Source organism: Streptomyces sp. NPDC057743 (genome assembly GCF_042798755.1).
In the GTDB taxonomy this organism is placed as follows: Bacteria; Actinomycetota; Actinomycetes; order Streptomycetales; family Streptomycetaceae; genus Streptomyces.
The window spans coordinates 118,503-175,561 of the sequence record NZ_JBHVJX010000016.1; the positions used below are offsets into that span (position 1 = coordinate 118,503).

General features: G+C 70.3%; 49 protein-coding genes and 1 tRNA gene (2 of these 50 cut by a window edge). 29 read left to right on the forward strand and 21 right to left on the reverse strand.

Annotated features, from left to right (window positions below; translation table 11 throughout):
• Window positions 1-1,728 carry the 5' portion of a BTAD domain-containing putative transcriptional regulator gene (locus ACFVFQ_RS20065; protein WP_383417725.1) on the reverse strand. It extends 1,317 nt beyond the left edge of the window, so only the first 1,728 of its 3,045 coding nucleotides appear in the window; it begins with the start codon at window positions 1,726-1,728; its stop codon lies off the left edge, out of view.
• Window positions 1,729-2,258: 530 nt separating this feature from the next.
• Here ACFVFQ_RS20065 and ACFVFQ_RS20070 point away from each other — a divergent pair.
• On the forward strand, window positions 2,259-4,406 hold the full coding sequence (locus tag ACFVFQ_RS20070) for a tetratricopeptide repeat protein (RefSeq protein ID WP_383417728.1): 2,148 nt from the start codon (window positions 2,259-2,261) through the stop codon (window positions 4,404-4,406).
• Here the strand turns inward: ACFVFQ_RS20070 and ACFVFQ_RS20075 are convergent.
• The gene (locus ACFVFQ_RS20075) at window positions 4,377-4,835 is read right to left on the reverse strand and encodes a hypothetical protein (protein ID WP_383417730.1); all 459 of its coding nucleotides are present in this window, start codon (window positions 4,833-4,835) and stop codon (window positions 4,377-4,379) included. The two genes, ACFVFQ_RS20070 and ACFVFQ_RS20075, sit on opposite strands and share 30 nt — an antisense overlap.
• Window positions 4,816-6,117: a hypothetical protein gene (locus ACFVFQ_RS20080; protein ID WP_383417733.1), complete on the reverse strand. Its 1,302-nt coding sequence runs from the start codon at window positions 6,115-6,117 to the stop codon at window positions 4,816-4,818. The genes ACFVFQ_RS20075 and ACFVFQ_RS20080 overlap by 20 nt, the downstream gene beginning before the upstream one ends.
• 508 nt (window positions 6,118-6,625) lie before the next feature.
• Between ACFVFQ_RS20080 and ACFVFQ_RS20085 the strand changes: the two genes are divergently transcribed.
• From ACFVFQ_RS20085 to ACFVFQ_RS20100, 4 genes are all read left to right on the forward strand, one after another.
• The gene (locus ACFVFQ_RS20085) at window positions 6,626-7,831 is read left to right on the forward strand and encodes a helix-turn-helix domain-containing protein (protein ID WP_383417736.1); all 1,206 of its coding nucleotides are present in this window, start codon (window positions 6,626-6,628) and stop codon (window positions 7,829-7,831) included.
• A gap of 173 nt (window positions 7,832-8,004) precedes the next feature.
• Complete coding sequence (locus ACFVFQ_RS20090) at window positions 8,005-8,211, forward strand: hypothetical protein (RefSeq protein ID WP_383417739.1); 207 nt, start codon at window positions 8,005-8,007, stop codon at window positions 8,209-8,211.
• Window positions 8,212-8,486: 275 nt separating this feature from the next.
• Window positions 8,487-8,969 carry a hypothetical protein gene (locus ACFVFQ_RS20095; RefSeq protein WP_383417742.1) on the forward strand — a complete coding sequence of 161 codons (483 nt, stop codon included), beginning with the start codon at window positions 8,487-8,489 and terminating at the stop codon, window positions 8,967-8,969.
• Window positions 8,970-9,052: 83 nt separating this feature from the next.
• Window positions 9,053-9,715 (forward strand): class I SAM-dependent methyltransferase, encoded by a 663-nt coding sequence (locus tag ACFVFQ_RS20100; protein WP_383417745.1) that lies wholly within the window; start codon window positions 9,053-9,055, stop codon window positions 9,713-9,715.
• A 58-nt stretch (window positions 9,716-9,773) separates the two neighbouring features.
• On the opposite strand, the gene ACFVFQ_RS20105 is transcribed toward ACFVFQ_RS20100, so the two are convergent.
• The gene (locus ACFVFQ_RS20105; protein ID WP_383417747.1) at window positions 9,774-11,144 is read right to left on the reverse strand and encodes a DUF3987 domain-containing protein; all 1,371 of its coding nucleotides are present in this window, start codon (window positions 11,142-11,144) and stop codon (window positions 9,774-9,776) included.
• Between the two features lie 88 nt (window positions 11,145-11,232).
• Window positions 11,233-12,012, reverse strand: a complete 780-nt coding sequence (locus ACFVFQ_RS20110) for a histone-like nucleoid-structuring protein Lsr2 (RefSeq protein WP_383417750.1) — start codon at window positions 12,010-12,012, stop codon at window positions 11,233-11,235.
• A gap of 486 nt (window positions 12,013-12,498) precedes the next feature.
• Between ACFVFQ_RS20110 and ACFVFQ_RS20115 the strand changes: the two genes are divergently transcribed.
• Window positions 12,499-12,954, forward strand: coding sequence for a hypothetical protein (locus ACFVFQ_RS20115; protein ID WP_383417753.1), 456 nt, complete (start codon window positions 12,499-12,501; stop codon window positions 12,952-12,954).
• Window positions 12,955-13,407: 453 nt separating this feature from the next.
• On the opposite strand, the gene ACFVFQ_RS20120 is transcribed toward ACFVFQ_RS20115, so the two are convergent.
• From ACFVFQ_RS20120 to ACFVFQ_RS20135, 4 genes are all read right to left on the reverse strand, one after another.
• Window positions 13,408-14,322: a hypothetical protein gene (locus tag ACFVFQ_RS20120; RefSeq protein WP_383417756.1), complete on the reverse strand. Its 915-nt coding sequence runs from the start codon at window positions 14,320-14,322 to the stop codon at window positions 13,408-13,410.
• A 14-nt stretch (window positions 14,323-14,336) separates the two neighbouring features.
• Complete coding sequence (locus tag ACFVFQ_RS20125) at window positions 14,337-14,687, reverse strand: hypothetical protein (RefSeq protein ID WP_383417758.1); 351 nt, start codon at window positions 14,685-14,687, stop codon at window positions 14,337-14,339.
• 333 nt (window positions 14,688-15,020) lie between these two features.
• Window positions 15,021-15,662 carry a hypothetical protein gene (locus tag ACFVFQ_RS20130; protein ID WP_383417761.1) on the reverse strand — a complete coding sequence of 214 codons (642 nt, stop codon included), beginning with the start codon at window positions 15,660-15,662 and terminating at the stop codon, window positions 15,021-15,023.
• A 67-nt stretch (window positions 15,663-15,729) separates the two neighbouring features.
• Window positions 15,730-15,882 carry a helix-turn-helix domain-containing protein gene (locus ACFVFQ_RS20135; protein WP_383417974.1) on the reverse strand — a complete coding sequence of 51 codons (153 nt, stop codon included), beginning with the start codon at window positions 15,880-15,882 and terminating at the stop codon, window positions 15,730-15,732.
• 116 nt (window positions 15,883-15,998) lie between these two features.
• On the opposite strand from ACFVFQ_RS20135, the gene ACFVFQ_RS20140 reads away from it, so the two are divergent.
• Window positions 15,999-16,619, forward strand: coding sequence for a hypothetical protein (locus ACFVFQ_RS20140; RefSeq protein WP_383417764.1), 621 nt, complete (start codon window positions 15,999-16,001; stop codon window positions 16,617-16,619).
• Window positions 16,620-16,624: 5 nt separating this feature from the next.
• Window positions 16,625-17,896: a tyrosine-type recombinase/integrase gene (locus ACFVFQ_RS20145; protein WP_383417767.1), complete on the forward strand. Its 1,272-nt coding sequence runs from the start codon at window positions 16,625-16,627 to the stop codon at window positions 17,894-17,896.
• 88 nt (window positions 17,897-17,984) lie between these two features.
• Here ACFVFQ_RS20145 and ACFVFQ_RS20150 read toward each other — a convergent pair.
• Window positions 17,985-18,072, reverse strand: a tRNA-Leu gene (locus ACFVFQ_RS20150).
• 329 nt (window positions 18,073-18,401) lie between these two features.
• On the opposite strand from ACFVFQ_RS20150, the gene ACFVFQ_RS20155 reads away from it, so the two are divergent.
• From ACFVFQ_RS20155 to ACFVFQ_RS20165, 3 genes are all read left to right on the forward strand, one after another.
• Complete coding sequence (locus ACFVFQ_RS20155; protein WP_383417770.1) at window positions 18,402-19,727, forward strand: M20/M25/M40 family metallo-hydrolase; 1,326 nt, start codon at window positions 18,402-18,404, stop codon at window positions 19,725-19,727.
• A 330-nt stretch (window positions 19,728-20,057) separates the two neighbouring features.
• Complete coding sequence (locus tag ACFVFQ_RS20160) at window positions 20,058-20,291, forward strand: chaplin (RefSeq protein WP_383417776.1); 234 nt, start codon at window positions 20,058-20,060, stop codon at window positions 20,289-20,291.
• 222 nt (window positions 20,292-20,513) lie between these two features.
• The gene (locus ACFVFQ_RS20165; protein WP_383417779.1) at window positions 20,514-21,362 is read left to right on the forward strand and encodes a chaplin family protein; all 849 of its coding nucleotides are present in this window, start codon (window positions 20,514-20,516) and stop codon (window positions 21,360-21,362) included.
• A gap of 84 nt (window positions 21,363-21,446) precedes the next feature.
• Here ACFVFQ_RS20165 and ACFVFQ_RS20170 read toward each other — a convergent pair whose 3' ends face one another.
• Entirely contained in the window at window positions 21,447-21,635 is a 189-nt protein-coding gene (locus ACFVFQ_RS20170) for a DUF5703 family protein (protein WP_366330887.1), read from the reverse strand.
• A gap of 47 nt (window positions 21,636-21,682) precedes the next feature.
• On the opposite strand from ACFVFQ_RS20170, the gene ACFVFQ_RS20175 reads away from it, so the two are divergent.
• Complete coding sequence (locus ACFVFQ_RS20175) at window positions 21,683-22,366, forward strand: hypothetical protein (RefSeq protein ID WP_383417783.1); 684 nt, start codon at window positions 21,683-21,685, stop codon at window positions 22,364-22,366.
• Between the two features lie 78 nt (window positions 22,367-22,444).
• On the opposite strand, the gene ACFVFQ_RS20180 is transcribed toward ACFVFQ_RS20175, so the two are convergent.
• Window positions 22,445-24,748, reverse strand: a complete 2,304-nt coding sequence (locus tag ACFVFQ_RS20180) for a helix-hairpin-helix domain-containing protein (protein WP_383417786.1) — start codon at window positions 24,746-24,748, stop codon at window positions 22,445-22,447.
• Entirely contained in the window at window positions 24,745-25,728 is a 984-nt protein-coding gene (locus ACFVFQ_RS20185; RefSeq protein WP_383417789.1) for an aldo/keto reductase, read from the reverse strand. Before ACFVFQ_RS20185 ends, ACFVFQ_RS20180 begins: the two co-directional genes overlap by 4 nt.
• A 161-nt stretch (window positions 25,729-25,889) precedes the next feature.
• Here ACFVFQ_RS20185 and ACFVFQ_RS20190 point away from each other — a divergent pair, with 161 nt between their 5' ends.
• Both ACFVFQ_RS20190 and ACFVFQ_RS20195 read left to right on the forward strand, forming a co-directional pair.
• Window positions 25,890-26,945 carry an LLM class F420-dependent oxidoreductase gene (locus tag ACFVFQ_RS20190; protein WP_383417792.1) on the forward strand — a complete coding sequence of 352 codons (1,056 nt, stop codon included), beginning with the start codon at window positions 25,890-25,892 and terminating at the stop codon, window positions 26,943-26,945.
• Window positions 26,946-27,202: 257 nt separating this feature from the next.
• Entirely contained in the window at window positions 27,203-27,778 is a 576-nt protein-coding gene (locus ACFVFQ_RS20195; RefSeq protein WP_383417795.1) for a ferritin-like domain-containing protein, read from the forward strand.
• A gap of 21 nt (window positions 27,779-27,799) precedes the next feature.
• On the opposite strand, the gene corA is transcribed toward ACFVFQ_RS20195, so the two are convergent.
• A complete protein-coding gene (gene corA, locus ACFVFQ_RS20200; protein WP_383417800.1) occupies window positions 27,800-28,783 on the reverse strand; it encodes a magnesium/cobalt transporter CorA in 984 nt (327 codons plus the stop codon).
• Window positions 28,784-28,907: 124 nt separating this feature from the next.
• Here corA and ACFVFQ_RS20205 point away from each other — a divergent pair, with 124 nt between their 5' ends.
• From ACFVFQ_RS20205 to mshC, 4 genes are all read left to right on the forward strand, one after another.
• Window positions 28,908-29,606, forward strand: coding sequence for a histidine phosphatase family protein (locus tag ACFVFQ_RS20205; protein WP_383417803.1), 699 nt, complete (start codon window positions 28,908-28,910; stop codon window positions 29,604-29,606).
• A 122-nt stretch (window positions 29,607-29,728) separates the two neighbouring features.
• Window positions 29,729-30,319: a DUF3090 domain-containing protein gene (locus ACFVFQ_RS20210; protein ID WP_383417806.1), complete on the forward strand. Its 591-nt coding sequence runs from the start codon at window positions 29,729-29,731 to the stop codon at window positions 30,317-30,319.
• A gap of 5 nt (window positions 30,320-30,324) precedes the next feature.
• Complete coding sequence (locus ACFVFQ_RS20215; protein WP_383417810.1) at window positions 30,325-31,197, forward strand: SCO1664 family protein; 873 nt, start codon at window positions 30,325-30,327, stop codon at window positions 31,195-31,197.
• Window positions 31,198-31,329: 132 nt separating this feature from the next.
• Entirely contained in the window at window positions 31,330-32,559 is a 1,230-nt protein-coding gene (mshC, locus tag ACFVFQ_RS20220; RefSeq protein ID WP_383417815.1) for a cysteine--1-D-myo-inosityl 2-amino-2-deoxy-alpha-D-glucopyranoside ligase, read from the forward strand.
• Between the two features lie 121 nt (window positions 32,560-32,680).
• Here the strand turns inward: mshC and ACFVFQ_RS20225 are convergent, their stop codons facing one another.
• On the reverse strand, window positions 32,681-33,781 hold the full coding sequence (locus ACFVFQ_RS20225) for a PAC2 family protein (RefSeq protein WP_383417819.1): 1,101 nt from the start codon (window positions 33,779-33,781) through the stop codon (window positions 32,681-32,683).
• 300 nt (window positions 33,782-34,081) lie between these two features.
• Here ACFVFQ_RS20225 and ACFVFQ_RS20230 point away from each other — a divergent pair, with 300 nt between their 5' ends.
• The 7 genes from ACFVFQ_RS20230 (at window position 34,082) to ACFVFQ_RS20260 (ending at window position 41,791) form a co-directional block, all read left to right on the forward strand.
• Window positions 34,082-35,413: an enolase C-terminal domain-like protein gene (locus ACFVFQ_RS20230; protein ID WP_383417822.1), complete on the forward strand. Its 1,332-nt coding sequence runs from the start codon at window positions 34,082-34,084 to the stop codon at window positions 35,411-35,413.
• On the forward strand, window positions 35,410-36,195 hold the full coding sequence (locus ACFVFQ_RS20235) for an SDR family NAD(P)-dependent oxidoreductase (RefSeq protein WP_383417825.1): 786 nt from the start codon (window positions 35,410-35,412) through the stop codon (window positions 36,193-36,195). Before ACFVFQ_RS20230 ends, ACFVFQ_RS20235 begins: the two co-directional genes overlap by 4 nt.
• A gap of 67 nt (window positions 36,196-36,262) precedes the next feature.
• Complete coding sequence (locus ACFVFQ_RS20240; protein WP_383417830.1) at window positions 36,263-37,309, forward strand: sugar ABC transporter substrate-binding protein; 1,047 nt, start codon at window positions 36,263-36,265, stop codon at window positions 37,307-37,309.
• Window positions 37,306-38,877, forward strand: a complete 1,572-nt coding sequence (locus ACFVFQ_RS20245; RefSeq protein ID WP_383417833.1) for a sugar ABC transporter ATP-binding protein — start codon at window positions 37,306-37,308, stop codon at window positions 38,875-38,877. The genes ACFVFQ_RS20240 and ACFVFQ_RS20245 overlap by 4 nt, the downstream gene beginning before the upstream one ends.
• Window positions 38,874-39,905, forward strand: coding sequence for an ABC transporter permease (locus ACFVFQ_RS20250; RefSeq protein WP_383417834.1), 1,032 nt, complete (start codon window positions 38,874-38,876; stop codon window positions 39,903-39,905). Before ACFVFQ_RS20245 ends, ACFVFQ_RS20250 begins: the two co-directional genes overlap by 4 nt.
• Before the next feature lie 13 nt (window positions 39,906-39,918).
• Window positions 39,919-40,920, forward strand: a complete 1,002-nt coding sequence (locus tag ACFVFQ_RS20255) for an aldo/keto reductase (RefSeq protein WP_383417840.1) — start codon at window positions 39,919-39,921, stop codon at window positions 40,918-40,920.
• 28 nt (window positions 40,921-40,948) lie between these two features.
• Entirely contained in the window at window positions 40,949-41,791 is an 843-nt protein-coding gene (locus ACFVFQ_RS20260) for an amidohydrolase family protein (protein WP_383417843.1), read from the forward strand.
• A gap of 22 nt (window positions 41,792-41,813) precedes the next feature.
• Here ACFVFQ_RS20260 and ACFVFQ_RS20265 read toward each other — a convergent pair whose 3' ends face one another.
• From ACFVFQ_RS20265 to ACFVFQ_RS20290, 6 genes are all read right to left on the reverse strand, one after another.
• Window positions 41,814-42,485 carry a FadR/GntR family transcriptional regulator gene (locus ACFVFQ_RS20265; protein ID WP_383417846.1) on the reverse strand — a complete coding sequence of 224 codons (672 nt, stop codon included), beginning with the start codon at window positions 42,483-42,485 and terminating at the stop codon, window positions 41,814-41,816.
• Window positions 42,486-42,593: 108 nt separating this feature from the next.
• Complete coding sequence (locus ACFVFQ_RS20270; protein ID WP_383417849.1) at window positions 42,594-43,703, reverse strand: LLM class flavin-dependent oxidoreductase; 1,110 nt, start codon at window positions 43,701-43,703, stop codon at window positions 42,594-42,596.
• Between the two features lie 297 nt (window positions 43,704-44,000).
• Window positions 44,001-45,605 (reverse strand): FAD-dependent oxidoreductase, encoded by a 1,605-nt coding sequence (locus tag ACFVFQ_RS20275; protein WP_383417852.1) that lies wholly within the window; start codon window positions 45,603-45,605, stop codon window positions 44,001-44,003.
• A 14-nt stretch (window positions 45,606-45,619) separates the two neighbouring features.
• Window positions 45,620-47,176 (reverse strand): glycerol kinase GlpK, encoded by a 1,557-nt coding sequence (gene glpK / locus ACFVFQ_RS20280; protein WP_383417855.1) that lies wholly within the window; start codon window positions 47,174-47,176, stop codon window positions 45,620-45,622.
• A 46-nt stretch (window positions 47,177-47,222) separates the two neighbouring features.
• Complete coding sequence (locus ACFVFQ_RS20285; protein ID WP_383417858.1) at window positions 47,223-48,011, reverse strand: MIP/aquaporin family protein; 789 nt, start codon at window positions 48,009-48,011, stop codon at window positions 47,223-47,225.
• A 227-nt stretch (window positions 48,012-48,238) separates the two neighbouring features.
• Entirely contained in the window at window positions 48,239-49,003 is a 765-nt protein-coding gene (locus ACFVFQ_RS20290) for an IclR family transcriptional regulator (protein WP_383417861.1), read from the reverse strand.
• Between the two features lie 237 nt (window positions 49,004-49,240).
• Here ACFVFQ_RS20290 and metH point away from each other — a divergent pair, with 237 nt between their 5' ends.
• From metH to ACFVFQ_RS20310, 4 genes are all read left to right on the forward strand, one after another.
• Window positions 49,241-52,750, forward strand: coding sequence for a methionine synthase (metH, locus tag ACFVFQ_RS20295; protein WP_383417864.1), 3,510 nt, complete (start codon window positions 49,241-49,243; stop codon window positions 52,748-52,750).
• 165 nt (window positions 52,751-52,915) lie between these two features.
• On the forward strand, window positions 52,916-53,629 hold the full coding sequence (locus tag ACFVFQ_RS20300; protein ID WP_383417867.1) for an HAD family hydrolase: 714 nt from the start codon (window positions 52,916-52,918) through the stop codon (window positions 53,627-53,629).
• A gap of 359 nt (window positions 53,630-53,988) precedes the next feature.
• Complete coding sequence (locus ACFVFQ_RS20305; RefSeq protein WP_383417870.1) at window positions 53,989-55,596, forward strand: ABC transporter substrate-binding protein; 1,608 nt, start codon at window positions 53,989-53,991, stop codon at window positions 55,594-55,596.
• 80 nt (window positions 55,597-55,676) lie between these two features.
• On the forward strand, window positions 55,677-57,059 hold the 5' portion of the coding sequence (locus ACFVFQ_RS20310) for an ABC transporter substrate-binding protein (RefSeq protein WP_383417872.1). 213 nt of this gene lie beyond the right edge of the window; the window shows 1,383 of its 1,596 coding nt (coding positions 1-1,383); it begins with the start codon at window positions 55,677-55,679; its stop codon lies off the right edge, out of view.

Genomic DNA, 57,059 nt, shown 5'->3' on the forward strand with positions numbered 1-57,059 from the left:
GTCGTGGAAACGGAACCGGTCCGGCGCGGGCTCCTGAAGCAGGTGCGAATCGAGGAGCGTCTCCAGTATCCGTTCGGTTTCGTGCAGCGGCAGTCCGGTGAGCGCGGTGGCGGCGTGGAGGCCGAACTCCTGGCTGAGGTGGAGGCTGAGCGCACGGAAGGCGGACTGCTGCTCAACGGTGAGCGCAACGTAGGACATCTCGAAGGTGCGGGCGATCTCCTCGTAGGAGTCGCGGAATTCGCTGAGCCGGCCTTCTCCGCGGGACAGTCGTTGGATCAGGTGCGCGGTCGTCCACGAAGGCCGGGAGACCAGACGTCCGGCGGCTAGCTCAAGAGCCAGGGGCAGCTGCCCGCACAGCCGCACGATCATCGCGACGTCATGGGGATCATTGGCGCGTTCCGCTCCGACCAGCCGGACGAAGAGTGCGGTCGCGTCTTCGACGGGGAGCACGTCGAGCACGATGGACCGTATGCCGGGAAGCCCGGAAAGCCGCCGGCGGCTGGTGATGATGATCAGGGAGGGCGAACTGCCGGGCAGCAGTGGGCGCACCTGTTCGGGGCCTGCTGCGTCGTCCAGAATGATCAGGGCGCGGCGGGTGCTCAACATGGTCCGCCACAGCGAGCTCAACTCCTCCAACCCCTGCGGGATGCCGGAGGCCGGGACGCCCAGGATGCGCAGTAGCGCGGCGAGCGCGGCTTCCGGGGTGAGCGGCTCCGCACCGGGCGAATGCGCCCGTAGGTCGAGCATCAGTTGTGCATCGGGGAAGTGCTTGCCGAGCCGGCGCGCCGCGTGCAGGGCCAACAGGGACTTGCCGACGCCGCCCATTCCACTGATCGCTTGCAAGGCGACCACTCCGCCCTCCGAAGAGGGCGAGTGGAGAAGCGCCATCTCCTGTTCTCGGCCGACGAGTTCGGCATGACTGGGGAGGTTGTTGGGTACGGGCCGGGCGGCCATTGGCCGTCGACCGGTGAAGAGATCGTCAACGGGTGTATGGCGCAGGATGAGTTGGTACAGGCGCGTCAGGCTCTCACCCGGGTCGGCGCCCAACTCGTCGCGCAGCCGGCGCCGGGCGGCCTCGTACACGCGCAGTGCGTCGGCCTGACGTCCGCAACCGTAACTGGCCACCATCAGATGTCCGACGAGGGTCTCGTCGGTGGGGTGTCGTTCGACCAACGTGGTCAGTTCTGCCACGAGTTCGGCAAAGTGGCCCCTGCGCATATCGATGTCGATGCGGTTCAAGGTGGCCGCGAGGTGTTGCTCGCCCAGGGCTGCCCGGGTGCTCTCGGCCCACCAGCCGTTCAACCCGGCGAGCGCGTCCCCCCGCCACGTGGCGTCTGCCTCGTTCAACAGGGCCAGGGCCCGCTCGTCGTCGCCGCTGTCCGTCAGTGCCCTGGCCTGGGCGGCAAGGTGCTGGAATCGGTGGTAGTCGACCCGTTCCGGCTCCACATCGAGGGTGTAGGTATGGGTGTGTTGGATGAGATGATCCCGGCCGTCCGGGCCGCGCAGCCGCCGGCGGATCCTCGCGGCGTAGGCATGCAGACTGACGCGAGGCTTGGCCGGCGGATCGTCGTCCCATAAGTGGTGGGCGAGCGCGTCGAGGGTGACCGGCTGGCCCGCATCGATCGCCAATGCCGCCAGGACCAGGCGTTCTTTCGCGGAACCGAGCGGGTCGCGATGTCCGTTTGACCGCAATTCCACCGAGCCCAGAATGAGGATGTCAAAGTCCACCAGCGCCCCCCAATCGCCGGTCGCTCCCCGCTCACCTTGCAGCAAAGAATGACACGGCGTCACTGAGGCCGCCAGATATTCACCTGCCTTGGCGGGTAATCGCCCTGGGGTTTTGTCTCGTTCGGGGAACGGTCTATTTCGAACGCGATGCGGGTACTCCTCACCTGACCAAGCGAGTGGGCAGTCCTGCACTCCGTCGTGCGGACGGGAGGAAGGCGGCCGACGTGGATCCGGTGACCGTTCGGGAGCTGCTGTCCGTCCTGACCAGCGCCGCCGGAGAGGAGACCTGGCAGGAACTGGCCCGCCTCGCCTGCGCGTTGGGGACGTCACCGGCGCCCGCAGGCTCCCCACCGGACGACCCCGGCTCGCTCTCCCACATGGTGACGGCGGCCCGGAAAGCCCCCCACGACCTTGATCACCTCCATGCCCTCGCCACGCGCCTGGCAAAGGAGTCATGGTCCAGCCCGCCGTTCGCCCGTGACCTACGAGCATGGCTTGCGCAGACCGGACCGCCCCTATCCTTCGACGCCGTGAACACCATCGGCGGATCTGCGCAGCTCACCGGACCCACCCTGCAATCACGCGAGGTCCATGGCGGAGTCCATTTCCATCAGGTCACGATGTCGTCTGCGGAAAGCCGACTACCGGTCCCGCGTCAACTCCTGCCCAGCCCCTCACACTTCACTGGGAGGGAAAGCGATATCGCCGCGCTGGATGGATTGTTGACGGAAAAACGTCAGGTCGGCACGCCCTTCGTCGTGGTGGTGAGCGGATCCGCAGGAGTCGGGAAGACCGCGCTGGCTTCCCGGTGGCTGGGCGGTCTCAGCGAGGCCGGAGCCTTCCCCGACGGGCAACTGTATGTGGATCTTCGCGGACATTCGCCCGACGCCCCTGCCCGGCCCGGTGAGGTGCTGGGTCAGTTCCTGCGCGCCTACGGGATCGACCGGATCCCAGCCGCGCTGGCGGAGCAGGCGGCGTTATGGCGCTCCGTCACCGCCGGCCTGCGCGTCGCCGTCATGCTGGACAACGCACTGAGCGCCGCTCAGGTGCGCCCGCTGCTGACCGGCGCGGCCGGCGGAGTGGTGGTGGTCACCAGCCGCCGACGGCTCACCAGCCTTGGTGTCGACGGCGCCGCCTTTCACCAGCTGGGCCTGTTGGAGGGGCCCTCCGCCGTAGAGCTGCTGGCCCGCAGGATCGGCATGCAGCGGGTCGACCGGGAACGGGCCGAGGCGCAGGAAGTCGCAGCGCTGTGTGCCGGGTTGCCCCTCGCCCTGTGCCTGGCGGCTGCTCGATTGGCGGCGCGCCCCCAGCAATCCCTGGCCGCGATGGCCGGAACCCTCGGCGCGGACGGCGGAGCACTGACGGCCCTGCGCGCTGAAGGAGAAAGGGCGGTACGTACCGTGCTGGACGAGTCGTACCGGGCCCTGCCGCCTGACGCCGCGCGTGCCTATCGGTGTCTGGGGCTGGCGCCCGTCGTGATGTTCGACAAGACCGTCGCCGCGTCTGCCTGCGGACTGCAGCTCGGCGAAATCAGCCCGCTCCTCGATGAGTTGATCGAGAACAATCTCGTCGACGATCTCCCGGCAGACCGCATCGATGGTGCCGAGCGTTTCCGCATGCACGACCTGGTCCGGGCGCACGCCAAAGAGACCGCTGCCGGTACGGACTCGCCGGACGATCAACAAGCCGTCGTGCGCCGGATCGTGGATCTCTATCTGGCCAGGGCGACGGCCGCCGAGGCGTTGTTGACCCCGAGCCATCACCGGCTCCGCCGCCGCTATGCATTCCCCCCGGATCCACCGCCGGCGTTCGCCGACGAGACCGCGGCCTTGGGCTGGCTGGACTCCGAACGCTCGAACCTCATGGCCATGGTGCGCATCGCGGCGGAGCGGAACTGGCACTTGGCCGCCTGGCAATTGGTGGATGCGATGTTTCCCTTGTTCCTGCGACTGCGGCCGTACGACCTGTGGATCGAGGCACACGAGATCGGGCTGGCCGCGGCGCGCCGGGACGGTAACCGGGACGGCGAAAGCCGGATGCTCACCTCCGGCGGCGTAGGGCTCCGCAACGCCGGACGCCCCGACACCGCCGTGGACTGGTTTGGCCAGGCGCTGGAAGGCGCCCGGAAAAGTGGTGACCGCCGCGCAGAGGCCCAGGCGTTGCACGGCCTGGGGCAGTCGCACCTGCTCGCAGGCCGGTTGGAAAACGCGGCCTCGTACTTCACCCTGGCGCTCGCCCTGCGCGAAGAGATCGGCCACCACCGCGGAGCAGCCCTCACCCGACTGTCCCTCGGCGACCTGGCCCTGGCCGCGGGCCGCCCGGCAGATGCGATCGAGCCGCTGACTCGTGCACGTGAGCAACTCCTCGCCCAGAACGACCCGTACGACGCGGCCAGAGCGCTTGCCCTGCTGGGCCGGGCCCACGCCCAGACACCCGACGACCGCGATCGGGCCACGCACCTGCTCGACCAGGCACTCGCCGAGTTCACCGCCACCGGCTCGGTCCACTGGCAGGCCCGCGTATGGGAGTTCCTCGGGCAGACCGCCGAAGAACGCGGAGATGCCCTCCGGGCCAGGGACTGCTACGAGCACTCCCTGGCCCTGTACGAACCCGTCAGCGAAAGCGACGCCGGGCGGCTGCGGGCACGATTACCCGCTGCCGGTACGGATCCCGCTTGACGAGGTCGCGAACCGATACGTCCTTCCGGCACACAGGAACACCGCGGACGCCAACCATTCCAGCGGCAGCAACGCCGCCAACCATGCGTGCAGCAACGAAGCGAGCAGCGACTGGTCCCCGCCGTGCGGCGCCCGGTCACAACGGACCGTCGTCGTGACGCGGGCGCCGGTGCGCACGACGGCGATGCACCGCGAACCGCCGCCGTGGAGCAGTACGAAGAGGCAACCCGGGTAGCGGCTCAACAGCCGGTTCGCCAACCGCAGGCCGCCGGTGCCGTACAGCACGTCGGCGCACTGGCGCGCGGTCTCATCGGCACAGGTGTCGAGATCGACGACGCAACAGTCGTGATCGGGGGCGATCACCGCGGCGCGGGCACCCACGAACAAGAGGCCGCTCGCCGGACTCGGCTCAGCCGTCATCGTGTGCATGCGCGCACCCCCCACGGCCCTTGCGGTGGCGCCCGTTGCCCCTTCGGCGCAGCGAGTGCCCACCTCGCGCCCCGACGAGCGGCTTCGGAGGCGGCAACACCTCCGTCGCCGGCTCGTACGCGGGTTGGCCGATGCCGAGGAGCCGGTAGATGAGCCGTCGCATGTTGCGATTGAAGCGGCCCGGTTCCGAGGAGAGGCGTTCCGCGATGCGCGCATAGTCCTCCGCCGGGTATTCAGCGGCGGCGTAGGCGAGTTGCTCGGTGAGCGGATGTGCTGGCGACAGCGCGGGGGCGGCCAGCGCCAGCGAGGCACCGGGCGAATCGGGGTTGACGTCGTGTTCGGGGAACCTGGCGAGCAGGATCGCCGCCTTGGTCATCGTGGCGTAGAGCGTGACCGACCCGTGGTCACCGATCACCCAGTCCGCTGCGATCAGTGGGGGACGCCAGTCCACCTCTTGAGGAAGCACCGTGATGCCGAAGCGTCGACACGTCGCGAGCCAGGCATCCACCTGCCAACTGCCGTGGCCCGCCCAGACGTTCGGGTGCACCAGGATCGCGGTGCGGTAGACGTGTCGCGGCAGTTCGGCCAGAAGCCGGGGGAGCAGGGCGTCGAGCCGGTTGAACGATGAGCCCAGCCCCCAGGTCGAGGTGACGAGCACCAGCTTCTGACCGGCCTTTAGCCCCAGGGCGTTCCGGTACCGCTCTCGAAGCGAGAGGCTCGCCGCGATCCGGTCGTAGCACCCGTCGCCCACCACCTCCGCAACCGGAAGGGCCTCGGGGCACGAACGCTCCAGCTGCGGCAATTCGTCACGGTGCGCCAGTCCGAGCGCCTTCGGCACAACCTTGCCGTCCCACATCAGGTACTTGCGCCCCAGGCCCCCTACGCTCCGCGGGCTTCCCGGCAGGTCGTCCGCCACCCGGGACAGCTTCACGTGCCCCGCGCCGTGCGGCAGCCGGATCAGCGGGGCACGAACCTGCTCGGTTCCTTGGGAACCGGCGGCCAGAGCGAGATCGAAGTCGGTGCTTACGGCCTGCTCCCAGGGCAGCACGGTCGCCCCAAGGGCCTTCAGCAGGCGGTCCGCTCCACTGTTGAACGCGTGCGGAGCGAGGGTGAACGCCACCTGGACCCGCAGATCGGATTCCAGTAGCGGCAGAAGGTCGCACAGCCGCTTCCCATACACCTCGGTGTGAACGATGAACAGGATCTTCTTGCACCCGGGCAGCGTCAGCCACTGGCCGGGGTCCCTCCGGACGGCCCCCGTGGGCCCGATGACGGTAGACATGTTCCCCCAGTCGTCACGTTCGGTCGGTCTACGGGGGACATGCCCGCCTCATGGAACGGAAGGCTTGCCTGGGGCTGGACGAATCCTTGCAGCGCACGTCGGAGCCTTCGCATGCCGCTGGGAGGAGGCAGTCGGCCGTGGGCCAAGTCACATCTGCCGACGCGCACGATCATCCGGCCCGACGGCCACTCTCCGTTGCAGGAAAAGCAAAAGACCCCAGATCCGAAGATCTGAGGTCTGATTGCCTTGTGGTGTCCGAGGGGGGACTTGAACTCTCCACTCGGACCACCAGCCCATTTGGTGGCTGACCTGCAAGAACGTTCCCTCTGGGGGCCCGCTCGGGACTCCAGAGTTGGTCATGCTCACCTGCTGTTTCTGCCTGTTTCGGACCGCTGTTGGTCATGCGTTGGTCACGTGACCAACCCAGGCCGTCCGGCGATCTCCGACGGCCTGAGCGGTGCGGGCGTACCGTAGCTCCAGGCGCTTCACTCTCCCGACAGGCAGGGCCATGGCGACAACACTTGGGGAACGGCTGGTCGAGCTGCGCATGCGGCGTGGTCTGACTCAGGAGCAGCTTGCCGAGAAGGCGCTGCTAAGCGTGGACACGGTGCGGAAGCTGGAGCAGAACCAGCGGATGACCGCACGCATGACCACGCTCAACAAGTTCGCACGGGCTCTGGACGTGGAGACCTCCGTGCTTCTCGGAGCCCCCCGGGTGCTGGAGCCGAGCAACGGAGCAGAGCCGCCGAGCCTCCTTACGCTGCGACAAGCGGTCACGCCTCTCTCAGGATTCCCCGGACTCGGCGACCTGGAGGGCGCACCACCTCCGACGATTGCTCAACTACGCGACAGCATCCGAAGCACCGAACGCATCCGTCGCCAAGGCGAGTTAACAAAGATCACCGCCCTACTGCCAACACTGCTGGCCGACGCTCGCGCTGCCGTCCATGAGTACACGGGTACCGACCGCGCAGCAGCCTACGCAGTGCTCGCTGAGGCGTATCAGGTAGCCGCTACAACCCTCACTGCGTTCGGCAAGGAGGATGCGGCCTACACGGCTCTGGAGCGGTCCATGGCTGCGGCACAGCAGTCCGACGACCCGCGCTTGGAGATCATCGGTGTCTCCTCCCTCTCTTGGATCTTCTCCAAGCAAGGGCGAGTGGCGGACGCCGAAGAGGTCGCGGTTCGGATGGCGGAGCGCATCGAGCCCGGTTTCAGGTCGGCCCCCATCGATCTGTCTCTGTGGGGGATTCTCTTGCTTCGTGGTGCCAGTGCCGCAGTCCGGGCGGAACGCACTGACAGTGCCGAAGAGTTGCTCTCGCTAGCCACGGCGGCGGCCGCGCGCATCGGTGTTGACCGCCTCGACTACGCAACCCCCTTCGGCCCGACGAATGCTGGAGTCGCGGCGGTGAACGCGTACGTGGACATGGGGAAGCCGGACAAGGCTCTGCGCCATGCCAAGCGCATTACCAACGTGGCTGGCCTGCCTCCCACTTGGCTTGCCCGGCATCATCTGGACCGGGCCCTGGCATACGCGGAGATGAACCGCGACTCCGAGGCGACAAGGGCCCTGCTCGCTGCTGAACAGACAGCCCCTGAGTGGATGCGCTACCACTCCACGTCCCGGCACCTCGTAGCGGAGTTGCGGGAACGCGAACGTCGCCGTAGTTCCCCCATCAGGGATCTAGCAGTTCGCTTGGAGATCGAGAGGTAACTAGGACGCTACGTCCTACCTGATTTGAGCACTCGCACACCCTGTCCCTGGGCTGAGATCGCGTCCGGTTGCACCGTATCTGCAAGAGATGAAGCGGACCGGAGGCATTGAGGATGACGAACTCACCTGGGCTCAGGACGGCCCCCGTAGCGGACTGGAAACGGGGCGCGGCGGTGTTCGATCGGGGAAGCCAGTTGGTGGGCGTGGTCCACGCGCAGCACGGCACGAAGCTGACCCTCACGCGTCCTTCAGGGCTTCGCTGGCACACCCGCACCGTGGCCGTCCGTGCCGCCAACGACCGGGAGTTGATTCAGCTCAGAGCCCTGGTCAAGCACAACCGTCATGTGCGCAGCCTCGCCTCGCTCGGTGTCAGTCGGTGAGCCGATTACGGGGCTGGAAGGTCAGCCGCGACGGGTCGTTCTGGGGCGGAATCCTGGCCCTGCTGACGTGGGGAACAGCCGTGGCGCTCCTGGTCATGGCGGCTGCCGGGAAGCTCGCCTCAGCGCATCCATGAGTTCCCGTTCCCCACTGGTCAGTGAGGCTCCCCAGCGGGGAGCGGGTCAAGCCCCGGTCGGTCGCATGCCACCGTGAAGCGGAGTCGACCGGCCGGGTCAGCAAGTGCAGTGCACCACTCCACAGCAGGAGGAGACGCACGATGAGCACAGCAGTTCACACGCGGACCCGTGATCCGCGCATCATCCTCAACGCGGTACAGGAACGCGTGCCGCATCTGGTCGCAGACGTGGACGTGGCCGACCTGTGGGAGCGAGAAGTCGCGCTTCTGCTGCGTGACAGCGTGGCCGTTCGCAGCCTGGCCGAGCGCATCCTCGGCCAGGGCATCGCGTACCTGATCACCGCCATGGAATGCCCCGGCGTGGACATGGGCGTCGGCAAGACCGTGGACGTAGGCGTTCATCAGCTCATCCTCGACACGCCGCTCTACTTCGCGCTGTGCGAGGAGTACAACAGCGGGCGGTACAAGCACCACGCCCCGCTGATCGAGCGCCGCCGGGACGGCACCGTGATGCGCACGGCCGAACTGCTGCGCAAGAACGGCTTCACCGTCGATGACGAGCTGTGGGAGGTGGACGCGTCCGACTGCTCGCCGTGTGACAACAAGGTCCCCGACAGCCACTGACACGGGACTAGAGTGCCCTCGCCCCCAACTCCGCACGAGGGGCGGGGGCACCCTCTTGCCCGCCCCGACACAGAGGAAGCCCGTTGCCCGCACGACACGACATCGACAGCGAACGCGAACTCTGGGACACCTTCGCGGAGAGCACCAAGGACAAGGTGTTCGAATCCGATCCCGTCTTCTGCTGGACGCAGTACAGCGGGCATGGGCCCGGCCCCGAACTGCTGGGAGATCCGGCAACCGCACTGGAAGTCGGATGCGGCACGGGGCGAGCGCTCGCCTACCTCGCGCAGAAAGGCGTGAAGACAACCGGTGTGGACCTCTCGCCCGTCATGGTCGCCAACACCACAGAACGGTGGGGCCCGTTGGGAGCGCGATTCGTCTGCGCTGAAGTGCTGGACCACTTGAGCAGCACGACGGAGACGTACGACGCTGTGTACTCGATCTTCGGGGCCGTGTGGTTCACCGATCCGGCCAAGCTGCTTCCTTTGATCGCTGAGCGGTTGAACCCTGGCGGTGTGCTCACGTTCTCCCACCCCCCGGCCATCCCCGGCGCGTACGGCCCGCAGGGTATGTACAAGGGTGGGTTCGCGGGCAAGGCCATGTACACGTACCGCTACAGCTACACGCCCCGGAAGTGGGAAACCCTCCTACTCAAAGCCGGATTCAAGGAAGCGGACGTACAGATCCTGGACGCTCCGGAGAACGATCACATCGGAACTCTGATCGCCCGTGCCCAGGTGGCCTGAGCATCGAAGCAAAGCAACGAGCCCCGGTCCCAAAGGGCCGGGGCGTTTCTTTGGTTGGTTAGAGCAGAGCGAGGAACGGGTTGGAATCGGTAGTCGGTTCCGAACGCTTCGGTACGAGCGCGACTTCCGGGGGCGGGGTGGTGGTCGGGCGGTAGGCGTCCATCTGCACGACCGTGGCACCATTCCGCGCAGATTCGGCCGGCCGCTGGATCGGGACCTCCGGTTCCGGTACCTCAGCGTGATGGGAATCGTCACCGCGGAGCGTGAAAACGGTGGCAGGACGGCCGCTCTTCCCCGACCGTTCCACGGTGACGACGATTCCAGGCAGCGCCTTGACCTGGGCTGCGGTCGCCCCGACGTACGGGAGCACCTGAGACGAGGTTGCCCGACCGCCCTGCATCTCGATCCGGGCCCGGACCTTGTCGCCGAGACTGAGCGGCTGACGCTTCACCTTCGGAGCGTCGGCCCCCTTGGTGATCCGGACCGCGTCTTGGACGGAGCGGCGGACGAGTGAGAACGCCGCCGACAGCATCTCTTCCGTGATGACCTCGGAGCACTCGGAGGCGGCCAGGCAGGCCGCGACCCTCAGCGTCTGCTCGGCGGTCCTTTCGATGAACACCGCCTGAGTTTCCGGCAGGGTCTCGCCCAGGATGCGGGCGTACCGCCTGACGAGCCGCCACAGGGGACGGGCGTCCTCGGCGAGTGTGGTCACGCGAGGTCGAGCGGTAGCCCACGCGTAGGCGGCGGACAGTTCCGAGCCGTCCACCTTGGGCAGGCTCACGCGGTCGTCATCCAGCATCGGCACGGAACCGAGCAGGAACGGCAGGATGCGGTTGTACGAGCCGCCCGCCGCATCGCTGGCGGACAGGTTCTTGACCCATTCGGTAGGCGTGATGTGGCAGTGCATCACCAGGGCCGGAGACTCGACTACCTGAGCCTCTTCCTTGGTCGTGTTGCGCAGCGGTGCCCCATCGAAGCAAGACCTGAGCTTGCCTGTGAATGACGCATCCCGCTTCACCCTGCGCAGCGATTCACTCCACTCCTCCTCACACACGAACACCCTTACGTCACGGCCTTGTTCAGTGTCCGCCGTGGCCTCTTGCTGCTCCCACAGATGGTTGACGAGACTCGCCCCGGACGTGATACCCGAGGTGGTGTGGGTCGCCAGGAAGCGGCCAAGGGCCGGGTTCATCGCGTGCTGCGCGGCCCGGAGCGCGGTCCCCTTGCCCCTGCCCGTTCCGGCCACCAGAGCCGACCACAGCAGCACCGGACGGGCGTTGCCACGGGACGACACCGTGACCGTGCCACCGATGGCGGCCGACCACATCGACAGGGCCGCCACGTACACCCCCAGAGCGTCCGTTTCGAGGAGCGGGGCGATCTTGCGGACGGCACGACCGATGGGGCCGTACAGAACAGGGGTGCTCATGCTGCCTCTATCTCGAAAAGGGTTGCCTGGGTGGCCTGTGGCCGGGGAGGCTGGGCGCTGAGGGCGCCCGGCACGGTAGGCGCGACACTCAGGCCGCGAGGGCTTTTCCCCCGGCGGCGTCCCTGTGCGCCACCTCGAACGCGTGCTTCACATGAAGTGGGATGCGCCCGCGATCCGGCACCGTGTACCCGTTGGTCCTGGCCCACTGGCGTACCGCTCGATTCCTCTCGCGGTCGCTCATGCCCGAGCGGTCGACCTTGGCAGGCTCGGGAAGGGGGTCACCGCCTACGAACTCCCCCGCCAGTACGGCCGACTCGAAGCGGCCCGGAGCGCGTACGTCCATCACGGGAAGACTGCGTTCCGCAGCGTCTCGAAGCTTCGTGCCGTTGCGGTCGCCCCCCTCACCCAGGAGGAGTAGGACCGTGCTGTCATCAGCGCGTCCAACTACCTCGTAGCCCAGGTTCCGCACCGCCTCACGGGCCGACTCCCAGTTGTAGCCCGGCACTTCCCCGGCCAGCATCACGGACCTCACAGGTTCAGGCTCGGAGGCATCAGAGTCCACCTCATCGACTCCGTCCCCTTCCGACTGCACTGTCGCTTCGGGCTCGGCCTCGGCCGCGACAGGGGCAGGCTCGGCAACCATCACAGGATCCGGCTTGGCCTCAGAGTCCGACTTGTCAGCCTCCGGCACGCCAGACCCGAGAGCATCCACCAAGTATTTGGCGAAGGTGAACCGGTGATCCACACAGAGGTCCCAAGCGCGGTGCCCCAGTGTCAGCATCGCCGTCGCCTCTACCTCGCTGCCATCGCGGGCAATATGCGCGTCGCAGTATCGGTGTTCGACGGGGACCAGGACGGTCTTACGCATGGGCGGAATCCTTTGATTCGGGTCGGCCAGGGTGAAGTCGCTTTGTGGCCGGAGCGTTGCTCTGACGGCCATCCGCATTCGATCTTGCGGAACTGATCTCATCCTGCATCAGAAAAACCCGAGAACAAGTCCAATTCGTCGTGACCTGCATCACATTCATGCATTTCAATTTCGATTGGAGGATGGGGCTAATCCGAGTTGAGAAGAGGAAAGGACCCACCGGGGGTGCCTTCCACCGACCGTGTACGGGTATGAACTTTCAGTCGGCCTCATACAGGTCTAGTGGGCGACAGCACGTGCCCGGCAAAGCGTCACTCGCATGAACGGAGTCCGCTCTCGCCGAGGGCGCATAGGCGCCGCTGCAAGCCTGGTCCGCACGCCTACGCGCCCCCTGGCACACCTGGCTGAAACCCGACCCCCGCAGGACACTCCGAGCATTGCGGCGCCATCGCACCCCGGCACCGCAGCCTGGAGAGGAGCAAGGAGATGAAATCCATACACCCCCGTCTCGCAGTCACAGCCGTATCGTTCGCCGTCACCACCCTGTTCACCATCGGGCCTGCCAATGCGCAGGGCCTGACGATCGAACCCACGCTCACGGTCACGTTCGTCAACTTCGGTGTCACTAGCAATGGCGGCTATGAGACTCTCAAAGGCATCCTCGCCAATACGACTATCGGGGACATTCAGAACTTGGCCGTCCTGCTGAACAGCTTCGGGTTCCAGGCGGCGGGCACGAAGAGGTTTGTCGCCACCCGCTCTGACAGTGATTTCTTCGACGACAACCCTACAAACCTGATAGGCAACCCACCCAGGCGCGGGGAGCTTCAGGTGACCGTCACTGACCTGGAGACCAGCGGCGTGACACCGGTCGCCACCGCGACTCTTACTCAGACTCTGACCTGTAACCTGGATAGCTCGGGCAACGGGACGTGCAGCTGACACATCAGCCATAGGTTCCGGCAGGGGGCATATCGAGCCACGACAGCAAGGAATCCCCTGAGAGCAGTGGGGGCTTCCGTCTCGATTAGATTCGTCAGTGGGCCTTCACGTACGCCTCGCGCACCTCGGTCAGCCTCTTCCGTTCCTCACAGTCGACGTTCGAGCCTTTTAGGGACCCAATGGCCCCTCTACAGGTGGCCTGCCCCACTCTTTCCGGCTAACCCATCACGGTTGATGCTGGATGACACCTACGTTATTTGTGCCGGGTTCTCTATATGTCCATGGGTACAACAGAAAGGCCCCCTCCAGTGAAGAGGGGGCCCTTGAGGAACAGTTACTTGCTGGCCTTCTCGTAAGCCTCGCAGGTGTCGACACGGCTCCTCGATAGCAGCCTGACAGTGCACGCATCAGCTATGCGTGACTTCAAGGCACGCATACCGTGCGCTTGCAGGGTCAGGCTGCGGCGCCCCATTCCACGGCCGCACGGACGATGCCCTTGGTCGGCTTGGACTCGTCAAAGGTGTTGTCCGCCTTCTTGGTGTCCACCTGCGGATACCGCACGATCTTTCCGCCGTAGAGGTGGAGGGTGTCGATGTAATCGGCCCGGTACTTCTCCGACTGGCCCTCACGGAACCCGCTGAACTGGCTTGCGTAAGTGGCGAACTCCTTGTGCCCGGCCACGATGTCCACGCCCTTCGGCATGGCCGTGGTGGACAGGACGGCGAAGCCAGCGAGACGCGCCACGACCCCGTTCGCGGTCACGCCGCCTTCGCCGTACGCGGCTGCGTTGGCAACGGCCGGGTGCTCGATGAGGTACCGCTTCACGCGGGGCGAGACGACCACGTACCGGCCCACCGGGATGTCGTTGTCGTCCAAGGCCAGCATCATGTCGAGGACCGCGCTGTAGAGCGCTTGGGGGGCGTTCGTTGCTGCCACCTTGACATTCGGCAGGGCCGTGGCGCCCTTCGCGATGATGTTGCCCATGAAGGTGTCGGCCTCGCGGGCCAGGGACCGAATCATCTGCTGATTGATCGGAGAGTTGAGGTTGCCGCTGGCGAGCTGGATGCGCTCGGCGTCCTCGATGAGGACCTGGAGGTACTTGGCTTCGGTGATGGGGAGCTTCTGGTCAACGGTCTCTGGCCGCTGGGCGGTCATGCCGTCCGGGAGCTTGTAGTCCCCAACCGAAGGCCGCAGAAGTGAGTTGATGTGGACTACATCGCCCTTCTTCCGGATATTCCCTTCGTACTTGTTGTTCGAGACGATCGGAGAAGCCCACACCAGCAGCGGATCGAACTGCGTCAGTAGGTCGGCATCCCAAATTTCCGGGACGAAGGTATGGCTAGCAGCGTTCTGGTAGGCAAAAGTCATATGGGTACTCCTGGTTAGCGCTTACGGACGTCGAGAGAGACACGGTGAGTGGGTGCACTGTGGACGCCACGGTGAAAACCGGTGCCGACAAGCTGCTGGTACTCGGGCTCGGCAGGCTTCAACGGCTCAAGTGCCCTGGCGATGACCTCGGCTGACGGATCGCCGTCCTCACCAAGGAGCTTGGAAGGGTCCAGGTAATCGGTGAAGCCCTGGGCGAGGTTGATACCGGCCTGGGCTGCGTGGGCTCTGACCTCGGCCTGGACGAGCTTGGCCGCGTACTCGCGCTGGACCTCGGCCCGGACTGAATCAGAATGGTCGGCCGGCACCGGGGCCGGAGAATGGGAATCGGCCTGGGGGTCGCTCACAGGCGACACCTCCTCAAGACCTAATCAAGCTAGGAAGTAGAAGCAGAAAGGGCCGCTCTCAAGGCGGCCCATCACCCTCACAAGAGGTCAACGTAAGAGAAACACTGCCCCCCTTACCCCCCGCTGTGGACGAGTTCAGCAGGAAGTAAGGGAGGAGTCTTCTCTACATTGTCCCCCTCACAGGGAGGTGTCCGCAGAGCCTCATGACGACTTAGGAACTGCCCGGCCCGTAGGCCGTGCCAGAGGCACACCGCCGAGTGTGCATGGCCCCGGAGGATCGCTCCTCCACTAGCTGTGAATTAATGCGACACAGCCGAAGCAACCCCCTACTGATCACGACCTCGCCGTGTTGACCCTGCCCCATAGCTGCCGGTACCCCGTCAGGTCTTGGTGTCGCAAGCCGGGGAAGTCATAGACCAAGTTCCTGTTCTTCCCCACCCGAATTCCTCGGTACCTCAGACGTCGTGTGCGGGCCTTGGCGGCCTTCTTGTGCGCCCCGCAATGCCTGGGTGGCCTACCGGCCTTACAGGGTGCCTCAGCGACGTACAGCGGTTCATTGCAGCCACTCCATCGACACGTTTCCGGAGGGAAGTTCCTGCGTTCCATGACGAACCCTGAGCCGTAGCTGGGCGTGATGGCGGTCCCCTCAAGCAACTGTGAGAGGGTATCCGCCGCTTGGGCCCCAGGGCGCTCCTGCATCAGCTCTTCCGTCGTGTGGTGTTCCACTTCGAGGTCGCACTCGGGCAGGGAGGCGACGATGGAAACTGCCGCCAAAGGGACCGAGCCGGTGTGAGCCGCTGCTATGCGGTCGAACTCCGTCTCCTTCCGTCGCGGCCATGAGCCGGGCCATACATCCCAGACTTCGTCGCCAGCCGCCTCAAGAAACGCGTCTGCCTTCCGCTCCAGCTTCTCCCGTTCCTTGTCGTCGGACGGCGGAATGATCTCGTTTATGTAGTCCTCCGGTGAAGCTCCCACGCAACCCTTTCGGAAAATAAGAAAGCCCCCGGTTGCCTCGGGGGTCTTGCTCGTCGCGCTATTCAGGTCAGTTCTGCTGGTCGAGCCACTTCTCCAAGTCGACCGGACGGCACCGGAGCGACTGCCCCACCTTCCGGAACGGAATCTCCTTGCGCTTCCAATTTCCATACACCCAAGACTCGGGAACGTTCAGGTAGTCGGCCACGTCGTCAACGGTCATGAGCTTCAAGTGCACTGGGCTCCTTCACTGGCCGGTGGGCGATGGCTTCGCCCTGTGGCTGTCCGGCCTGCTGACAGTTTCACCTATGTCGAACTTGTTGCGCCACGTTCGGAGTGGTGGCGATCCTCACACTTTCCGAACTTGCTGCATCAGGTTCGTTGGGTGCTAGCCTCGATCTTGTGAACACACCAACACCACACACCCCAGAGTGGCGGCGCGACGGCTCAGAGATCGTCTGGACGCAGTTCTACGGCCCATGGCGAGTCCAGGCACGCTGCCCCGTAAACGCGCCATTCAACGGCCCCTCTGAGCTGACCATCAACCTCAATGTGGGCGGGGATCCGGAGGTCATCGGCAGGCTAATGGACGAGGCCGAGGAGACTGATGGCATCCCCGCCAGTCTGCTTCGTCAGATCCCCTTGGCGGAGATCAAGGCGGGAGCCCGCGCGGCGCTCGCCAAGCAAGAAGACCGGGCGATGAACGACCCATACCCAGTACCCGCCCGCTGCCGCACGGAAGAGGACTACACGCTCCTCGTCGCCGAACTGGCACGGATGCGCGCCACCGGAACCACTGCCCCCCAGGGCGAGCTGGCCAGTCGTTTGGGCATCGGCAAAGCCACCATGTCCGAGCGCATCAAACGATCTAAAGAACTCGGCCTATGGGACGGGCAGCGACTCACCCAGAAAGCCTCAGCGGTCCTCACGCGGTGGCACCAGGACCAGAAGGGCAACTGACCTACGTGGCGAAGCGCGGAAACGGGCTCGGCGGTACCCCGACGGAGATCAAGCGGAAGGGCCGACCGAACACCTGGGGCGTACGCGCCCCGCTCCACCTCAACAAGGCGACCGGCAAGAAGGGACGCCCCTGGATAGGTCGCGACTACCCCACCAAGACCGCAGCAGAGAAGGCGCTTCGCGCCTGGCACAGCGACCACGAGGCAGGCAAGGTCACTCTCCGCTCGGACATGAAGTTGGGTGACTGGCTCGACAAGTGGCACAGCAACCTCAGGAAGGAGGGAACGACCGTGGCCGGGTACGAGACGAAGATCCGCCTGCACATCAAGCCGCACATAGGCGACGTGAAGCTGTGTGAGGTCACTGACGACACCTTGGATGATCTGTACCGGATGCTGGAAACCGTCCCGTGCCCCACCAACAAGGGCAAGCCCCTGGGTGCTAAGAGTGTGCGGCACATCCACAACATCCTGTCCGGCGCCCTCGGTTCGGCCGTGCCCAAGCTGATACCGGCCAACCCGGCGGCGACCGCCAACCCGCCGACAGGCAGGGAGATACGGGCGCAGGAGCGCGATTTCCCGACCGTGGACGACGACCAGACCAGTCGGTTCCTCAGTTCGGTGTGGGAGCCGTGCGGGAACCGGGCCTGTGACGACGGACTGACTCATCACTGTCTGCGGGATGCTCCGCTGTGGACCGTCTACGCCGCCACCGGAGTGCGGCGCAGTGAAGCCCTGGGCATGAAGTGGTCCCTCATCAACTGGGCAGAGGGATCCATCGAACTGGGCTGGGTCGTGGTCGAGGAGGGCAACACCTACCGGCTGCGGAAGCTCACTAAGGACGGCGACGCCAACGCCGTGATCTACGTGGATCAGTCCGTCATGAACGTTCTGAAGTGGCAGTGGGAACGTCAGCAGGCGGAGCGCAAACGCCTCGGTGCGGCCTGGGTGGACCACGATCTCGCCTTCGCCCGGGACGGCTTCAAGCTCTACCGGGGCGAGGGTGGCGGACCGCAGGACCCCGAGAAGGTCTCGGCGCGGTGGCGCACCCTGCGCACGCGGCTGAAGCTGCCCGAGGACTTCCGGATTCACGACTGGAGGCACAGCAAGGTCACGAACGATCTGGAGGCCGGGGAGAACCCCGTCGAGGTCTCCGCGAACGTCCGGCACCACTCGCCGGGCTACACGATGGCCCGCTACGGCCACTCACGTAAGAACGGAGCCCGGAAGCTTGCCGCCTCCGGTGCCAACAGGCTTGGCCTGTCATCCCTGGTCTGACCAGGCAACTCTCTGGGCCGTTGGTCACGTGGTTGGTCACGCCACGCCCCAGAAAAGCAGAAAACCCCTGATGAACAGGGGTCTCAGCTGGTGTCCGAGGGGGGACTTGAACCCCCACGCCCGATAAAGGGCACTAGCACCTCAAGCTAGCGCGTCTGCCATTCCGCCACCCGGACAAGGTGTCTGTCGTTGCGGCCTCCGGGCCGTTCCGACGAGGAAAACAATAGCAAACCTTCGGGGGTGGTCGATCACGGGTGGTCGGACCCGGGGGCACGCCTGTGACCAGGGCATGTCGGGAGTATTGCGGCCTTGGGCGAAGCGGGCGCGGGGTGGAGGATGGCGGTGGACCCCGCCGCGGGGGCCTTCGGGTGCACCGCGGCCGTGACGCACGAGGAGGCACTGTGAGCGAGCACAGCATGGGGGTCCCTCCGGCCGAGGGCTGGGGGAGAACCATCGAGAGGTGCGAGCCCCGCGTGTGCGGGGCCGAGCGAAGCGAGGTTTCAGCATGAGCCAGTCGCAGCCGACCCGTACGGTCACCGGCGAGGACGAGGTCGTCGATCTGTGCCGCGACCTGATCCGGATGGACACCAGCAACTACGGCGACCACTCGGGGCCCGGGGAACGGGTCGCCGCCGAGTACGTCGCGGAGAAGCTGGCCGAGGTCGGCCTGGAGCCGCAGATCTTCGAGTCGCACAAGGGGCGCGCCTCGACCGTCGCGCGGATCGAGGGCGAGGACCGTTCGCGGCCGGCCCTGTTGATCCACGGGCACACCGACGTGGTGCCGGCCAACGCGGCCGACTGGACCCACCACCCGTTCTCCGGCGAGGTCGTGGACGGGTGCGTCTGGGGCCGCGGTGCGGTCGACATGAAGGACATGGACGCGATGACGCTGGCCGTCGTGCGCGACCGGCTGCGCACCGGGCGCAAGCCGCCGCGCGACATCGTGCTGGCGTTCCTCGCGGACGAGGAGGCCGGCGGCACCTACGGCGCGCGGTACCTCGTCGACAACCACCCCGAGCTGTTCGAGGGGGTGACCGAGGCGATCAGTGAGGTCGGTGGGTTCTCGTTCACCGTCAACGAGAACCTGCGGCTCTACCTGGTGGAGACCGCCCAGAAGGGCATGCACTGGATGAAGCTGACCGTCGCCGGCACGGCCGGGCACGGTTCGATGATCCACCGGGACAACGCCATCACCGAACTGTCCGAGGCGGTCGGCCGGTTGGGGCGGTACGAGTTCCCGGTGCGGGTGACCAAGACGCTGCGGTCCTTCCTGGACGAGCTCGGGGACGCGCTGGGCACCGAGCTGGACCCGGAGAACATGGACGCGACGCTGGCGAAGCTCGGCGGGATCGCGAAGCTGATCGGCGCCTCGATGCGGAACACCGCCAACCCCACGCAGTTGGGCGCCGGTTACAAGGTCAACGTGATCCCGGGCGAGGCCACCGCGCACGTCGACGGCCGCTTCCTGCCGGGTTACGAGGAGGAGTTCCTGGCGGACATGGACCGCCTCCTGGGGCCGCGGGTCAGGCGCGAGGACATCCACGCGGACAAGGCGCTGGAGACCACCTTCGACGGCGCCCTGGTGGACGCCATGCAGTCGGCGCTCCAGGCCGAGGACCCGATCGCGCGGGCCGTGCCGTACATGCTCTCCGCGGGGACGGACGCCAAGTCCTTCGACGACCTGGGCATCCGCGGGTTCGGCTTCGCGCCGCTGAAGCTGCCGCCGGAGCTGGACTTCGCCGGGATGTTCCACGGCGTGGACGAGCGGGTGCCGGTGGACGGTTTGAAGTTCGGCGTGCGGGTTCTGGATCGGTTCATCGAGCAGAGTTGACCGTCTTTCGTCTTCTGCCTGTTCGTTGGTGGGCCGGCGAGGGTGGCGTGAGCCGCTGCCCGTCGCCGTGTGCCCGTTGGGTGCCGTCGTGAGATGTGGGGGCATGCGGAGTGCCTGGGCGTCAAAAGGCGGCGCTGAAACGGTTTTTCGGGGGTGGTCGGGCGCGTTTCACGTGGCGTGCAGTAGCGAAGTCGACGCGAATTTCCTGCCTTTCGCGTTGACTTCGCTGGAAAGAGTGAATGCCGCGATGTGTTCGTAGCTTCAACGGCCCGGCTTCGTTGAGGTAATTGCGGTCCGCGGCTGGGACCGCATTGCCTACAAGGAGGAACCATGATCAAGAAGGTCGTCGCCGCTGTTGCGGTCGCCGGTGGTCTCGTACTCACCGGCGCCGGCCTGGCCGTTGCCGACTCCGGAGCCCAGGGTGCCGCGGTGCGCTCCCCGGGTGTCGTCGCCGGCAACGTCGTTCAGGCGCCGGTACACGTTCCGGTGAACGCCTGTGGCAACACGATCTCCGTGGTCGGTCTGCTGAACCCGTCCTTCGGCAACACCTGCGTGAACGACTGACGTTATTGATGGTGTATGAGGCCCCGTGAGGGCCGGCCCGGTATGGCTCCGGAAATGTCCCTTGGGCATTCCGGGGCCTCTGGGTATTTTCGCGGGCGGATGAACCTCCCCAAGAGACGGGTCGCGGAGCGTGATTCCGCGGACTGCCATCCGCCGGCATTCCTGTAAGGCACAAGGCAGGGGAAGACTATGAGACAGGTCGCAAGAAAAGGCCTGATCACCATGGCGGCCGCAGGTGGCGTGCTCGCCATGGCCGCTGGGTACGCACACGCGGACTCCGCGGCCGCGGGTGGCGCGGCGCATTCGCCGGGCATCGGATCCGGCAACGCGGTTCAGCTCCCGATCGACGTCCCGGTCAACGCATGCGGCAACACCGTCGATGTGGTCGGGCTGTTGAACCCGGCGTTCGGCAACAAGTGCGCGAACGTGTCGGGCGGGCACCACGGCCACGGTCATCACGCGGGGCAGGGCCGTGAACACGACCAGGGCGGCAAGCACCGGCGGACGGCCGGCGGGCACGGCGGCGCCACCGCCGCGGGCGGGGCGACCAACTCGCCCGGCGTCGGCTCCGGCAACGCCGTCCAGGCACCGGTCGACGTCCCGGTCAACGCGTGCGGCAACAGCGTGGACGTGGTCGGCCTGCTGAACCCCGTGTTCGGCAACGACTGCGCCAACGCCTCGGCGACGAGCCCGGGTTACCCGCACCACCCCGGCCAGCCGTCGGGGCCCGGGCAGCCGCCGGAGCGGGGCCACCAGCCCCGTCACCCCGGCAACCCGGAGCACCCCGGGAAGCCGGAGCAGCCGGTTCACCATGCGCAGCCGGCCCATCCGCACCACCCCGGCAGCCCGCACGAGCCGCGGTCGGTCGTGCCGGAGGCCCCGGGGGTGCGGACGCAGACCGCGGGCGCACCGCACACCCAGGTCGTCAGCACCCCGCGGCGGGGGGAGCGGCGCGAGCCGCAGCTCGCCCAGACCGGTGCCGGGGCGCTGGGTTACGCGGTTCCGCTCAGCGCCGGGATGCTGCTGGGCGGCGCGGTCCTCTACCGCCGGGCGCGTACTGCCGGTAGGTGATCGCCGGCGTCCGGTGACCGCATGACGGAGCGGGCCCCGTCCCCGACGGGGCCCGCTCTACCGTTCTCAAGGACCGGCCCGTGCTCACCACGTCGGGCGCGGCTGCCGGATGATCCGGCGGCGCAGCCGAACCCGCCGACTGCCGTCGGGATTGAGCCGAAGTCGGTCCAACTCCCAGTGTCCGTACTCGGCATGGTCGGTGAGCAGGCGGGTGGCGGCCTTGCGGGAGACGCCCCGAGGCACGTACACATCGCAGAATTCGTATTCCGGCATCGCATCTATTGTGCGGGACCGGCCCCGGTACGGATAGCGTCTGCACTATGTCTGATGCTGCGCAGCCTTCCGCTGCCGAGGTACGTGCCGCCGCTGAGGCGGTCAAAGCCGCGCTGGACCGTCACCTCGACGCGGTCGAACGCCGCGCGGGGGCGGACGATCCCGCCGTCTACGCCGCGTTCGACGCACTCGCCGCGGCTGCCGAGCGCTATGACGAGCTGCTCTACGACACCTACGACGAGGTCACCCCCTTCGAGATCCCCGGGAGCGACACCCTGCCCGCCTACGCGGGTCCCGAGGAGCCGAGCGCGCTGAGCGTGCTCATCCGGCGCGACTACACCGTCGCCAAGCCGCAGCGCCTGCTGCATCAGGCACAGCGCATCGCGGCTCTGGACCCGGACGCCGCCGACGACGCGACGGGCAACGCCCCGGACCCCGCCGCGCTGGTGGGCAGCAGCGTCTACGCCGCGCTCGGGGTGCTCTTCGGTGAGTACGAACCGGACGAGATCGCCTCCCGGCACAAGGAGTTCGGCCTGGAGGAGGGCGACTCCACGCTCTGGGTGGCGGCCGTCGACGAGCCGACCGAGCCGGGGGAGTGGCTGTCCGCGCCGTTCGACCAGGCCGATCCGCAGCGGGTGGTGTGCCGCTTCGACGTCAGCTCGGTCTTCGACGAGGAGCTCGACGACGACGGCGACGACGATCTGCTGGAGCCGGCCGACCGGAGCCGGTGAGGCACGGCCGCCGAAGGAGCAAAGCGGCGGGACCGCGGGGCGGACGGCCAACGGGCCGTCGCCCCGCGGGCGGTGCGCTCAGTCCGTCGCGCCGTCCGCCGCCTGCTCCTCGGCCTGGAGCCGCAGCAGCGTCCGCAGCCGGGTGGTGCGCTCCTTGGCGGGCACCTCGGTGACCGCGCGGGCCAGCGCCTGGTCCACGCCCTGGACGACCGACAGATGGCGCTCGCCGCGGCCGAAGGCGGTGTAGACCCAGGAGCGGGTCAGGCCGCCGGCGGCGTCGCCGGGGAGCACCACCACCGCGGCGGGCCAGCGCCGGCCGACCGCCTGGTGCGCGGTGAGCGCCCAGCCGTGCCGGACCGCGCCGGAGCCGACCTGCTCGCGCGGGACGACCACGGGGGCGCCGTCGCAGTCGAGGTGCAGGCCCTCGGCGTCGGCGCCGGTGACGGTGCCCGGGAGCGTGCGGCCCAGCGCGGGGGAGTAGGCGATGCGGTCGCCCGGGTCGAAGCCGCCGAACCGGCCGGGGCCGGGGTTGAGGCGTTCCTTGAGCGCGGAGTTGAGCGCGCGGGTGCCGGCCGCGCCGCCGTGGCCGACCGTGATGACCTGGGTCTGCTCCGCGGGGACGCCCAGGGCCCTGGGCACCGAGTCGGCGACCAGCTGGACCGTGCGGTGCACCGCCTCGCCGGCGTCCCGGACGGGGACGATCACCACCTCCTTGCCGGGCGCCTCGGCCGGGCTCAGCTCGCCGATGCCGATGCCCGACACCAGCTCGCCGATCGGGCCGAAGTCCGGGGTGCGGGAGGCGACCTGGGGGCAGCAGCGCGCCTGGAGGACGTCGGCGAAGAGCCGCCCGGGGCCCGCGGACCACAGCACGCCCGGGTCGCCGCTGAGCACCAGGCGGGCGCCGTCGGTCAGCGACTCCACCAGCAGGGCGGCGGTCTCCAGGTCCAACTGCGGGGCGTCCAGGACCACCAGCAGATCGAGGGCGAGGGCGCCGTCCGCGTCCCGGCCCGGGCCCTCCTGGCCGGACAGCAGGCCGGCGACGGTCACCGCGGCGTCCGCTCCGGCGGCCTCCGGAGCGGTCTCGGCGAGCTGACTGGCCAGCCGCTGGCGGCCGTTGGGGGTGTGGGTGGCGCCGACGGCCCGCAGGCCGAGGGCGCGGGCCGCGGCGAGCAGCGCGGCGGGCTCGGCGCGGGCCGCCTCGCCGCCGGTGTGGGCCACCAGGCCGCTGAGCGCAACGGCCCGGATCAGCTCGGCGGCGGAGGGCGAGGGGGCGTCCGCGGCGGCGGCCTCCCAGGCGGCGAGGGAGGGGCGGGGCGGCGCGCCGGCGCCGTCGCCCTCGGGCTGCCCGCCCTCCGGGCCGTCGTCCGCGGCATCTTGCGCCTCGTCCTCCGGGGCGTCGTCCGCGGTGCCGGCCGGCGCCTCGTCCGCCGGCGGCTCGAAGGTGTTCAACAGCCGGGCCAGGCCGTCGGCGACGCTCTCCTCGGCCATGGCGAGCCGGTCGAGGCCGAGCAGCACGCGGACCGGCCGCTGCTCCTCGTCGTCCTCGTCCGCGGCGCTCCGGGGGCGGCCCGGGGTCTCCAGCGCGTCCTGGAACACCAGCACCGCGCCGTCCGCGATGGCACTTTGGAGGGCCTCGTCCGGGTCGGGCACGGCGCGCTGGGCGAGGGCGGCGCGCAGCGCGGACGCCTCCAGGGCGGAGTGGCCGGCGAGCGCGGCCTGCTCCAGCAACCAGCCGATCAGCGCCTGGGCGCGCCGCTCGTCGCCCGGCCCGCAGCCGGCGCCGAGCAGTGCCCGGGCGAAGCCGTCGGCCTGCTCGGGGCGGACGCCGGGCACCGCGAGCAGCTGCCAGGGATCGGCGGCCAGCGCCTCGGCGGCCTGCTGACCGAGCGCCTCCGCGGCCTTCTCCGCCAGCGCCTCGGGGGCGCCGCCGGCGGCCAGTACCCGCCGGACGCCCTCGACGCCGGGCCCCGTCGGGACGGCGGGACGGGCCGCCGGAACCGCGGGGCCGGCCGGGGCCTGCGGGACGCCGGCGTCGGCCTCAACGGGACGGGGCGGGCCCGGCTCAGCGGACGGCCCGTCAGGTCGAAGCCCGGCCGCCGCGGGGGCCGGGGCCGCCGGCGCGGGCTGCGCGGCCCGGCCTGGACCCTCGGTGCCGGACGGCTTCGGGCGGGCGGCCGGGGCTGCGCTGCCCCGCGGGGCCTCGGCGAAGAACGACGCGGCGGCGCGCTCCCCGCTCTCCACGGCCCGCACCGCCGCCGCCAGCGCCGCCACGGACGCGGCGGGGCCGGGCTGCGGCGCGCCACCGTCCCCCTCGCCCGCCCGGCCGCCGGGGACGGCGGCCTCCTGCTCGGGCGGGTTGTCGCCGGCGCGGTCGGTACTCACAGCGTGCTCCAGTCGTGGTCGGGATAGTGGTGCACCGGGGCCGACACATCGTCCAGCGCCCGGCGGATCTCGTCAGGAAGACTAAGCGCCTCCACTGACAACGAGGCTCTGAGCTGCTGCGCAGTGCGGGCGCCGAGGATCGGCGCGCTGACGCCGGGGCGGTCCCGGACCCAGGCGAGCGCGACGTGGAGGGGCGTGACCGCCAGCCCGTCGGCGGCGGTGGCGACCGCGTCCACGACCCGGCTCGCGGCCTCGTCCAAATACGGCGCCACGAAGGGAGCGAGGTGCTCCGAGGCGCCGCGGGAGTCGGCCGGGGTGGCGTGGCGGTACTTGGCGGTGAGCACCCCGCGGCCCAGCGGGGACGACGGGAGCAGGCCCAGCCCCAAGTCCCGGGCGGCGGGCAGCACTTCGCGCTCGACGCCGCGCTGGAGGAGGGAGTATTCCATCTGCGTGCTCGCCAGGGCGGTGCGCACTCCGGGGGCGGCCAGCTGCCAGGTGGCGGCCTTGGCGAGCTGCCAGCCGGAGAAGTTCGAGACGCCCACATAGCGCGCCCGGCCGGTGGCCACTGCCTGGTCGAGCGCCTGGAGGGTCTCCTCCAACGGCGTGCCCGGATCGAAGGAGTGCAGTTGCCAGAGGTCGACGTGGTCGGTGCCCAGGCGGGTCAGGGAGGCGTCCAGGGCGGCGAGCAGATGGCGGCGCGAGCCGTCGACCCGGCGGTCGGCCGCGAGGACGCTGCCGGCCTTGGTGGCGATCACCAGGTCCTGCCGCGGGACCAGGCCCTCCAGGAGGCGGCCGAGGAGGTACTCGGCGCCGCCGTCGGCGTAGATGTCGGCGGTGTCGACGAGGGTGCCGCCGGCTTCCCAGAAGGTCTTGAGCTGCTCGGCGGCGTCCTGCTCGCCGGTGTCGCGGGCCCAGTTCAACGTGCCCAGTCCGAGCCGGGAGACGCGCAAACCCGTGCGGCCGAGGTGCCTTTGCTCCATGGGCCCGACACTACGCGCCGCGCACCGCGATCAGGGGACCTGTGGACAACGGTCGGGCCGCCGGCAGTTGTCCACAGCTCCCGGCCCGCCGGTGACGACGACCGCACCCGCGCGCTAGAGTCCCCGAAACAGCGACGTTACTGATCGGTAAGGGGAGCGGCATGAGGCTTGGCATCAACCTCGGCTACTGGGGCGCCGGGATGGACTCCGACAATCTCGCGGTGGCACAGGAGGCCGACCGCCTCGGCTATGCGGTCTGTTGGGCGGCCGAGGCGTACGGCTCCGACGCCCCCACGGTGCTCTCCTGGGTGGCCGCGCAGACCGAGCGGATCGACGTCGGCTCGGCGATCTTCCAGATCCCGGCCCGCACGCCCGCGATGACCGCGATGACCGCGGCGACGCTCGACTCGCTCTCCGGCGGCCGCTTCCGCCTCGGCCTGGGCGTCTCCGGCCCGCAGGTCTCCGAGGGCTGGTACGGCGTGAAGTTCGACAAGCCGCTGGCCCGCACCCGGGAGTACGTGGAGATCGTCCGCAAGGCGATGGCCCGCGAGCGGCTCTCCTACGAGGGCGCGCACTGGACGCTGCCGCTGCCGGGCGGCCCCGGCAAGCCGCTGAAGCTCACCGTCCACCCGCAGCGCGAGCACATCCCGCTCTACATCGCCGCCATCGGCCCCAAGAACCTCCAGCAGACCGGCGAGATCGCCGACGGCGCGCTGTTGATCTTCCCCTCCGCCGACCACCTGGAGGAGACCGCGCTCTCCCCCCTGCGGGCGGGCCGGGAGGCGGCCGGGAAGACCATGGACGGCTTCGACGTCTGCCCGACCCTCCCGCTGGCCGTCGGCGAGGACAAGGAAGTCAGCGCCCTCGCCGACCAGTTCCGCCCGTACACCGCGCTGTACGTCGGCGGCATGGGCAGCCGCAAGCAGAACTTCTACAACCAGCTCGCGCAGCGGATGGGGTACGAGAAGGAGGCCGCCGAGATCCAGGACAAGTACCTGTCCGGGGACAAGGACGGCGCCGCCGCGGCCATCCCGGAGCGACTGATCGACCAGACCACGCTGCTGGGTTCGGTCGACCGGATCGCCGAGCGGATGCAGGCGTACGCGGCGGCCGGGGTCACCACCCTGACGCTGGCGCCGGCCGGCTTCACCCTCGACGAGCGGGTGGCCTCGCTGCGCGCCGGCATCGAGGCCCTGGAGCGGGCCGGACTGGCGTAGGTCGCAGGGCTCCCGCAGACGCCGAAAGCCCGGCGCATCGGCGCCGGGCGGGGAGCTCTACGGCCGTGGTGGGGGCTCGGGGGTCTTCCCCGCCACGGCCGTCACGGAACTCAACGCCGCAAGGGACGGGCGGGTTACGGGGCCCGCCCCGGCGGCATCAGACGAACGGGCGCGGCGGGCCGGGCCCCCGGTTGCCGGCGGCGGAACACCGGATGGGGCTTGCCCTTCAGAGGTGTGTCCGTTCGGAGGTGACGCTGATGTTCTCGGCCAGGAGCCTGTTCCAGGAGATCGTCGACCACGACGACTCCTACCGCCTGTTCTGCTCCATCGCGGCCAGCGGGGAGTCCCAGGGCGGCGGGGAGAACGGGCGGATTGCCGCTCTGCTCCCGCAATCCCAACGGGACTTGACGCCCAAGGCCGCCCGGCACGGCGCCGAACGGCTGTTGCTGCTGCGCCGGTTCTTCGGCGTCCACCCCGAGCTCGGCAGGGCGGCCCGGATGATCTGCCAGGACGAGGAGAGGCATCTCGCCTACTGCCACGAGGAGTTGCTGCGGCTGACCCGGGCCGGCCACGGGCGGCGCATCCAACGGGCCCTGCGGGAGTGCGCGCTGGCCGAGATCGCCGTCCACCGGGACGTCAGCCTGGCCGTGATGGCACACATGGGCCGCATCCTGGGATGGCCGGCGGCCAAGTCCGCGTTGCTCAGGGGCGGCATCCTGGCGGTCTACGGCTACGAGCGGCTGCCCGGCTGGCGGCGGATGGTCAGCCTCACGATGCCCGCGCGGCGCGACGCGCTGGGCGGACCGGCCGACCCCGCACCGGAGTTCGCCTGACGCGTCCGCCCGGCGCGCCCCTCAGAGCCAGCCGCGGCGCTTGAACAGCCGGTACAGCGACACCTCGATGACGGCCATCACCAGCAGGATCACGGGGTAGCCCAGCGGCCACTTCAGCTCCGGCATATCGGCGAAGTTCATGCCGTAGATGCCCGCGATCAGGGTCGGCACCGCGGCCAGCGCCGCCCAGGACGAGATCTTGCGCATGTCGTCGTTCTGCTGGACCCCCATCTGCGCCAGATGGGCGGCCAGGATGTCCGACAGCAGCCGATCCAACCCCTCCACCTGCTCGTTGACGCGGGTCAGATGGTCGCCGACGTCCCGGAAGAACGGCCGGGCGTCATCGTGTACGAACGGCACGCCGGGGCTCTGGAGGCGGGCCAGGGGGTCGGCCAACGGGACGGTGGCGCGCCGGAATTCGAGGATCTCCCGCTTGAACGCGTAGATCTGGGCGGCGGTGTTCCGGGACTCCCGGCGGACCGGCGCGAACGCCTCGGCCTCCAACTCCTCCAGGTCCCCCTGGAGTTCGGCGCCGACCTCGACGTAGTGGTCCACCACCGCGTCGCTCACCGCGTACAGCACCGCACCCGGGCCGTGCCGCATGATCTCCGGGTGCCGCTCCAGCCGCTGCCGGACCGCCGCCAGCGGGCTGGCCGGACCGTGCCGGACGGTGACCACGAACGAGTCGCCGACGAAGACCATCAGTTCCGAGGCGGTCACGGTGTCCGCCGCCACGTCGTAGGTGATCGGCTTGAGCACCATGAACAGCGAGTCGTCGTAGACCTCCAGCTTCGGCCGCTGGTGCGCCTTCAGGGCGTCCTCCACGGCCAGCGGATGCAGCCCGAAATCGCTGCTGACCTGGTCGAACTCGTCCTGGGTGGGCTCGTGCATGCCCAGCCACAGGAAGTCCCGACCGCTCCTTCGCGCCGCGTCCAGGGCGCGGGAGAAGTCCGCCCGGCATTCCTGGCGGCGGCCCTCGCGGTAGAGGGCGAAGTCCACGATCACACCGGCATTCTCGCCCGCGGCGGGGGCCCTTGCCAGGGAAGTGGACCCAGAGCGGGGCCGGGGGCACGTGGGTGACGGGAGGGCCTCGGACCTGACCCAGCGGGCAGGCTCTAGGGTGGCGGGCATGCCCACGCTGATCCTGGTGCGGCACGGCCGCTCCACCGCCAACACCGCCGGGGTGCTCGCCGGCCGGACCCCCAACGTGGCCCTCGACGAACGGGGCGCCGCCCAGGCCGCCGCGCTGCCCGGCCGGCTCGCGGGGATCCCGCTGGCCGTGGCCGTCACCAGCCCGTTGCAGCGCTGCCGGGAGACCCTGGCGCCGCTGCTCGACGCCCGCCCCGGGCTGCGGCTGGCGCCCGACGAGCGGATCTCCGAGTGCGACTACGGCGACTGGACCGGCCGCAAGTTGGCCGAACTGGCCGACGAGCCGCTGATGGAGGCCGTCCAGCAGCACCCCACCGCGGCCGCCTTCCCCGGTGGCGAGGCGATGCGGGAGATGCAGGACCGGGCCGTCGCCGCGGTCCGGGACTGGAACGCCCGGGTCGAGGAGAGCGACGGCGCCGAGGCGACCTACCTGATGTGCTCGCACGGTGACATCATCAAGTCCCTGGTCGCCGACGCCCTCGGCATGCACCTCGACCTCTTCCAACGGATCTCCGTGGAGCCGTGTTCGGTGACCGTGATCCGCTACACCCGGCTGCGCCCCTACCTCGTGCGGCTCGGCGACACCGGTGACCTGGCGTCGCTGGTGCCCCGCGAGGACGGCGACGGGTCCGGGAGCGAGCGGGACGCGGCCATCGGGGGCGGTGCGGGCGCAGCGTGATCAGCGGGCGCAGTAGGGTGGTGCGACGGCGCTGCCCGCGACGCCCCTGTGATCCGCGCAGTTGACCTTGAGGACGCAGCGACCGCACTGACCCAAGCAGTCGAGACAATCGGAGCAGGACGTTGTCCCGTCAGGTGTTCTTCTACGACCTCCCGGACCGCTTCGTGGCCGGTACGGTCGGGCTGCCTGGCCGCCGTAGCTTCTTCCTCCAGGCCGCCGCGGGCGGCCGCGTCACCAGCGTCGCGCTGGAGAAGACCCAGGTGGCGGCGCTCGCCGAGCGGATCGACGAGCTGCTGGACGAGGTGGTCCGGCGCAGCGGCGGCAGCGCCCCGGTGCCCGCGGTCTCCCCGAACGAGCTGTCCGACACCGCGCCGCTCCAGACGCCGGTGGAGGAGGAGTTCCGGGTCGGCACCATGGCGCTGGCCTGGGACGGCGAGGAAGAGCGCATGATCGTCGAGGCCCAGGCGCTGGTCGAGCTGGAGGCCGACAGCGACGAGGACCTCGCCGACGCCGAGGAGCGACTGCTCCAGGACGACGAGAACGGCCCGCCGATGCTCCGGGTCCGACTGACCGGCACCATGGCGCGGGCGTTCGCCAAGCGGGCGCTGGACGTGGTCAACGCCGGCCGCCCGCCGTGCCCGTTGTGCAGCCTGCCGCTCGACCCGGAGGGACACGTATGCCCGCGTCAGAACGGATACCGGCGGGACGCCTGAGCCCCATGGAGCCCACCGTCGATCCGGTGCCCGGCCCCGCGGAACCGCTCGATGCGGCGGCCGCCAGGGAGCCCGTCGGGAGCCTGGCCCCGGCGCTGCTCGCCGGTGGCGAGCTGACCGTCCGCGGCCAGATCCCGGACGCCTCCAACGCCGTCCTCTACTGCACCGTCGAACTCGACGGGCGCAGCGCCGACTGCGTCTACAAGCCGGTCGCCGGCGAGCGCCCGCTGTGGGACTTCCCGGACGGCACGCTCGCCCAGCGCGAGGTCGCCGCCTACGAGATCGCCCGGGCCTGCGGCTGGGACCTGATCCCGACCACGGTGCTGCGGGACGGCCCGTACGGCACCGGCATGGTGCAGGAGTGGATAGCCCCGCCCGGCGACGGCGACGAGGCGCCCGAACTGCTGGCGCTGGTGGCCGAGGACGAGCCGGAGCCGGGCTGGAAGGCGGTCGGCCGCGCGGACATCGGCGCGGGCCGCACCGCGCTGCTGGTCCACGCCGACCACCCCCGGCTGCGCCGGCTCGCCGTCCTGGACGCGGTGATCAACAACGGCGACCGCAAGGGCGGGCACCTGCTGCCCGGCGCCGGCGGCGCGTTCTTCGCGATCGACCACGGTGTGACGTTCAACTCGGCTGACAAGTTGCGCACCCTGCTGTGGGGCTGGGCCGGCGAGCCGCTGACCGACGAGGCGCTGGGGGTGCTGCGCGGCCTTCGGGCGGCGCTGGACGAGGGTGCGCCGCTCGCCGCCCGGATGGCCGAACTGATCACGGACGCCGAGCTCACGGCGTTGCGGGCGCGGATCGAGGGGCTGTTGCGCAGCGGGCGGCACCCGGAGCCGAGCGGGGAGTGGCCGGCGATTCCCTGGCCGCCCGTCTGATCCGGGGCGCCGCCCGACGCCCAACCACCGTTGCCGCTTGGCACATCCGACCGCGGAGCGCAAGACCGCCTTTCCGGCCAGAGAAGCCCCTCCGGTTCGTATACGGAACATGCGTCCGGTTACGCTCAAGGCATGCATGGATGGCCCGCTTCTGAGGTCCCCGCCCTGCCTGGTCAGGGCCGCGACCTGAGGATCCACGACACCGCGACCGGTGGACGAGTAACCCTCGACCCCGGTCCCGTCGCCCGTATCTACGTCTGCGGCATCACGCCCTACGACGCCACCCACATGGGACACGCGGCGACCTACAACGCGTTCGACCTCGTCCAGCGCGTGTGGCTCGACACGAAGCGTCAGGTGCACTACGTGCAGAACGTCACCGACGTCGACGACCCGCTGCTGGAGCGGGCGGTGGCGACCGGCGTCGACTGGACCGCGCTCGCCGAGCGCGAGACCGCCCTGTTCCGCGAGGACATGACGGCGCTGCGGATGCTGCCGCCGCGCCACTACATCGGCGCCGTCGAGGCCATACCGCGGATCATCCCGCTGGTGGAGCGGCTGCGCGAGGCCGGTGCGGCCTACGAACTGGACGGCGACATCTACTTCTCGGTCGCCTCCGACCCGCACTTCGGCGGGGTCTCCGGCCTGGACGCCGAGACCATGCGGCTGCTGTCCGCGGAGCGCGGCGGCGACCCGGAGCGGGAGGGCAAGAAGAACCCGCTCGACCCGATGCTGTGGATGGCCGCCCGGGACGGCGAGCCGAGTTGGGACGGCGGCTCGCTGGGCCCCGGTCGGCCCGGCTGGCACATCGAGTGCGTCGCCATCGCCCTGGAGCACCTGGGGATGGGCTTCGACGTGCAGGGCGGCGGCTCCGACCTCGCCTTCCCGCACCACGAGATGGGCGCCTCGCACGCCCAGGCGCTGACCGGTGAACACCCCTTCGCCAAGGCGTATGTGCACGCCGGGATGGTCGCCCTGGACGGCGAGAAGATGTCGAAGTCCAAGGGCAACCTGGTCTTCGTCTCCGCGCTGCGGCGGGACGGCGTCGACCCGGCCGCGATCCGGTTGACGCTGCTGGCCCACCACTACCGCAGCGACTGGGAGTGGACCGACGCGGTGTTGACCGAGGCTCAGGACCGGCTGGCCCGTTGGCGGGCCGCGGTCTCCCGCCCGGACGGTCCGCCGGCCGAGGAACTGCTGGCGGAGATCCGCGCCGCGCTGGCCGACGACCTCGACGCGCCCACCGCGCTGGCCGCGGTGGACCGTTGGGCCGCCAAGCAGCAGGCCGACGGCGGCACGGACGAGGGCGCTCCCGGGCTCGTCTCCCGTGCGGTGAACGCGCTGTTGGGCGTCGCGCTGTAGGGCAGAAAGCACGAGGGGCGCCCCCGCCGGATGGCGGGGGCGCCCCTTTGTCGCTTGTGTTGCGGGATGTCGTCGGGGGTCTTCGTCCTTGTGGGGATGGAGAGTTGGGGCCCGCGGTGGGTCAGCCGTCGGTGCCGGTGTCCTCCGGGCCGTTGCCGTCGGTGCGACCCTCGCCCGGATCGCCGCCGTCCTCGCCGGTCTCCGGGCCGGACGGCTTCGGGGGACCGGACTCCTCCGGCGGCCGGGGCTCGCGCGGCTCCTTGGGCGTGCTCCGCGGGTGCCGGGTGCGGCCGCTGGCCGGGTCGCGGAGGTAGGAGCCGTCCCGGCCGTCGGCGAGGCCGCCCTCGGTCGCCACCCCCGGACCGGCCTGCGGGTCGCGGCGGCGCAGATACCGCTCGAACTCGCGGGCGATGGCCTCGCCGGACGCCTCCGGCAGATCGGCGGTGTCCCGGGCCTCCTCCAGCGACTGGACGTACTCGGCCACCTCGCTGTCCTCCGCGGCGAGTTGGTCCACGCCCAACTGCCAGGCGCGGGCGTCCTCGGTCAGCTCGCCGAGCGGGATCCGCAGGTCGAGCAGGTCCTCCAGGCGGTTGAGGAGGGCCAGGGTGGCCTTGGGGTTGGGCGGTTGGGAGACGTAGTGCGGCACCGCGGCCCAGAGGCTGACCGCCGGGACGCCGGCGTGGGTGCACGCCTCCTGGAGGATGCCGACGATGCCCGTCGGGCCCTCGTAGCGGGACTCCTCCAGATCCAGCCGCCGGGCCAGGTCCGCGTCCGAGCTGACGCCGCTGACCGGGACCGGTCTGGTGTGCGGGGTGTCGCCCAGCAGCGAGCCCAGCACCACCACCATCTCGACGCCCAACTCGTGGGCGAAGCCCAGGAGTTCGTTGCAGAACGAGCGCCAGCGCATGCTCGGCTCGATGCCGCGGACCAGGACCAGGTCCCGGGCGCGCCCCTTGCCGTCGGCGTCGCCGACCCGGACGACCGAGAGCCGGGTCGTGGGCCAGGTGACCTTGCGGACGCCGTTCTCCAGGAAGACCGTCGGGCGGTTCACCTGGAAGTCGTAGTAGTCCTCCGCGTCCAGCGCGGCGAAGACCTCGCCCTTCCACTCCCGGTCCAGGTGGGCGACCGCGGCGGAGGCGGCGTCGCCGGCATCGTTCCAGCCCTCGAACGCGGCCACCATGACCGGGTCGATCAGCTCGGGCACCCCCTCCAGCTCGATCACCCAGCCCCTCCTTCCGGCCGGTCGGGCGCTTCAAGGCCACCGGCTGCAGTTCCATTGCGTGCGCCCCCAAGCCTACGGCGTCCGCGGTGCCGTTCTGCAGCCCCTTTGCGAGCGCGTGTACGGATACATCCGAGCTGTGGTGGGGGAGGACGGCCGAATCCGGGCCCCGGGGCGGGTGCCGGCGACGGAATCGGGTGCCGGGGTCTGGACGCCGCCTTCGGGGCGGGGCTATACATCGGAGGACCGGGAAAGGTCCGATGTTCTCCCGTGACATCCGCCGCGAGCCCAGGGGGTCTGCCCATGGCCGTCAGCGACACCGTCACCGGGCTGGAGGTCCACGACGTCCGCTTCCCCACCTCCGACCGGCTGCACGGCTCGGACGCGATGCACCCCGACCCCGACTACTCCGCCGCCTACGTGACCCTGCACACCGCCGACGGGCCGGCCGGCCACGGCTTCTGCTTCACCCTCGGTCGCGGCAACGACGTGATGGCCGCCGCGATCCGGGCGCTGGCCCCGTACGTCGTCCAACGCCCCGCGCCGGTCACCGCCGCCCGGCTCGGCGCGCTGCACCGCGCCCTCACCCACGACTCCCAACTGCGCTGGCTGGGGCCGGAGAAGGGCGTGGCGCAGATGGCCGCGGGCGCGGTGGTCAACGCCGCCTTCGACCTCGCCGCGCGCCGCGCAGGCCGGCCCGTCTGGGAGTTCCTGGCCCGCCTGACGCCCGAAGAGCTGGTCGGGCTGGTCGACTTCCGCTACCTCTCCGACGCGCTGACGCCCGACGAGGCGCTGGCCCTGCTGCGCGCCGCCGAGCCAGGCCGGGCCGCCCGCACCGCCCGCCTCAGGGCCGAGGGCTACCCCGCCTACACCACCTCGCCCGGCTGGTTGGGTCACGACGACGCGACCGTGGTCCGGCTCGCCGAGGCGGCGGTGGCCGACGGCTTCGGGCAGCTCAAGCTGAAGGTGGGCGCCGATCTCGACGCCGACCTGCGGCGGTTGAAGCTGGTCCGGGCCGCGGTCGGGCCCGACGTGCGGATCGCCCTCGACGCCAACCAACGCTGGGACGTGGCCGAGGCGGTCCGTTGGATGACCGCGCTGGCGCCGCACGCCCCGTACTGGATCGAGGAGCCGACCAGTCCGGACGACGTCCTGGGGCACGCCGCGGTGCGCGCCGGGCAGCCGGTGAAGGTCGCCACCGGGGAGCACGTCGCCAACCGGGTGGTGTTCAAGCAGCTGTTGCAGGCCGGTGCGGTGGACTTCGTGCAGATCGACGCGGCCCGGGTGGCCGGCGTCCCGGACAACCTGGCGGTCCTGCTGATGGCCGCGAAGTACGGGGTGCCGGTGTGCCCGCACGCCGGCGGGGTGGGGCTGTGCGAGCTGGTGCAGCACCTGGCGATGTTCGACTACGTGGCGGTGTCCGGGAGTTGGGAGGACCGGGTGATCGAGTACGTCGACGACCTGCACGAGCACTTCACCGAGCCGGCCGTGGTCCTGCGCGGCCGCTACCGGGCGCCCGCCGCGCCCGGCTTCTCGGCCCGTATGGAGCCGGCGTCGCTGGCCGCGTACCGCTTCCCCGACGGGCCGGTGTGGCGGGCCCGCGGACCGCACCGGGCGAGGGGGGTCCCGGCGTGAACGGGCCTGGTGGGACGGGCGACTTCGCGGGCCTGGGCGCCCTGGTCACCGGCGGCGGCTCGGGCATCGGGGCGGCCACCGCCGCGCTGCTGCTGGCCCGCGGCGCCCGGGTCGCCGTCCTGGACCGCGATCCGTCCGGGGCGCCCGCCGGGGCGGTGCGGATCGCCGCGGACGTCACCGACGGCGCCGGCGTGCGGGCCGGCATCGCCGCGGCGGTGGCCGAACTGGGCGCCCTGCACGCCCTCGTCGGCAACGCCGGGACCGGCGCGGTGGGCACCGTCGAGGACAACGACGACGAGGAGTGGGGGCATGTCCTGGACGTCAACGTGCTGGGGCTGGTGCGCACCGCCCGGGCCGCGCTGCCGCATCTGCGGCGGGCCGCGGCCGAGGCGCCCGGCAGCGTCTCCATCACCCACACCTGCTCCATCGCCGCCACCGCCGGGCTGCCGCAGCGGGCCCTCTACAGCGCCAGCAAGGGGGCGGTGCTCGCGCTGACCCTGGCGATGGCCACCGACCACCTCCACGACGGCATCCGCGTCAACTGCGTCAACCCCGGTACCGCGGACACCCCTTGGGTGGCCCGGCTGCTCGACCGGGCCCCGGACCCGGCCGCCGAACGGGCCGCGCTCAACGCCCGTCAGCCCCTGGGTCGGATGGTCACCGCCGAGGAAGTCGCCGCCGCCATCGTCCACTTGGCGTCCCCGGCCGCGTCCGGCATCACCGGCACCGCGCTGGCCGTCGACGGCGGGATGCAGGGGCTGCGGCCGCGCCCGGTCGGCTGAGCGGGCCGGTGCAACGGGCCGGCGGCACCACGACCGAGGGACCACCCACCCCACGTGAGGGAGCACCATGAGAGAGCCCGTGTGCCGCACCGGTGCGGTGGCCGGCGCCGCGGCGCTGGCGCTGCTGGTGCCGTTCGTGCTGACCGGCTGCAACCGCGGCGCCGACGCCAGGGGCCGGATCGGCATCGACGTGCCCCGCACCGACACCGACTTCTGGGACTCCTACCAGCAGTACCTCCAGGCGGACCTGGCGCACGGCCGCCCGTCCGCGCTCCCGCTGGCCAACTCGCAAAACGACGTCTCCAAGGTCGTCTCCGACGTCGAGGCGCTGACCGGCCAGGGCGCCCGGGCGATCGTGATGGCGCCGCAGGACACCGGCGCCCTCACCGCCGAACTCAGGCGGCTGGCCGGCAAGAAGATCCCGGTCGTCAGCGTCGACACCCGCCCCGACGACGGCCCGGTCTACATGGTCGTCCGGGCCGACAACCGCGCCTACGGGGAGCGCTCCTGCGCGTTCCTCGGCCAGCGGCTCGGCGGCCGCGGCCGGGTGGCCGAGCTCCAGGGGGATCTCAGCTCGGTCAACGGCCGGGACCGCTCGGAGGCGTTCGCGGCCTGCATGAAGCGGAGGTTCCCGGGCATCACCGTCCACGAGCTGACGACCGACTGGAAGGGCGAGGTCGCCTCCGCCAAGCTCCAGAGCCTGCTCGCCCAACACCACGACCTGGGCGGCGTCTACCTCCAGGCCGGCGGCGCCTTCCTCCAGCCGGTGCTGGCCCTGTTACGCCAGCGCGGCCTGGTCAAACCCGCCGGGCCCCCCGGCCACCTCACCCTCGTCTCCAACGACGGCATCCCCGACGAGCTGACCGCCATCCGGGCCGGCACCCTCGACGCCACCCTCTCCCAACCCGCCGACCTCTACGCCAAGTACGCCCTGTACTACGCCCGCGCGGCCCTGGCGGGGCGGACCTTCCGGCCCGGCCCCACCGATCACGGCTCGACCGTCGTGAAGATCAAGAACGGGTTGGAGGACCAGCTTCCAGCCACCCTCGTCACCAAGGAAAACGTCAACGACCCGCGCCTGTGGGCCAATCAGCTCGCCAAGGAGGGGAAGTGACCGCCGCCCCGCCCGGCGACCCCGCGCCCGGCCGACCCGCGGTGGTGCACGCCGACGGCCTCGTCAAGCGCTACGGCCCCACCCTCGCCCTCGACCGCGTCCGGTTGACCGTCCGGCCCGGCGAGGCGCACGCCCTGGTCGGCCGGAACGGCGCCGGCAAGTCGACCCTGGTGTCCGTGCTGACCGGGATGGTGCGGCCGGACGCCGGTCGGGTCACCTACGGGGGCCGGCCCGCGCCCCGTTGGGGCGACCTGGCCGCCTGGCAGCGCGAGGTGGCCTGCGTCCACCAGCGTTCGATGACCGTGCCCGGGCTGACGGTGGCCGAGAACCTCTTCCTCAACCACTTCCCCGGCGGCCGCATCCTGCGCTGGCGGGCGCTGCGGGCCCGCGCGCGGGAGCTGCTCGCCGACTACGGAGTGGACGTCGACCCGGCCGCCCGCCTCGACGAACTGGGCGTCGAGCAGCGCCAGTTCGTGGAGATCGCACGGGCCCTGTCGCGCGGCGCCCGGCTGATCGTCCTGGACGAGCCCACCGCCCGACTGGACGCCGCCGGCATCGACCGGCTCGTCGACCGACTGCGGGAACTGCGCTCCCGGGGCGCGGCGTTCCTGTTCATCTCCCACCACCTCCAGGAGGTCTTCGCCTGCTGCGACACCGTCACCGTCCTGAGGGACGCCCGCCGGGTGCTGACCGCCCCGGTCGCCGGGCTGACCGAGGACGCCCTGGTGACGGCGATGGCGGGGGAGGACGGCGGGGCCACCGGTCCGGCGGGCGTCGCGCGGCCGCCGGCCGCGGTGGCGGACGGGGAGCCGCTGCTACGGGCCGAACGGCTCACCCTGCACGGCCACTTCGGCCCCCTCGACCTGACCGTTCGCCCCGGCGAGGTCGTCGGCCTGGCAGGCGCCGCCGCCGGCGGGACCACCGCGTTCGCCGAGGCGCTGGTGGGGCTGCGCACCCCGGACGCCGGCCGGATCACCGTCCGCGGCCGGCCGGTGCGCCCGGGCAGCGTGCCGCGCGCCCTGGACGCCGGCATCGGCTACGTCCCCGAGGACCGGCACCGCCAGGGCCTGGTACCCGGGCGCAGCCTCGCCGACAACGTCACCCTGGCGCTCACCGACGGGCTCGGCCCGTGGGGGACCGTACTGCCGTCCCGGACCCGGGAGTTGGCCCGCAAGGCGATGGCCGAACTGGACATCAAGGCCGCCGGCCCCGACCAGGCCGTCGCCGGGCTCTCCGGCGGCAACCAGCAGAAGGTGGTGGTCGCCCGCGCGCTGGCCCGCGACCCCGCGGTGCTGGTCGCCCTCCGCCCGACCGGGGGCGTGGACGTGCGGGCGAAGGCGGCCCTGCTGGGCATCGTGCGGCGGGTCGCGGACCGCGGCCACGGCGCCCTGATCGTCTCCGACGAACCCGACGACCTGCGGTTCTGCGACCGGGTGGTGGCGGTCTTCCGGGGCCGGGCGCGGGCCGAGTTCGGCGCCGGCTGGCGCACCGCGGAGCTGGTGGCCGCGATGGAGGGCGTCGCCGCAGGCCCGCCGGACACCCGCACGACGGAAGGGACCGCGCCATGACCGAGACCACGGCACCCGCGGCCGCCGACGCGGCCCCGGCCGGCCCGGCCCGGCGCACCCGCCGCGCCCCGGGCCGCTGGCGGGACCTCTCCCTCGTCCCGGTGATCCTCCTCCTCGGCGTCGTCGGCTTCATCGTCTCGCCCGCCTTCCTCACCGGCGACAACCTCATCGGCGTCGTCCAACAGTCCACCGAACTCGGCCTGTTGGTGCTCGGCGAGGCGCTGGTGCTGATCAGCGGGCGGATGGACCTGTCGCTGGAGTCGACCATCGGGCTGGCCCCGGTGGTCGCCCTCTGGCTCGTCCTGCCCGCCCACGGCGGCCGCTTCGCCGGCCTGGAACTTCTGCCCACCTGGACCTCGGTCCCGCTCTGCCTGGCCGTGGGCGCGGCCATCGGCGCCGCCAACGGCTTCCTCATCCTCCGGCTGCGGGTCAACGGCTTCATCGCCACCCTCGGCATGCTCACCATGCTGCGCGGCCTCCAGGTGGGCCTCTCCGAGGGCCGCTCGCTCGCCGATGTCCCGGACTCCTTCGCCTATTTGGGCCGCACCGCCTGGCTGGGCGTCCCCGCCGCCGTCTGGATCTGTCTGGCCCTCTACGCGCTCGGCGGCGCCGCCCTCGGCTACCTCCGGCACGGCCGGGCCCTGTACGCGCTCGGCGGCAACCCGGAGGCGGCCCGGGCGGCCGGCATCCGCACCGACCGGCTCACCTGGGGCGTGCTGATCCTCGCCGGCACTCTGGCGGCCTTCGCCGGCGTCCTCTATACGGGCCACTACGGCGCGGTCTCCGCCAGCCAGGGCAGCGGCTGGATCTTCCAGGTGTTCGCCGCCGCGGTGATCGGCGGCATCGGCCTCAAGGGCGGCCGCGGCACCCTCTTCGGGGCGCTCACCGGCGTCCTGACCCTGCAACTGGTCATCAACGTGATGACGTTGGGCGGGGTGCCGCCGCTGTGGACCCAGTTCCTCAACGGCGCGATCATCCTGCTCGCGCTGATCGTCTCCCGCTTCACCAGCGGCGAGAAGCAGGATTAAGGGGGCCGCCGCGATGTGCGAGCCGCCAAACGGACCACGGGAGTTGGGCCGCAGCGGGGTCACCGTCCCACCACTGGGCCTGGGCTGCGCCCCGTTGGGCAACCTCTACCGCGCCGTCCCCGAGGAGCGCGCCCGCGCCGTCGTCCACACCGCCCTGGCCACCGGCGCCCGCTATCTGGACACCGCCCCGCACTACGGCGTCGGCCTGTCCGAGGAGCGCCTCGGCCGGGCGCTGCGCGGCGTGGACCGGGCGCACTACGTGCTCTCCACCAAGGTCGGCCGCCGGCTGAGCCCGCTCGCGCCCGGCGAACGGCCGCCCGGCGAGGGCTTCGTGGCCACCCCCGCGCGGGCCCGCACCTGGGACCTCACCCGCGCCGGCATCCGCGCCACCCTGGAGGAGTCCCTGGAGCGCCTCGGCGTGCCCGCGGTGGACATCGTCTACCTCCACGACGTCGAGCACCACCTCCGCGAGGTCCACGAGAGCGGCTACCCGGCGCTGGCCGAGCTCCGCGCCGAGGGCACGGTACGCGCCATCGGCTTCGGCCTGAACCACAGCGGCGTACTGGCCGACCTGGTCGCCGAGTTGGACGTCGACGTGGTGCTGTGCGCCGGCCGCTGGACGCTGCTGGACCAGGCCGCCGCGGTCGACCTGCTGCCGGTGTGCGCCCGGCGCGGCACCTCGGTCGTGGTCGGCGGGGTCTACAACTCCGGCCTGCTCGCCGACCCGTCCCCCGGCGCGCCCTACGACTATGCCCCCGCCCCGCCGGCCGTCCTCGCCCGGGCCCGCGAACTGGCCGCGGTCTGCGCCGCGTTCGACGTCCCCCTCAAGGCGGCCGCGCTGCGCTTCCCGTTCGGGCACCCGGCCGTCGCCGCGGCCGTGGTCGGCGCCGCCTCGCCCGAGGAGGCCGCCGAGAACGCCGCGCTCTTCCGCCATCCGATCCCGGACGGCCTGTGGCCCGCCCTGGCCGCCCGCGGCCTGCTCGATCCCGAACTGCCGCTGCCGCCGGGCGGTTGACGCCCGCCGCCCGACCAGGGAGCCGCCGATGCGCCTCGACGCCCACCACCACCTGTGGGACCTGACCCGCCGCGACCAGCCGTGGATGACCGGCCCCTGGGCCGCCCCGATCCGCCGCAACTACGCCCCGGCCGACCTCGCGCCACACCTCGCCGCCCACGACATCACCGGCACCGTCCTGGTCCAGTCCTCCTCGTCCGCCGAGGAGACCGCCGAACTCCTCGCCGTCGCCGCCGAGTACGGCCCGGTGCGCGGCGTCGTCGGCTGGGCCGACCTCACCGCCGCCGCCCTGCCGGACGCGCTGGCGGCCCTGCCCGCCGGCCTGGTCGGCCTCCGCCACCAGGTGCAGGACGAGCCCGACCCCGACTGGCTCGGCCGCCCCGACGTCCGGCGCGGCCTGCGCACCCTCGCCGACCGCGGGCTGGTCTACGACCTGCTGGTCACCCCGCGCGAACTGCCCGCCGCGCACGCCGCGGCGCGGGCCCTGCCGGACCTCTCCTTCGTGCTGGACCACGCCGCCAAGCCCCCGATCGCCGGCGGACGTTGGCAGCCCTGGGCGGACGCACTCACCGCCCTGGCCCGCCTCCCCAACGTCACCTGCAAGCTCTCCGGCCTGGTCACCGAGGCCGACTGGTCCGCCTGGCGGCCGCCGCAGCTGCTGCCCTACGCCCGGCACGTCCTCGCCGCCTTCGGCCCGGACCGGGTGATGTTCGGCTCCGACTGGCCGGTCTGCACCCTGGCCGCCTCCTACGCGGACGTGGTCGCGCTCGCCGAGGCCGCCACCGACCACCTCACCGGCCCCGAGCGGGCGGCGGTCTTCGGCACCACCGCCCTCCGGGTGTACGGGCTCGACGGCCGAACCTCCAACTGACCACCGCACGTGGACCGTTGGCTCACAACGAGGTCCGCAACCACTGCTCCACGCTGGCGATGTGCACCGTCGCCCAGGCGCGGGCCGCCTCCGCGTCCGCGTCGCGCAGCGCACCGAGGATCGCCCGGTGTTCGGTGAGGGTGCGAGCCACCGCGTCCTTCTGGGTCAGCCCGCGCCAGACCCGGGCCCGGGTGGTCGGCCCGGACAGGCCGTCCAGCAGCGAGCACAGCACCTCGTTGCCGGCCGCGGCCACGATCCGCCGGTGGAACTCCAGGTCACAGGCGACCAGCTGCTCCACCGAGGGGTCGGTCCCGAGGGCGTCCAACTGGGCCTGGAGCGCGTCCAGTTCGGGGGCGGTGATCCGGCCGGCCGCCATCCCCGTGGCGGCCGGTTCCAGAATGCGGCGCACGGCGAGGAACTCCAGCACCGTGTCGTCCCGGTGGAAGTCCACCACGAAGCTCAGCGCCTCCAGCAGGAGTTGCGGGTCCAGGCTGGTCACATACGTGCCGTCGCCCTGGCGGACGTCCAGGATGCGGATCAGCGCCAGCGCCCGCACCGCCTCCCGCAGGGAATTGCGGGACAGCCCCAACTCGGCGGCCAGTTCGCTCTCCTTGGGCAGCCGGTCGCCCGGCCGCAGCGCACCGGAGACGATCATCCCCTTGATCTTCTCGATGGCCTCGTCGGTGACCGCCATGGCCGCCCTCCCGGTCCGGACCCGCCCGGACGCCGAGGGCAGCGCGACGTACCGCGAACGCTGCCCCAGACATCCGATGTCTGAGCCATTATCACCCGCCGGTCCGGCTCAACGCGCGGCGGCTTCCGCCTCGTTCACCGCCTCCGCCCCTTCCTTTTCGCGTTCCCACAGCGAGCTGGGCGCCTCGCGCCGCACCACCGGGGCGATCTCCTCCGCGAACCGCTGGAGGGTCTCCACCTGTTCGGCGTGCTCCAGACCGAACCCGTCGACGGTGACCGACTGGAGGTCGTGCCCGTACGCCGCGTGGAAGCCCAGCAACTTGTCGATGATCTGCTGGGGCGAGCCGATCAGTTGCGGGCCGTCCGCGATGGCGTCCTCGATGGTGCGGAACGGGGTGTTGTAGCCGGCCCGGCCCGCCAGGTGCGGCTTGAAGGTCTGCGCGACCTTCGCCTCGTAGAGGTCCTTGTAGCGGGTGATCGCCGCCCGTTCGGAGTCGGCGATCAGCAGCCCGCCGGAGCCGGCGGCCACCCGCGCCCGCGCCGGGTCGTGCCCGTGGGCGGCGAACCGCTCGCGGTAGTGCGCGACCAACTCGGCGTAGGCGGCCCGCGGTTGGATGGCGTTGGCGGTGAACAGCGGATCGCCGTGCCGGGCGGCCAGTTCGGGGGAGTTGCGGCTGGTGGCCGAGCCGTGCCAGATGCGCGGCGGGCCGTCGTACGGGCGCGGCACCGTCGTCACGTTCTTCAGGGGCGGTCGGAACTCGCCCGCCCAGTCGACGTTCTCCTCGCTCCACAGTCGGCGCAGCAGCGCGTACTTCTCGGCCTGGAGGTCCCACTGCCGCTCCTCGTCGAGGCCGAAGAGGTCGAAGTGGCCGGCCTCCGCGCCCTTGCCGATGACCAGTTCGAGCCGGCCGCGGGCGAGGTGGCTGAGGGTCGCGTAGTCCTCGGCGACCCGCACCGGGTCGAGGATCGCCACCACGGTGACCCCGGTCAGCAGCCGGATCCGCGACGTCCGGGCGGCCAGCGCGCCCAGCACCACCGACGGACTGGAGGAGAGGAACGGCCCGGCGTGCCGCTCGCCGACCGCGTACGCGTCGAACCCGAGCCGTTCGGCGGCCACCCCGGTCTCCACGACCTCGGCGAACCGGTCGGCGGCGGAGGGAAGTTGGCCGGTGAGCGGGTGCGGGGCATGGCCGATCAGGGAGAGCACGGAGAATTTCATGACGTCCTTCCGGCGCGGGGTGCCACCCACCGCCGGCGACCGAGCGGAGCGGGCGGTGGTCCTCCCACTCTGCGCGCCGGACGTTGCCGCCGTGTGTCGGCCGCATGGCACGGCCCCGGGAGGGACCGCGGCGCGCGCCCCGTTGGGGGACGCGCGCCGGGGCCCGCCGGCAACGGTGTCCGGGGCGGCCGCCTCGACCGCCCCGGACACCGTTGACCCGTCAGCCTTCTGACGAATTATCAGCCTTCTCGGCGAAGCCTCTCGGGGCCTTCGAGGGCCTTCGGGAGCCTTCGGGGCTCAGCCTTCCAGCATCTTCTCGACCCGGGCCCGCACGTCGTCCGTGGCCAGACCGCGGATGGTCAGCGTGGTGCGGCGGCGCAGCACGTCGTCCGCGGTCTCGGCCCACTCGTGGTCCCGGGCGTAGGCGACCTGCGCCCAGATCTCCGGGGCGTCCGGGTGGATCCGCTCGGCCAGCGCCGGGTCCTCGTTCGCCAGCCGGGCGATGTCGAAGGAGAGCGAGCCGTAGTGGGTGGCCAGGTGGCGCGCGGTGTCGGTGGACATCTGCGGGCCGGAGGCGGTGCCGTCCACCAGCAGTCGGTGGGCGACCGCGTTGGGGTTGGCGATGCCGGGCAGCGGGAGCTTCTTCGGCAGCCGCGCGATCGGCTCCATGTCGTCGGCCAGCGGGTGACCGGGCAGCGCGGCCAGCTTGTTCATCACCGTGCGGCCGATGTGCCGGAAGGTGGTCCACTTGCCGCCGGCGACCGACAGCATCCCGCCGCTGCCCTCGGTGACGACCGTCTCGCGCTTGGCCTTGGAGGTGTCGCCGGGGCCGCCGGGCAGCACCCGCAGACCGGCGAACGAGTAGGTGATCAGGTCGCGGGAGAGCTGCTGGTCACGGACGGAGAAGGCGGCCTCGTCCAGGATCTGGGCGGTGTCCTTCTCGTTGACCGCGACGTCCGCCGGGTCGCCCTCGTACTCCTCGTCGGTGGTACCGAGCAGCAGCATGTCCTCCCAGGGGAGGGCGAAGGTGATGCGGTACTTGTCGATCGGGGTCGCCAGCGCGGCCTTCCAGGGGGAGGTGCGCTTGAGGACCAGGTGCGCGCCCTTGGACAGGCGGATGGAGGGGGCCGCGTTGGGGTCCTCCATCTTGCGCAGGTGGTCCACCCACGGGCCGGTGGCGTTGAGCACCAGGCGGGCGTTGACGCCGAACTCGGTGCCGTCCAGGCGGTCCTTGAGCTCGGCACCGGTGACCCGGCCCTGGGTGAAGCGCAGGCCGGTGACCTCGGAGTGGTTGAGGACCGTGGCGCCGGCGTCGACCGCCGCGCGGACGGTCATCAGCGCCATCCGGGAGTCGTTCATCTGGTCGTCGCCGTACACGGCAACGGCCTTGAGGTTGTCCGTCCGCAGCTCCGGGACGTCGCGCTGGGCCTTGGCCGGGCTTATGACGTGGCCGACGCCGTCGCCGAACGCGGAGAGCGCCGAGTAGGCGAAGACGCCCGCGCCCAGCTTGGCCGCGCCGTGCGGGCCGCCCTTGTAGACGGGCAGGTAGAAGGTGAGCGGGTTGGCCAGGTGCGGGGCCACCTCACGGGAGACCGCGCGGCGCTCGAAGTGGTTCTCCGCGACCAGCTTGACCGCGCCGGTCTGCAGGTAGCGCAGACCGCCGTGCAGCAGCTTGGAGGACGCGGAGGAGGTGGCGCCGGCGAAGTCGCCGGCGTCCACCAGGGCAACCCGCAGTCCGGCCTGCGCGGCATGCCAGGCGGTGGAGATGCCCAGGATGCCGCCGCCGATCACCAGGAGGTCGTACGTCGCCTTGGACAGCTGCTCCCGGGTTTCGGCGCGGCTCGGCAGGGAACCGGCGGCCGGGTGCGTCCCGAGGGCCGGGACGCTCTGCAGGGTGCTCATGATGTGCTCCTCAGTCAGCTCTCGTCGTCGAGCCAGCCCATGGTCCGCTCCACGGCCTTGAGCCAGTTCTTGTACTCGCGGTCACGGGTGGCCGCGTCCATGCGGGGGGTCCATTCGGCGGCCCGGCGCCAGTTGGCGCGCAGCTCGTCGGTGCTGGACCAGAAGCCGACGGCCAGTCCGGCCGCGTAGGCAGCGCCGAGGCAGGTGGTCTCGGCGACCATCGGGCGCACCACGGGTGCGTCCAGGAAGTCCGAGATCGTCTGCATCAGCAGGTTGTTGGAGGTCATGCCGCCGTCGACCTTGAGCGCGGTCAGGTCGACGCCGGAGTCCTTGGTCATGGCGTCGGTGATCTCGCGGGTCTGCCAGGCGGTGGCCTCAAGAACGGCGCGGGCGATGTGCGCCTTGGTGACGTAACGGGTCAGGCCCGCGATCACACCGCGCGCGTCGGAGCGCCAATACGGGGCGAACAGACCGGAGAAGGCCGGCACGAAGTAGGCGCCGCCGTTGTCCTCGACGGTGCTGGCCAGCGTCTCGATCTCGGCCGCGCTGTTGATCAGCCCCATCTGGTCGCGCATCCACTGGACGAGCGAACCGGTGACGGCGATGGAGCCTTCCAGGGCGTAGACCGGCTGCTCGTCGCCGATCCGGTAACCGACCGTGGTGAGCAGCCCGTTGTAGGAGTTCACCGGCTGGTGACCGGTGTTCATCAGCATGAAGGTGCCGGTGCCGTAGGTGGACTTGGCCTCGCCCTCGGCGAAGCAGGTCTGGCCGAAGAGCGCGGCCTGCTGGTCACCGAGGGCGGAGGCGACCGGGACGCCGGCGAGCGGCCCGTCGGCGGTGGTGCCGTAGATCTCGGCGGAGGACCGGATCTCCGGCAGCAGGGCCGCCGGGATGCCCAGCGAGTCCAGGATCCGCTCGTCCCACTGGAGGGTGTGCAGGTTCATCAGGAGGGTGCGCGAGGCGTTGGTGACGTCGGTGACGTGCTTGCCGCCGTTGACGCCGCCGGTGAGGTTCCAGATGACCCAGGAGTCCATGGTGCCGAAGAGGATGTCGCCGCGCTCGGCGCGCTCGCGCAGGCCCTCGACGTTGTCCAGCAGCCAGCGGACCTTCGGGCCGGCGAAGTACGAGGCCAGCGGCAGGCCGGTCTCCCGGCGGAAGCGGTCCTGGCCGACGTTGCGGCCCAGCTCCCGGCAGAGCCCGTCGGTGCGGGTGTCCTGCCAGACGATGGCGTTGTAGACCGGCTCGCCGGTGTTCTTGTCCCAAAGCAGCGTGGTCTCACGCTGGTTGGTGATGCCGATCGCCTTGACGTCGGCCGCGGCGAAGCCGGGGTTGCTCTGCGCGGCCTTGTCGATGGCGCCCGCGACGACCCGCTGGACGTTGGACCAGATCTCGGTCGCGTTGTGTTCGACCCAACCCGGCTTGGGGAAGATCTGCTCGTGTTCCTTCTGGTCGACCGAGACGATCCGGCCGTCCCGATCGAAGACGATGCAGCGGCTGGACGTGGTGCCCTGGTCGATCGCGGCGATGAACGGACCGTGGCCGTGCGAGGAGGTGCTGGGGGTGTCGGTCATGGTGTGCTCCAAGAATTCGGTGCGGGGGGCTGGGTGGTCCGGCGGCTCAGGCGAACGCCATCTGATAGATGCCCCCGGCGAGGGCGCCGCCGATCAGCGGGCCGACGACCGGGATCCAGGCGTAGCCCCAGTCGGAACCACCCTTGTTCGGCAGCGGCAGAAGCGCGTGCACGATACGCGGACCGAGGTCGCGGACGGGGTTGATGGCGTACCCGGTCGGTCCGCCCAACGAGAGGCCGATTCCGGTGACCACCAGGGCGACCAGCAGCGTGCCGATGGCGCCGACGCCCTTGCCGTTGTCGCTGAGCCCGAGGGTGAGGATCGCCAACACGAGCACGGTGGTGGCGATGATCTCGGTCACGAGGTTCTGCACCGCGTGCCGGATCTCCGGTCCGGTGGAGAAGATGCCCAGCACGGGGCCGGCCTTGGGAGCGGCGGCCGGATCGACCATGCCCTCCTCGCCGTTGTGGCCGGCCAGCACCTCCGGGTCGGTCAGGTGCGCCCGGAACTGCCCGTAGTAAACAAGCCACATCAGCACCGCGCCGATCATGGCTCCGAGGAACTCGCCGGCGAAGTACACCGGCACCTCGCTCCAGGCGATGCCGCCCTTGAGGGCGATGCCGATGGTGACGGCGGGGTTCAGGTGCGCGCCGGACTTGGCGGCGATGTACGCACCCGTGAGGACGGCGAAGCCCCACCCGAAGGCGATGGCGACCCATCCGGCGTTGAACGCCTTGGAGCGCTTGAAGGTGACGGCGGCGCAGACCCCGCCGCCCATCAAGGTCAGAACAGCGGTACCGATGGTCTCGCTGATGAAGATTTCGGAGCTGGACACCCGCGACTCCTTTGTCCTTCGTCCAGGGGAAGGCGAACCCCGGGTCCCTCCGGTGGTCCGCGCCCTCCGAGAGGGCGTTGGTCGGCCCGCGGCTCTGCACACCCTAACGCGAATAGCCGTTTGGTGTTCGACAATGCCGACCGACGAACGGCAGTTTTCTTCACCTCCCAGACCTCGTCAAGGGTTCTATGGCGAAAAACTTAGGTGAACATTTGGGGCAAACCCGGTCAGAACCGCCCCGCTCCGAGGTCCCGGGAGACCGCTCGTGCGCAATCCCTCACAGCAGCGACGATTTCCGGCCGCAGCTCACCGTCCCGGCACACCCGTTCCACGGCCCCCGTGACCCCCACCGCACCCACCGGCATCCGCCGCCGGTCATGGATCGGCGCCGCGATCGAGGCCACGCCCTCCCAGGTCTCCTCCACGTCCGCGGCCCAGCCGCGGGCCCGGGTGAGATCCAGCAGGGCCTCGAAGTCGGGCAGCCCGGTCGTGGTCTTCGGGGTGAACGCCTTCCGCTCGCCCTCCACGGCCTCGCTGTGCGCCACCGGGTCGTACGCCGACAGCACCTTCCCCAGCGCGGTGCTGTGCAGCGGCTGCATCGCGCCAACCTCCAGCACCTGCCGGCTGTCGTCGGGGCGGAAGACGTGGTGCACGATCAGCACGCCCTGCTGGTGCAGCACGCCCAGGTAGACGCTCTCCCCACTGGAGCGCGCCAGGTCGTCGGTCCACACCAGGGCGCGGGCCCGCAGCTCGTGGACGTCCAGGTAGCTGTTGCCCAGGCGCAGCAGCTCGGCGCCGAGTTGGTAGCGGCCCGAGGTCTGGTCCTGCTCTACGAAGCCCTCCTGTTGGAGCGTGCGCAGGATGCCGTGGGCGGTGCCCTTGGCCAACCCCAAGGAGGAGGAGATGTCGGAGAGGCCCAGCCGCCGTTCTCCCCCCGCAAGCAACCGCAACATTGCGGCTGCTCGCTCCAGCGACTGGATGGTGCGTGCCATCGGGCGACCTCCGAAGTATCTGGTTCGACAATGCTGAACGATATCGGCCCATGCCGACCAAAGGGAGGGGGTCGGGCCAACGACGATCATGGATAGCGGACCCAGCCACGCGGTGCACCGATGTCCACGGCGTGGAATGGGCGGTCCCTGTCCCCGGCCCGTTAGCTACGCTGGCCAGGTGCGCCCTCTCCAGGAGGGTGCAAAGCCGACAGCCGTCGCAACCACGGGAGCAGCTCCATGGCTTCGAATACGCCATCGTCCACCAGCCCGTCCCGCGTCACCGCACTCCGTGAGGCGCTCGCCTCGCGGGTGGTGGTGGCTGATGGCGCGATGGGCACGATGCTGCAGGCGCAGGATCCGTCCATGGAGGACTTCCAGCAGTTGGAGGGCTGCAACGAGATCCTCAACGTCACCCGCCCCGACATCGTGCGGTCGGTGCACGAGGAGTACTTCGCGGTCGGCGTGGACTGCGTGGAGACCAACACCTTCGGCGCCAACTACGCGGCCCTGGCCGAGTACGACATCCCCGAGCGGGTCTTCGACCTCTCCCAGGCCGGCGCCGCCATCGCCCGCGAGGTCGCCGACGAGTTCACCGCCTCCACCGGCCAGCAGCGCTATGTGCTCGGCTCGATGGGCCCCGGCACCAAGCTCCCCACCCTCGGTCACGTCGACTACCTGACCCTGCGCGACGCCTACCAGCAGAACGCCGAGGGCATGATCGCCGGCGGCGCCGACGCGCTGCTGGTGGAGACCACCCAGGACCTGCTCCAGACCAAGGCCGCCGTGCTGGGCGCCCGCCGCGCCCTGGACGCCACCGGTACCGCCCTGCCCCTCATCTGCTCGGTCACCGTCGAGACGACCGGCACGATGCTGCTGGGCTCGGAGATCGGTGCGGCGTTGACGGCGCTGGAGCCGCTGGGCATCGACATGATCGGGCTGAACTGCGCCACCGGCCCGGCCGAGATGAGCGAGCACCTGCGCTACCTCGCCCGGCACTCCCGTATTCCGCTGTCGTGCATGCCCAACGCGGGCCTGCCGGTGCTCGGCAAGGACGGTGCCCACTACCCCCTGACCGCCGGCGAACTGGCCGACGCCCAGCAGACGTTCGTCACCGAGTACGGCCTGTCGCTGGTCGGCGGCTGCTGCGGCACCACCCCCGAGCACCTGCGGCAGGTCGTCGAACGCGTCCGGGGCCTCACCCCGCCCGCCCGCGAGGCGCGGCCGGAGCCCGGCGCCGCGTCGCTGTACCAGACGGTGCCGTTCCGCCAGGACACGTCGTACCTGGCGATCGGCGAGCGGACCAATGCCAACGGGTCGAAGAAGTTCCGTGAGGCGATGCTGGAGGGGCGGTGGGACGACTGTGTGGAGATGGCGCGTGACCAGATCCGCGAGGGCGCCCACATGCTCGACCTGTGCGTCGACTACGTCGGCCGCGACGGCGTCGCCGACATGCGGGAGTTGGCCGGCCGTTTCGCCACCGCCTCCACCCTCCCCATCGTGCTGGACTCCACCGAACTCGACGTTCTTGAGGCCGGGTTGGAGAAGCTGGGTGGCCGTGCGGTCATCAACTCCGTCAACTACGAGGACGGCGACGGTCCCGAATCCCGGTTCGTGAAGGTGACGCGGTTGGCGGCGGAGCACGGCGCCGCGCTGATCGCGTTGACGATCGACGAGGAGGGGCAGGCGCGGACGGCGGAGAAGAAGGTGGAGATCGCGGAGCGGCTGATCACCGACATCTCCGAGAATTACGGCATTCGCGAGTCCGACATCCTCGTGGACTGCCTGACGTTCACGATCTGCACGGGGCAGGAGGAATCCCGCAAGGACGGGATCGCCACCATCGAGGCCATTCGGGAACTCAAGCGCCGCCACCCCGAGGTGCAGACGACGCTGGGCCTGTCGAACATTTCCTTCGGCCTCAATCCCGCCGCGCGGATCGTCCTCAACTCCGTGTTCCTGGACGAGTGCGTGAAGGCGGGCCTCGATTCGGCGATCGTGCACGCGTCGAAGATCCTGCCGATCGCGCGGTTCGACGAGGAGCAGGTCACCGCCGCCCTCGACCTGATCTACGACCGTCGCAGCGAGGGGTACGACCCGCTGCAAAAGCTCATGGAGCTCTTCGAGGGCGCCACCGCCAAGTCCCTCAAGGCCGACAAGGCCGCGGAGTTGGCCGCGCTTCCGCTGGACGAGCGGTTGCAGCGGCGGATCATCGACGGCGAGAAGAACGGTCTGGAAGACGACCTGGAAACGGCGTTGCGGGAGCGCCCGGCCCTGGACATCGTCAACGAGACGTTGTTGGCGGGCATGAAGGTCGTCGGGGAGCTGTTCGGCTCCGGGCAGATGCAATTGCCGTTCGTGTTGCAGTCGGCCGAGGTGATGAAGAGTGCGGTGGCGTATTTGGAGCCGCACATGGAGAAGTCCGACGACGAGGGCAAGGGCACGATCGTGCTGGCCACCGTCCGCGGCGACGTGCATGACATCGGCAAGAACCTCGTCGACATCATCCTGTCCAACAACGGCTACAACGTCGTCAACCTCGGCATCAAGCAGCCCGTCTCCGCCATTTTGGAGGCCGCCGAGGAACACCGCGCCGATGTGATCGGGATGTCGGGGCTGTTGGTGAAGTCCACGGTGATCATGAAGGAGAACCTGGAGGAGCTCAACCAGCGCAAGATGGCGGCCGATTACCCCGTCATTCTCGGCGGCGCCGCCCTCACCCGCGCCTATGTCGAACAGGACCTGCACGAAATCTACGAGGGCGAAGTCCGCTACGCCCGCGACGCCTTCGAGGGCCTGCGCCTGATGGACGCGCTGATCGCCGTCAAGCGCGGCGTTCCCGGCGCGACGCTCCCCGAGCTGAAGCAGCGGCGGGTGCCCAAGCGGGAGGTGCAGGTCGCCGAACCGGAGCCGGAGGAGGGCACCGTCCGCTCGGACGTCGCGGTCGACAACCCGCTGCCCACCCCGCCGTTCTGGGGCACCCGTGTCATCAAGGGCATCCAACTGGCCGACTACGCCTCCTGGTTGGACGAGGGCGCACTGTTCAAGGGGCAGTGGGGGCTGAAGCAGGCGCGCACCGGCGAGGGGCCCAGCTACGAGGAGCTGGTGGAGAGCGAGGGTCGGCCACGGCTGCGCGGCTGGCTGGACAAGCTCCAGACCGAGAACCTCCTGGAAGCCGCCGTCGTCTACGGCTACTTCCCCTGCCACTCCAAGGGCGATGACCTGATCCTGCTCGGCGAGGACGGCACCGAGCGGACCCGGTTCACCTTCCCCCGGCAGCGCCGGGGGCGGCGCCTGTGCCTGGCGGACTTCTTCCGTCCGGAGGAGAGCGGGGAGACCGACGTCGTCGGGCTCCAGGTCGTCACCGTCGGCTCGAAGGTCGGCGAGGCCACCGCCGAACTGTTCGCCGCCAACTCCTACCGCGACTACCTCGAACTCCACGGCCTGTCCGTGCAGTTGGCCGAGGCCCTGGCCGAGTACTGGCACGCCCGGGTCCGCGGCGAGCTCGGCTTCGGCGGCGAGGACCCGGCCGACGTCGAGGACATGTTCGCGCTGAAGTACCGCGGGGCGCGGTTCTCCCTCGGCTACGGGGCGTGCCCCAACCTCGAAGACCGGGCCAAGATCGCCGATCTGCTGCAGCCGGAGCGGATCGGGGTCCAGCTCTCCGAGGAGTTCCAGCTCCACCCGGAGCAGTCCACCGACGCCATCGTCCTCCACCACCCGGAGGCCAAGTACTTCAACGCGCGCTAGCGCGGTGCGGCCCCCGGGCCCTGGGGAGTGCCTCGCACGCACCCCAGGCGCTCCGGGCGCCACAGTCGTACACTGGTCGGTCCGGTAGCGGCCGGTCGTTTCCCCAGCCCGGGGAGGCGGCCGGCCCTTTCGTCCCTTATGGGACGCCCCAACGGAGGTGGACGGATGACCAGCAGCATCCCCGCAGTCGGCTCGCGCATGGCCGAAGCCGCGACCCTCCAGGCCGTGTTCCTCGATCTGGACGGCACCCTCGTCGACACCGAGGGTTTCTGGTGGGAGGCCGAGGCGGAGGTCTTCGCCGGGCTCGGCCACGTCCTCGACGACAGTCATCGGGAGGTCGTCGTCGGCGGACCGATGTCCCGCAGCGCCGGCTACCTGCTCCGGGCGACCGGCGCCGACATCGGCCTGGCGGAGCTGAGCACCCTGCTCAACGAGGCGTTCGCGGCCCGGATCAGCCGCGGGGTCCCGCTGATGCCCGGCGCCCGCCGCCTGCTGTCCGAGCTGGCCGCGCACCGCGTGCCCACCGCGCTGGTCTCCGCCTCGTACCGCAGCGTCATCGAGCAGATGCTGCACTCCCTGGGCCCGGAGAACTTCCACCTCACCGTCGCCGGCGACGACTTGGCGCGCACCAAGCCGCACCCGGACCCGTATCTGACCGCGGCCGAGCGGCTGGGCGTGGACCCGTCCCGCTGCGCCGTCGTCGAGGACACCCTGACCGGGGTGCGCGCGGGGGAGGCCGCCGGCTGCCGGGTGGTGGCGGTGCCGTCCGTGACGCCGATCCCGCCGGCTTCGGGACGGAGCGTGGTGCGCACCCTCGAAGAAGTCGATCTCCCTTTTCTGCGGGCCCTCATCACGGAAAGCCAAGGAAGCGTGCACTGAGCGTACAGCGCTGAATGCTTCGGAACTCACGGCAGCGATCCGCTCATTTTCCGTGACGAATACCCGGTGGAATTCGTCGGCCGCCGGGCCGCTAGGATGCGTGACGTTTCTCACGCGTGCCACCATCGACAGCGGTGCCGATCGGTGTTCCAGGGGGTCTCATCGCAGGTTTCTACGGGGGTAAGTGTCCGGATTGGTGGAGCAACGTGCGAAACGTTCCGTGGTCCGGATATCGATCACCCTGTTCCCGTTATCGCTCCGCCATATCGCCGTAACTTCCTTGCGTCGATGAGCGACTGGCGACGCCTACTAATCTCGACGCGAGCAACACCTCTGCGCTGATAAGGAACCTGCCGACGATGAATCGCAAGACCTTGGTGCTGCCGGCGCTGGCCGGACTCCTCGCCCCGGCTCTCGCTGCTTGTGGCAGTAGTGACGGCACGGGCTCGGGCGGCTCGCCGATCGTCGTCGGCGTCGCCTCGCAGATCGAGGCCACCAAGGAGGCCCCCGCACCGCTCGACCCCGCGGCGGCGTACGACATCGACGCCTGGAACGTGTTGCGCAGCGCGTTCCAGACGCTGATGCGGGTGCCCCGTTCCGGCACCGCTCCGGTGCCCGAGGCCGCCGAGTCCTGCGGCTTCCGGGACACCCAGAACGAGCAGTACCGGTGCACCCTGCGCAGCGGCCTGAAGTTCTCCAACGGCCATGCCCTGACGGCCACGGACGTGAAGTTCTCCATCGACCGGCTGCGGACCATCAACTACACCAACGGTCCGGTGTCGCTGCTGAACGACGTCGACCGGGTCGAGACGCCCAGCGACCGCGAGGTGGTCTTCCACCTCACCAAGCCGGACGCCACCTTCCCGCAGAAGCTGGCCACCCCCGCCGCGGCCATCGTCGACAGCCAGGTGTACCCCAAGAACGCCCTCTACAAGGGCTGGGAGACGGTCGGTTCGGGCCCGTACACCCTGAAGACCGAGCACGGCGGCGACCGCCTCAGCAAGGCCGACTTCACCAAGAACCCCGAGTACAAGGGCGGGCTGACGGTGAAGAACGACAAGGTCGAGATGCGGTTCTTCGACGACTCCGCGGACATGGAACAGGCGCTCCGCAAGGGCCAGATCGACCTGCTGAGCCGCGGCCTGACGCCCAAGCAGGTCAAGGGCCTGCAGAACTCCGGGGACAAGCACCTGATGCTCCAGGAGATGCCCGGCCAGGAGATCCGCTACCTCGCCTTCAACACCAACGACCCGGCCGTCTCCAACAAGGCCGTCCGGCAGGCGATAGCCCAGGTCGTCAACCGCTCCCAACTGGTGCGCGACGTCTACTCCTACACCGCCGACCCGCTGTACTCCCTGGTGCCCACCGGCGTCACCGGGCACATCAACTCCTTCTTCACCAAGTACGGCAACCCCAACGTCGCCGCCGCCCGCCAGACCCTCCAGCAGGCCGGCATCAACACCCCGGTGAAGTTCACGCTGACCTACTCCAAGAACCACTACGGGTCCAGCACCGCCAAGGAGTTCGCCGCCCTCCAGCAGCAGCTCAACAGCAGCAAGCTGTTCGACGTCACCATCAAGGGCATCGACCGCTGGCAGCAGTTCCGCACCGATGAGTCGGACCACAAGTACGCCGCGTTCGGCATGGGTTGGTTCGCGGACCTCCCGGACGCGGACAACTACCTCGCACCGTTCGTCGGCAAGGGGAACTTCCTCAACTCCCCCTACCGCAACGACAAGATCGAGAGCCAGCTCATTCCCGGCACCCGCCAGCAGACCGACCGCAACGCCGCCGCGGCCGGCTTCAAGCAGGTCCAGGACATCCTCGCCGACGACGTCCCGTTCCTCCCGCTGTGGCAGGGCAAGCAGTACGTCGCCGCCCGTGACAACATCACCGGTGTCGAATGGGCCGTCAACTCCACCTCGGCGCTGCAGATCTGGGAGCTGGGCCGCGGCGTCTCCAGCTGACCGCGCGCCCCGTTCCGTTCACCGCCGCGGTACTCCCGCCGCGGCACGACCGGCACCACCAGAACGTGAGGAACCACCGAGTGAAGCGTGATCAGTGGCTCGCCGCCCCGATCGGAGCGGGGCTCACGACCGTCCTGCTCGCGGTCGCCGGGTGCAGTACGGACGCCTCGGAGTCGTCCGGGCACGGCGAACCCGTCGTCATGGGGACGACCGACAGGGTCAACGCCACCGACCCGGCGTCGGGCTACGACCCCGGCTCCTGGCTGCTGTTCAACAACGTCTTCCAGTCGCTGCTCAGCTTCCCCAAGGGCAGCACCACCCCCGAACCGGAGGCCGCCGAGCGCTGCGGCTTCACCGGCGGTGACAGCAAGGTCTACCGCTGCACTCTCAAGGACGGCCTGACCTTCAGCAACGGCGACAAGCTCACCTCCAAGGACGTCAAGTTCTCCTTCGACCGCATCCAGCGCATCAAGGACAAGAACGGCCCCGCCGTGATGTTCGCCGCCCTGGACTCCGTCGAGACCCCGGACGCCCGGACCGTGGTGTTCCGCCTCAAGGCGCCCGACGCCACCTTCCCCATGAAGATCGCCTCGGGCGCCGGCTCCATCGTCGACCACGCCGCCTACCCCGCCGACCGGCTGCGCACCGACGGCAAGGCCGTCGGCTCCGGCGTCTACGCCCTCGACTCCTACGGTCGCGAACAGGCCACGTTCTCCGTCAACACCGCCTACAAGGGCCCCGCGAAGACCAAGAACTCCGGGATGACCCTGAAGTTCTTCGCCGGCGGCGCACAGCTCAAGAAGGCCGTCGAGAGCGGCGGCGTCGACGTTGCCTACCGCGGCCTGACGATGAAGGACATCGCTGCCCTCGACCGCGCCTCACTGCACCAGCAGCACGGCACCCAGGTCGTCCAGGGCGGCAGCGCCGAGGTCATGCACCTGGTCTTCAACCTCAACGACACCACCGCCGGCAAGTTGGGCGTCCGCAAGGCCATCGCCTACCTGCTGGACCGCTCCACCCTCGTCCGGGACGTCTACCAACGCACCGCCGAACCGCTCTACTCGGTCGTCCCCGCCGGCATCACCGGCCACAACACCGCCTTCTTCAACACCTACGGCGACCGCCCGCAGGCCGACAAGGCCGCCGCCGCCCTGCGCGACGCCGGCATCCAGGGCAAGGTGCCGCTGACCCTGTGGGCCACCCCCGACCGGTTCGGCCCCGGCACCGTCCCCGCCGTCCGGGAGATCGCCCAACAGCTCAACGCCAGCGGCCTGTTCGACGCCCAGGTGCGCAGCGTGCCCACCGACGCGTACGACCGGGGCGTGAGTGCCGGCAAGTTCGGCGTCTACGTCAAGGGCTGGATCCCCGACTACCCGGACCCGGACAACTTCACCCAGCCGTTCTTCGGCAGGGACAGCGTGCTGGCCAACCACTACAACTCCCCGGCCATCACCGGTCGTCTA

Excerpts from the sequence above, each read along its gene's own strand:
- ACFVFQ_RS20075 (WP_383417730.1), bottom strand. The coding sequence starts at position 4,835 with ATGCACACGATGACGGCTGAGCCGAGTCCGGCGAGCGGCCTCTTGTTC.
- ACFVFQ_RS20080 (WP_383417733.1), bottom strand. The coding sequence starts at position 6,117 with ATGTCTACCGTCATCGGGCCCACGGGGGCCGTCCGGAGGGACCCCGGC.
- ACFVFQ_RS20085 (WP_383417736.1), top strand. The coding sequence starts at position 6,626 with ATGGCGACAACACTTGGGGAACGGCTGGTCGAGCTGCGCATGCGGCGT.
- ACFVFQ_RS20095 (WP_383417742.1), top strand. The coding sequence starts at position 8,487 with ATGAGCACAGCAGTTCACACGCGGACCCGTGATCCGCGCATCATCCTC.
- ACFVFQ_RS20105 (WP_383417747.1), bottom strand. The coding sequence starts at position 11,144 with ATGAGCACCCCTGTTCTGTACGGCCCCATCGGTCGTGCCGTCCGCAAG.
- ACFVFQ_RS20110 (WP_383417750.1), bottom strand. The coding sequence starts at position 12,012 with ATGCGTAAGACCGTCCTGGTCCCCGTCGAACACCGATACTGCGACGCG.
- ACFVFQ_RS20115 (WP_383417753.1), top strand. The coding sequence starts at position 12,499 with ATGAAATCCATACACCCCCGTCTCGCAGTCACAGCCGTATCGTTCGCC.
- ACFVFQ_RS20120 (WP_383417756.1), bottom strand. The coding sequence starts at position 14,322 with ATGACTTTTGCCTACCAGAACGCTGCTAGCCATACCTTCGTCCCGGAA.
- ACFVFQ_RS20135 (WP_383417974.1), bottom strand. The coding sequence starts at position 15,882 with ATGACCGTTGACGACGTGGCCGACTACCTGAACGTTCCCGAGTCTTGG.
- ACFVFQ_RS20155 (WP_383417770.1), top strand. The coding sequence starts at position 18,402 with ATGAGCCAGTCGCAGCCGACCCGTACGGTCACCGGCGAGGACGAGGTC.
- ACFVFQ_RS20160 (WP_383417776.1), top strand. The coding sequence starts at position 20,058 with ATGATCAAGAAGGTCGTCGCCGCTGTTGCGGTCGCCGGTGGTCTCGTA.
- ACFVFQ_RS20165 (WP_383417779.1), top strand. The coding sequence starts at position 20,514 with ATGGCGGCCGCAGGTGGCGTGCTCGCCATGGCCGCTGGGTACGCACAC.
- ACFVFQ_RS20170 (WP_366330887.1), bottom strand. The coding sequence starts at position 21,635 with ATGCCGGAATACGAATTCTGCGATGTGTACGTGCCTCGGGGCGTCTCC.
- ACFVFQ_RS20175 (WP_383417783.1), top strand. The coding sequence starts at position 21,683 with ATGTCTGATGCTGCGCAGCCTTCCGCTGCCGAGGTACGTGCCGCCGCT.
- ACFVFQ_RS20185 (WP_383417789.1), bottom strand. The coding sequence starts at position 25,728 with ATGGAGCAAAGGCACCTCGGCCGCACGGGTTTGCGCGTCTCCCGGCTC.
- ACFVFQ_RS20190 (WP_383417792.1), top strand. The coding sequence starts at position 25,890 with ATGAGGCTTGGCATCAACCTCGGCTACTGGGGCGCCGGGATGGACTCC.
- ACFVFQ_RS20195 (WP_383417795.1), top strand. The coding sequence starts at position 27,203 with ATGTTCTCGGCCAGGAGCCTGTTCCAGGAGATCGTCGACCACGACGAC.
- ACFVFQ_RS20205 (WP_383417803.1), top strand. The coding sequence starts at position 28,908 with ATGCCCACGCTGATCCTGGTGCGGCACGGCCGCTCCACCGCCAACACC.
- ACFVFQ_RS20215 (WP_383417810.1), top strand. The coding sequence starts at position 30,325 with ATGGAGCCCACCGTCGATCCGGTGCCCGGCCCCGCGGAACCGCTCGAT.
- mshC (WP_383417815.1), top strand. The coding sequence starts at position 31,330 with ATGCATGGATGGCCCGCTTCTGAGGTCCCCGCCCTGCCTGGTCAGGGC.
- ACFVFQ_RS20230 (WP_383417822.1), top strand. The coding sequence starts at position 34,082 with ATGGCCGTCAGCGACACCGTCACCGGGCTGGAGGTCCACGACGTCCGC.
- ACFVFQ_RS20240 (WP_383417830.1), top strand. The coding sequence starts at position 36,263 with ATGAGAGAGCCCGTGTGCCGCACCGGTGCGGTGGCCGGCGCCGCGGCG.
- ACFVFQ_RS20250 (WP_383417834.1), top strand. The coding sequence starts at position 38,874 with ATGACCGAGACCACGGCACCCGCGGCCGCCGACGCGGCCCCGGCCGGC.
- ACFVFQ_RS20255 (WP_383417840.1), top strand. The coding sequence starts at position 39,919 with ATGTGCGAGCCGCCAAACGGACCACGGGAGTTGGGCCGCAGCGGGGTC.
- ACFVFQ_RS20260 (WP_383417843.1), top strand. The coding sequence starts at position 40,949 with ATGCGCCTCGACGCCCACCACCACCTGTGGGACCTGACCCGCCGCGAC.
- ACFVFQ_RS20265 (WP_383417846.1), bottom strand. The coding sequence starts at position 42,485 with ATGGCGGTCACCGACGAGGCCATCGAGAAGATCAAGGGGATGATCGTC.
- ACFVFQ_RS20270 (WP_383417849.1), bottom strand. The coding sequence starts at position 43,703 with ATGAAATTCTCCGTGCTCTCCCTGATCGGCCATGCCCCGCACCCGCTC.
- ACFVFQ_RS20275 (WP_383417852.1), bottom strand. The coding sequence starts at position 45,605 with ATGAGCACCCTGCAGAGCGTCCCGGCCCTCGGGACGCACCCGGCCGCC.
- glpK (WP_383417855.1), bottom strand. The coding sequence starts at position 47,176 with ATGACCGACACCCCCAGCACCTCCTCGCACGGCCACGGTCCGTTCATC.
- ACFVFQ_RS20290 (WP_383417861.1), bottom strand. The coding sequence starts at position 49,003 with ATGGCACGCACCATCCAGTCGCTGGAGCGAGCAGCCGCAATGTTGCGG.
- metH (WP_383417864.1), top strand. The coding sequence starts at position 49,241 with ATGGCTTCGAATACGCCATCGTCCACCAGCCCGTCCCGCGTCACCGCA.
- ACFVFQ_RS20300 (WP_383417867.1), top strand. The coding sequence starts at position 52,916 with ATGACCAGCAGCATCCCCGCAGTCGGCTCGCGCATGGCCGAAGCCGCG.
- ACFVFQ_RS20305 (WP_383417870.1), top strand. The coding sequence starts at position 53,989 with ATGAATCGCAAGACCTTGGTGCTGCCGGCGCTGGCCGGACTCCTCGCC.